Raw genomic sequence first — 57,671 nt, forward strand, 5'->3', positions numbered from 1 at the left:
CCCCATTGTCCACTTTGAAAGCACGAATAATCAACTGATCGGCGCTTCTTCCCAATTCCGCCAGCGCCGTTCGTGGCAAATTCAAAGTCGCGGCATTCACCTCCTCTCGCTCGACAATGGAAGGCGGAGGACCGGCAACTTTAGTGGCTTCAAGGCACCCGCTTAAACCGAGGGCGGCCATCAAAGCGATAGAAAGGCCTGTTGACTTCATGGACGTCTCCCTTTTTAGACGATGGAGGAACAAGTTCTGACTATGAATCGTCAAACTTCTAGCAGCAAGCCTGAGTTCTGTGTACTGCAAAAAAAAGAAAAGCCTAAAGAACCCTCGACTTCCGTCTGTTAAAAATCTCGACATTTGTGTCGGACACCATGATTGCTTCTAACGGAGCAGCTTCGCTCGGCTATTCGATAATGTGAGTTTCCGCACTGGCGCTGGAAACACGCCTTGCCGTTTTCCACGCTGTTTCCGACCGGCATCTGAAATACCGTGCAACAATCCGATAATATTGATCAATTCAATAGTCCTTAAGGGCTATGACTAGCCTCGACTCCGTCCTGGCACGAATGGTGAATTCAGACCGTTCAACAGCATCCAAATGAGTACACAGCAGACCAGAGGAATGGAACATGAGTGTTATGACTTGTAGAAATCTGATGATGATCCTGAGTCTTAATATGCTGGCCTTGGCTTGCGGACAGCGAACGAGCGAAACACCAACACTCGGCAACAGTGGATTGGGTCTACCGGCTCAACAGGCCGCTAACAATTCCAACGACCGGTCAGCTGAGCTTGAGAAACTGATTCGCGATCAGTCGGACGCCTTGACCAAATTGAGCACGGATAAGGCCACCCTTCAGGAGCGCGCTGACAATCTTGATTCACAAATCAAGGCCCTCAATGATCAGATCGCCACGAATAAGACTCTGACAGAACAGCAAAAGGTTGATATGCAGAAGCAGATCACTGACCTGCAAACCCAGAAAACCGCTTTGGAAAAACAGATCACAGATCTTAACACCAAGAACTCCGATCTGCAAAAGCAGCTGGATACGGCCAAGGCTGAGAATGCCCGCCTGGAACGTGAACTTGCGGCCGCCAAAGCCAATCAGGCCACGGCTGCCAATCCCGCGACGGCCACCGGTCGATTCTATGGTTTCCGTTATGCTGATCCTGCCAAAGTTAAAAACGATTGCTTGGGCGTACCCGCGGGCAGCACGCTGGACAACGTTCAGCTGACCTCGACGCCTTGCAGCGCCACAGCACTGAATCAGCAGTTCACCGTGCTGGATCCTGCCAATCAGTTTTTCTCTATCAAGCCGCGTCTGTCGAACAAGTGTATGTCAGTGGTCAGCAATGCGGAAAACGCTGCAGTCGTGCAGAAGACCTGTACCAACACCACGGATCAGTCCTGGGAATTCTTCGTGCGTGGTACCGCTGAGTTCCGTCTGCGCAATCAGTTCAGCGGCAAATGTTTAAAGATACAAGCAGATGGCAAGCTCATCCAAGGTGATTGCAATCTGAACTCCACTTACTTCAATTGGTTCGTTGCTGGTTGAAGAACCCCCTCCCCCCAAGTGGAAAAGCCCCCGGAATTTCCGGGGGCTATTTTATTTTATTTTTTTGCAGCGTTGCCATTCCTCTGCTATGATCCCGCCCTTTCCACTGCTGTAGAAAGCCTATGAAAAGCCAAATCATTCTGAAACCCGGTAAAGAAAAAGCCATCAAACTTGGTCATCCCTGGATCTTTAGCGGCGCGATTCATCGTGTCCAAAATGCCGAGCAACCCGGGACAAGCGTCGATGTGTGTGATCATAAGGGACAATTTTTAGCTCGTGCTTACTACAACCCCAAAGGTTCTTTAGCAGCCCGGATCTTCAGCCGTCAGGCGGGTCAGGAGCTGGATCAAGCCTTTTTGGAGCGGCAGATCCGTGCCGCTTTGGCTCGCCGTCCCGCGTTACGACCGGGATTTCAAACCATGCACCGCGTGGTGGCGTCGGAAGCTGATTTCCTGCCCGGTTTAATTGTGGATCAATACGCCGATCATCTGGTCTTTCAAATCCTGACCGCGGGCATGGAAAATCATCGAGACGCCATCATTGAAGTTTTAAAAACGATCTTCAGTCCCAAGGTTCTGATGGAACGCAGTGATGAGGCCATCCGCACCAAGGAAGGCCTTCACGAGCGTAAGGAAATTTTAATCGGCAGCCACGATCAGGCCCGAACTGTAGCCTATGAAAATGGAATGGCTTTGACCGTTGATACCTGGGAAGGTCACAAGACCGGATTCTATTTGGACCAAAGGCTGGCTCGCCAGATGGTCGAAAGTTATGCGCGCGGTGCCGAAGTTCTGAATTGCTTCAGCTACACTGGGGGTTTTTCCATAGCCGCCAAACGTGGTGGGGCCAGGCGGGTCACCAGTGTCGATGAAAGCAGGCCCGCTCTGGAAATCCTTGAAGGCAATTGGCGGCAGAATCCAGGCAACGAGGATTGCCAGATGGAAAATGTCCGTGCCGATGTCTTCGCTTATTTGCGTCAGTTGCGTGAGCAGGGCGCGCGTTTTGATCTTATCGTCATGGACCCACCCAAGTTTGTCAGCGATCGGGCCCATATCGATCGAGCCTGTCGCGGCTACAAAGACCTGAATCTTCTCGCCATGCAGCTGCTGCGTGAAGGAGGAATCCTCGCTACATTTTCCTGCTCGGGTTTGATCAGCCGCGATCTCTTTCAAAAGGTGGTCTTCGGTGCCTCCGTGGACGCGGGTGTAGACCTGCAAATTCTGCATCAGCTCTCGCAGGCCGATGATCATCCTTTGCTCCTGAGCTTTCCCGAATCGCTGTATCTGAAAGGTTTGCTCGGACGCAAAGTGAGTCTGAGTTAGGAGATTGTGTGTCCGAGCGTCCTCACGAAGAGTCGGGGCATCGAGGGTATCTCTTTGCCGGCTTTGCCAGTCTATTTGCAGCCGCCTTTATCGATAATGCCCGGGGCCCGGTCCTGCCGGTGCTCTGTGCCCAGCTGAATATCCCCTATGAAACCGCGGGCCTCTTTTTAATGATTGGCAACGTCGCAGCAGTTCTGGTCACCTTTACGTTGGGCCGGATGCTGCCGCGTATTGGGGATCGCAAAGCAGCGATCGTAACGAGCTGGTTGGCTGTGATTCCAGGGATCCTTGCTCCCTTTGTGAGCAGCGAGTTCAGCCTGCTTTCCCTGGGCCTGCTGCTTGGGGCCAGCGTGTCTCTGGTCGGATCGCTCAGCAGCATTCTCACCATTCGCGGGAGTCCGGAAGCCTCAAGGGGCCGATTTGTTTCCATGCAGCAGGTTATGTATGGAGTCGGATCCTTGATTGCGCCGATGCTCTTCAGTGCCTTGACGCGGGCAGAGCGCCCCTGGTGGTGGCTATTTACCGGCGCCTCGCTGGTCACCCTCCTGTTGGGCTTCACTTATTTCAAGATCCTGCCGCCGGAAACCATCGAGCCAAGGCCCAGGATAAAAGCCTCCCCTTCGCCCATCTGGGAAGGGTCGACGGTGATAATCATGCTGGTTTTTGCGTTCTATGTGGCAGGTGAAGTCCTGGCTTCCATGTGGATGAGCACCCTGATGGTCGGACGGCAGAATTTCAAACCCGAGGATGCTGCCCAGTATCAGATGGCATTTTTCCTCGTGATGGGACTCACCCGTTTTCTCTGTTTTCTGCTGGTGCGGCCGCGTTTTGAAGTCCATGTTATGTTCGGCTGTCTCGGACTCGGTATTATCTTTGCGCTCCTGGGACAGCAAGGCCATAGCTGGGCCCTGCCTCTGATCGGGGTGCTGGGACCCTTCTTTCCTTTAACGATGGCACGCATCAGTCTGAAGTTTCCGCACACGTGGAAACAGATGATGATCATGGTCTACGTTTGCATTCAATCGATGTTGGCTATGATGCATCTTTCGGTGGGACGCGTCGCGGATCCGCTGGGCATTGATCAGGCCTTTCTCCTGGCTCCGACCTTTCTCGTGCTCTCGATGCTTTTTCTGGTGCCGTTTTTGAGGCAGGATCGGCCGCCCCTGATGTCAAAAGCCTAAGCACAGGTCGTTTTTATAGCCTGTTTTTGGATTCCATTGGGCTGATTTTATTGCTTATTTAATCGGAATAGGGATTGCAAGGCTAAGGGTGTCCCAGTCCATCCTAAGGAGATAATTATGCGCCTTTTAATTCTGATGCCCTTGCTTTTGCTGCCTTTCACCGGCTGCATGACTCAACGCGATCAAACTCTTTGGCAGGAATTCAAAGCCGAAATTTCCGGCGATAAGACGGAAGTTAAAAGCGAAGCGGCACCAGCTCCTGTCGCTCCCGTAGACAAAGTCCAGGAGTGAGCCAAGGGCCCCTGGGCCCTTATGATGATTTCTTCATCTGCTCGTGGCGCGTGATCTGATCCAACTGCACCCGCGCTTTTTCATAATTCGGATCAATTTGCATAGCTTTTTTCAAATGCTTGACGGCTGACTCGGTATCGCCGAGTCGACGATGCGACAGGGCTATATTGAAATGAATCAGTGGTTTCAGCCGATTCGTTTTAAGGGCACGCATCGCTGTTTCATAGAGTTTGAGGGCCTGCTCCGGCTTGCCATCGCGCACGGCAGCCACCGCTGCGTTGTTGAAAAACCCGGCCGATTCATCTTCCGACACGCTATTTTTAAAAAGGTTGAGGGCTTCTTCCACCTCACCCATTTCCAGTTTGATCTGGCCCATCTGCCGATGCGCAGCAGGGATCATATCAGGATCCAGATCCGCAGCCTCTTCATAGCACTGCAGGGCTTTATTCAAATCACCCTTCCCATAGCAGGCATCGCCGATCAGAACGAGGCGCTCGGGATTGGAAGGGCTCAGGATTTGGGCCGTCTCCAGGGTTTGCAGAGCCTTATCCCAATGGCCTTGTTTCATCATGGCTCGCGCCATCAGATTCATGGCCCGAAGATTCTGCGGTTCGCGAGCGACCAGATCGGTGGCCAGGACCAGGGCTTCCGCAAACTTGTTCTGCCGGAAACTCAAATTCCCAAACTCAAGTTTGACTTTATTGTCATGTGGATACTTTTGATAAAGCTCCTCGACTTTGTCGTCGATTTTTTTCTGATCATATTTAAAACCCTCGGCACGGGTCTCGCGCACCATGCGGCTGACTTCGCTTTTTTCCTGGGACACGGTCGCCATATCCAGTTCATTGCCCAGGTTGAGGCTGGCCGCTCCGTAGCTATAGACACGCTCAATCAAGGCATCATTGGCAAAGGCCAAAAGATTGGGTGTGACGTCCGGGACGATCAGAACGCGGATCAATTCAGCGGCTGTCGAGGTGCGACTGAAGTTCAGATGGAACTTCCGGGTCTGGGTTTCATCCACAGCTTGCCAGTCGTGCACCAGAACACTGGGCTTGAATTCTGCGATCGCTGACGTGACTTCACTCAGCGAACTGATAAAGCTGACTTTATAGTTCGCCATCGCCAATGCCTTACGCACCAGCTCACGATTTTGCTGCGAGCAAAGCGAGAGAACCTTACGGCTCATCAAATCAACCATGATCGTTCCTCTTGGCAATCTACAAAAAATTATAAGCTATTCCCCTTTGATCCACCAGCCAGCGAAGAATTCTTAACACGTTTTCGTTCCAAATCATTGAATTGACCAGCTGGCCGACATTAGTAGGATGGCCCGCAGATGCTTTTATGAAATTCGCAAAAGGAGCCGATTATGAGAAGAATGCTGGCGGCATGGACTACTCTTTTAGGTGTAGCCGTCTCAGGTGTGACATTCGCGGAAGCGCGCCTGATCGATTTTGAAAAACCTCATCGATCCCAACGTTACATCGTACGTTTAAAAGATAACGCAATAGCCGCACGGTCGCTGTTTCGTGCTGCTGGCGTGACTCCCGTTCATAGCTTCGAATCCATTCCGGCTTTCATCGTCGAAACCGATAGGGATACCCAGGCTGCAGCTTTGGAAGCGCTTCGTCAAAATCCGGATGTCGCCTATATACAGGCCAACCGTATTTTCAAAATCTCCAAAACACCCAACGACCCCAGCTATGGCTCGCAGTATCACCACAAAAATATTGCCAGCAACACGGCCTGGGAAGTCAGCACGGGGTCCAAGGACGTGGTCGTTGCTGTGATCGATACCGGCGTGAATTACAATCATCCGGATCTGGCCCCCAATTACTGGACCAATCCCGGTGAAAGCGGGCCCGATGCCAGTGGCAAAGACAAACGCAGCAACGGTGTCGATGATGATCGCAACGGTTACATCGATGACTTCCGCGGTTGGAACTTTGTTAAGGATACGAACGATCCCATGGATGATCACGGTCATGGAACCCATTGCGCAGGAGTGATTGGTGCCAAGGGCAACAATGGCATGAGCGTTGTGGGTGTTAACTGGGATGTCAGTATCGTTGGCTTGAAATTTATCGATGGAAAAACCGGTGAAGGCGACACGGAAGGCGCTTTGAAGGCCATAGAATATGCTAACAAAATGGGTATTCCCATCACCAGCAACAGCTGGGGTGGGCAGGTCGACAAAACCTATGATCCCAATGAACCGGATGCACTCAAGGAACTGATCGCGGCCGCGGGTGATCAAGGCTTTCTCTTCATTGCGGCCGCCGGCAATGATGGTTCGAACAATGATAAGACAGCCACTCTGCCCGCCAGTTACGATCTCGATAATATTATCTCAGTGGCGGCCACCGGCACCTCGGATTCACTGGCCTTTTATTCGAGCTACGGACCCACCACAGTTGATATTGCGGCGCCAGGAACCAACGTTCTGTCGACCTGGCTTTCGAATCGCACCCAAAAGATGAGCGGCACATCCATGGCGGCGCCGGTTGTCGCTGGAGCCGCGGCCCTTTTGAAAGCGACCCATCCGAATTGGACAGCCAGGGAAATCAAGGATCGCCTTTTGGAAACGGTGGATCCTGTTTCGAGCCTGAAAACCAGGGTTTTGAGCGGGGGTCGTTTGAACGTCGGCCGGGCCATCGCCGACTGATCCTACCAAACTGTGGTATTCTTTCAAAGGAAGCCCTAGCGGATAAGCCGACGCCGGTTTATCCGCTTCAACTTTTTTTGGGAGAAGCTGGATGGATGTGGTTGTGCTCTTCGACAATTACTGCGCGGTGTGTCGCACCTTGGCGTCCATCCTGGATTCCAATCCTCCGCGTGGCTGGCGCGTCCTCGCCTGGCAGGAATCCAAAATGTCGGAACATTCCCACGAAGCACGACCCAATGAATTGCAAATTCTCCATCAAGGTCATGTGCTTTCGGGCCTTGAGGCCTGGAACTTTCTCATCACTCACGCGCCGCAGATGCGAGCCTATCAAAGAATGGCCAGCCGCATTGGAATCGCCCCGCCGCGGCAGGCCCAGTTTCTTCGCTTTTTAGGCCACAGTCTGCGGCGTCTATGCCCCGCTTGTCCCACCTGAAAATCAGTCAACTTAAAGACGTGCCATGCTGAGTGCGAATCGAGATTGCGCGATCCCATCACCATGATGGAAAATTTGTGACCCTCTCCAAGGCGTTCTAAACCACCGCCTGGCGAGACCCAACTACCCGCCACCCTTGCTACCAAATGCTTCTGCGTGACACACTGCTGAAAAAGCTTTTCCATTGCAAACCCCAGGCATTTCGCCTAAGAAACTAAGCTGTCCCTTTTGTCAGAAACGACCGTCTTTCATGGAAGGAATCTGTGTATGATTCGCATTCGCCCCGTCATGGCCTTCAGCGCCCTCGCCAGTCTGCTGGCTTGCGCTGAAGGAAGCAAAACTGAAACTGTGCAATTGGATCGGCCATCGAACTATCAGGTGGTGAATGCCCCGGCCCAGAGCGCTCGTGGTGACCTGATCGAGTCCACCCACGTGGTGAGTTTGAGCCAGGAAGAAGTATCAGGAAAACTCGCACCGCTTCTGACCGCTTTCAATCTGCAAGCGAAAAACGGCGTCCACATTTATCGCGTCAAATACCAAAGTCAAATCCCAGCCACACCAGGCGCACCTGCTGCTCCCGTGGTCGCGTCGGGCCTCATGATTGTTCCCGACAGCAAGCAGCCGACCTATCCATGGATCGGCGTGCAGCATGGAACCGCCACCAGCAAAGCCGATTCTCCTTCGGTCACGCCTTCGGAAGGAATCTTCGAAGCGTCGCAAGGTTTTGTGGCGGTCGTGATGGATTACATAGGCTACGGTTCGTCCAGCAAAGTCCTTCATCCGTACCTCGTTGAAAGAGCCTACGCCGATGCTGGTATCGACTTTCTGAAAGCGACTTATAAATTTGCCGACCTCAACACGATTGGCAAAGGCCCTCTGTTCTTGAAAGGCTACTCGGAAGGCGGTTATGCAACGCTGGCTTTGCAGAAAGAAATTGAAACCAACTACCCTAAGGATTTCCCTCTGGTCGCAACCGCACCGTCGGGCGGACCTTATGATCTCGACGCCATCGCTATCGAGTTGATGCAACGTGAAACCGTGCATCCGGTGAATATTCCCTTCCTGATCCTGTCGTATAGCAAGTGGCTGTCGAATAACGACTTTAATCCGGAAGCGATCTTCAACCTGCCAACCGCATCGGTTGAGGCTCTGTTCACAGGTCGATTCAACAACGACTACATCGGTTCCAAGATTTCAAACAAGAATTCTGAAATGCTGCAAAAAACTCTGGTGGATGATTTCCTCAGCGCCGCACCCCAATCGAACGAAGCTGTGAAACTCCACAGCTACCTGCAGTCGCAGAGCTTGACCAACAAAGGCTGGCAACCGCGCGCCACGACCCTCTTCTTCCACTGCGTGGATGATGAAGTGGTGCCCGTGAGCTCGGTGAAAAAAGCCAAGGAAGCTTTTCCGGCACCGAACGTTGTGGTTACGACGTTCCCAAGCCCGGCTCAAGGTCCTCAGTACAAGCACACGACTTGTCCTGCGATCTTTGCTCCCACGGTGGCGTTCCTCGATATCCTGAAAAAAATGGCTGCGAAATAAAGATAAGGAAATTCATTCATGCACAATCACATTCGTAACAGCGCGATTCTTGCCGCCCTGGCGGCTATTGCACCCCAGGCTTTGGCCGGTGGCTATCAGATCGTTGAAAAAAATGCACGCGGCCTGGGTCGGGCTTATGCGGGCGAAGCAGCGGCTGGCGAAGATGCCACCACTGTCGGAAGTAACCCTGCTGCCATGAGCCGTCTTAAAAGACCGCAATTCAGCGTATCGGCTGCGACCATCGATGCCGATCTTGAAATTGAGGTCCAGGAATCGACTCTCGTCGTCCCAGCTCTCCAAGCAGCTGGCCTGCCATCCATCCAGGCCCAGGGCGTATCAAGTGCCAATGCAGCCCCTGATCGTCCCGTCATCCCCGCCGTCTACGCTGTTTATCCTTTGAGCGAGGATTATGCCCTGGGTCTTGGCGTGTTCTCGAACTTTGCGAGCGAAACCGGTTACGACGCAGACTTTGTCGGTCGCATCCTGGCTGAAAAATCCCATGTTCGGACCACCAACATCAACCCGAGCGTTTCGTTTAAGATGAGCCCGATGCTGTCGTTCGGCGCTGGTTTCAACGCGGTCTACGCGCAAGCCGAACTGTCGTCAGCCAACCCTTCGGCCAGTCCCTTGCTGCTCGCTCCCGGTGTCGTGGCTTTGAATCCACAAACTGGCGAAGCTATCGTGGCACCGAACGGTCAGACCGTGGGCAGCAGCACCATCGAAGGTGACGCCTGGGGTTACGGTTGGAACGCAGGTATACTGGTTTCGTTCACAGAAACGAGTCGCCTGGGTCTGGCTTATCGCTCCACTGTCGATGCCAAACTGGAAGGTGATGCCAAGTTCAGCAACGTTCCTGCCGTGGATTCGTTCCGTGATTTTGCAGCATCCGCTCCGCTTCAGTTGCCAGAAATTATCAGCCTCAGTTATGTGCAAGGATTAGGCGCAGGCTTGCAAGTCAGTGCTGACATCACCCAAACCAGCTGGAGCAATTTTGAAGATCTGAGTATCTATCGCAAGGAAGGCGGCTCGCTTGCCAGCCGCGTGGATGAACGCTGGGAGGATGCGTTGCGTTACTCCGCGGGTCTCGATTACGCTGTGACCCCAGGTCTGACGGTTCGTACCGGCTACGCTTATGACAAATCGCCTGTTCCTAATGAGCGACGCACGCTGCGCATCCCCACCGGTGACATGCGCTTCTATTCGCTGGGAGGCAGCTATTCCTTCAATGAAACCGCGTCGTTGGACTTGGGTTACAGCCGTGTGACCCAAACCAAAACGGGAATCAATGATACCCGCGAGTTTATTGGCCAGCCTTTCTATGCAAAAGTCGTCGGCACGTCGGAAATCGACGGCAACATCTTTGCGGCTCAAATGAATATTTCTCTGTAATTGCAATAGGTTCCCGCTTTCAAGCGGGAATCAACTTGTCCACAACGGAACGTCATCCCTCCTTAAAGCCTAGGCCCTGACCCGCCTTGAAGCAAATAGTCCCCACCGAAATTATTCATTACAGTTTTTTCATGGCAGTCACCCGTCGCGTTTGATACCTAATAATCAAGCGACTGGAGTGAGTCGCATCCTTAGTGAATTTGGGAAAGCCGTTTGTCGAAAAGGCTCCTAATACGAGTTGGATTCGGTAAACCTGTATTGAAGTTTGGGGGGAAGGTCGGTTCCGATCTTCCCCAAATTTTTTTGTCAATTTGCATAGACTGTCTGCACTTGGGCTTATCATTCTGCAGACACTGTCTGCCCAGGGATTTGACAGCAGCCTCAATTTATCCAGAGATTTCCGACCAAAAACCCAGGCATATTCCTTGCTTATTATATAGTCACACTGCAACAAGGAAACCCTGATGGGCACGAAAATCCAATTCCTTATTTTGGTTTTGTCTTTAGGCGCGACCGCTTGCTCTGGCAGCAAATTCTCCAGCAAGACGGAAGCAGGCGTGGCGGAAGCCGAGTCGCTTGAAGGTGACGGCGGCTCAACCGGAACTTCGGGTGACGCCAACGGCACACCGACCTCCTCCGGCCCCATCGCAGGCTGCGATCAAACTGCCGTCGGTATTACTCAGGCGAAACTACTCTCAAACGGCATCAGCACGCAGCTGGGAACGCAGACCTTGCGTTACGAATTGTCTGTTTTGAATTGCAAGGATGGTTCCGTGCAGTCTTTGAAAGATCAGCCGGTTCTTTTTGATTTGGATGCTCAACTCGCAACCGGCTTTCAACCCGTGGCTTACGCTGTTTTGGATTCCCAGGGCGTGGCTATTTCCAATGCCACGCTTCAGGTGGTGACCGGCAGCGACCTTTTCGGCAATACCGGAAATTTCGCGCACTGGACGACGCAAAATTTCAGCTACTCCAGTCAGCTGGAAAAGTTGATTCTGGAAATCAAATTGGAGAACTGTCAGGTGCTGCCGCGTAATGTGACAGACACCCAAATCAAAAGCTTTCTCCGTATCGGGACGGCTCAAGCGGTGACGCAGCCATTGAACATTCTGAACTGATCAAAGCGCGACCTGATTTTTGGCCGTTTCCTGATACTTCGCAAGATTTTCCCGCACCGCAGCGTCCTGGGTTTTTTCCAGGAGCTGCGCGAGTACATTCAGTGAAGCCTGACGGTGCTTGCGCACCGAACCCATCACACTTTTAGCCAGCGTGATCTTGTCCTCATCAGGCAAGGGGTGAGTCAATAGCTTTTGTACGGCTTGAAACCAGCTCACATCGGGCGTCCGAAGGCTGATAGCCTGCATGATCTGACGGCGCACTTCCGCCGATTCCTCCGCTGCAAAATGAGTCACCAGAAAATCGGGAGTGCTCAGGGGTTTGGCAAAACGCAGGGCGAAATAAGCCTGGCCGCGGATGGCCGGATCCGGATGCTTGAGCCAAGGATCCAGGTCCTCCAGACGCGAGAGGCCCGAGTTTCCTAAAGCCGCCAGAGCTTCGGTTGTGGCGGACAGACCTTTGGCTTCACGCAGATGGTCCAAAGCCAGGGACTCGATATGCCTGGCCCGTGTCTGCGCTTCAGCATCCTGCTTTTGACTGAGACGTTGCGCCATCATTCCAAGAGCCAGTCGACTGCTGCGTCGAACCGGTGAATCCTCTGGAGATTGACTCAAGCGCTCAAGGGCCTGCTGAGCCTTCAGGGTCGGTTCTGGAACCAAACCCAGGGTTGTGATAATTTTTCGCGCCAATGGCACATCCTCCTGCCTCTGATCCATAAGATCAACCAGAGCGTTCTGGGCTTCAGGTTGTCCCGCAGCCGCCAAAGCGCGAATGGCCATTTTCAATGCCGGATCGTCTTCATCCAGCCCTTTCAAGCGTTCCATAAGGCGACGTATTTCAGCCGGATGAAGATAGATCCATGCTTTCAGTTTTAAATAAAGATCCTGAGAATTTTGCGAACCTGGCTGATACATCTGACTCCACAGTTCATCGAGCCCAAGGCTGCCCAGCGCCGCTTTTTGAATGCTGGATTCCTGACTGGACTCCACACGCCCTTCCGCTCGCGTTTGGCCCCAGCGGGATTCGAGGCTCGCGACCCGTGCCTCGGTTTGCGACATTTGCTTCTGCCACTGCAGTTTAAGTGTGGTGTCACTGGTCCAGCTTTGTCCATTCAATTCCTGGACCTCATGGGCTTCCGCCTGCAGTTGTTCCAGCCCTTCAAAGCGGGGACGCAGAAGAATCAGACTTTCCCCACTCAACTTTTTGTTTGGCGAAGGCGTCTCATCATAAGATTTCTGAACATAAATCTTTTCGCCCAAAAGTCCTGGACTCAGGTGCGTGGGATCAAGTTCGTAGTGAGCAATCACAGTGGCCCCGGCCAAGCTTTCTTCCTGACTCCAGGAAGGCGTCTGTAAAACCGGAGGCAGAACCGCCTGCATGCGTTCGCTGAGTGATTGCCAGAAATGAGCGAGGGTGGGATCCATATCAGACGGAATATTAGGTTCCAGTTGAAAGCCACGGGACAGGAGTCGCGCTCCCACGCCTTCGATCCAACCTCTCTGCAAACTTAAACGCATCGGCGCCGGAATATGCTGCAGCTGCGGGACGCTCTGCGGATGAATGCTGAGCCAGACTCGGTAACCACTGGTTTCCTCGGAAAGGATCAGAATGTGCAAACTGCCCTGCAATTGCACATCCAAGCCCTGGCCTGTTTGTCCAGGAAAATGTCCACTGCCAGCATAATTCAGGTCATAGATCAGCTCCTCGCCGCGCACCAGGGTCCAGGACGGAACATCCTGCGGCTGCCAGATCAGAGCACCTTTTTTGGTTTGAGGCGGGGTTGCTGCTGAATAAAGCGCCACGGGCCGGTAATAATAAAGAGCCGTGGCCGCCACGAGTGTCGCCAGGCCGATGGACAGAACGATGAGGAGGCGTTTCTTCATGAAGCCCCTTTCGCATAAACATGGGCAGGGCTTCACCTCATGCGAAGCCCTGCCTGGTCATCAATATGGACTTAGTTTAGAATAGCGACGCGATCAGAATAGTCAAAGAGCAATTGATCCTGACTCAATCCGTCCCATCGCAGCAGGTCGCGTTCATAGGATTTGGAGAAAGGCCCTAACCCGGCTTTGGCTCGTACCAAAACATGCCCACTCAAGGCACGCAGAGAGTTGCGACTGCTCGCATCAAAACGAATATAACCCCGATCGCTGTCTTCGAAGGTCAGGGCGATTTCGTTATTCAGTTGATCGTCCAAAAGGACCACATCGCCTCGGGCTATGGCCTCGGCGATGGCGATATCAAGACCCGCCTGGACATAGACCTGGGCCGAGGCCGCTGGCACCAGACTCAGCGCCACACCGAAACCCTTGGTTCCACCTTGAATATGCAGCTGGGCGTTGGTTGTCACACCATATTTAATGGGTACCGGAACAGGTCCTACATTCAGCGTCAGTGTTCCCGACACATCAACTTCTGGCTCCGGGCTAATTGAAAGATCGACCATCTGGTCGAGATCGAGATCCTCGCGGGCCACTTCGAAACCCATGACCAGGACCCGGGCTCTCGCCGTTGCAGGCTGTCCCTGTTGGGCTGTGGCAACAGCTTCAGCTTGCAGGAGATTCAGCTCCAGATCAAAGATACCGGCACGGGCTTCCGCAGCCGCCAAGGCCTTGGCCGCCTGACAATCATAGCTTAATAGCACCTCGCTATGAACGTTGATATAAGCCTGTTCATTGCCCAAGGGCGCATCATAGGGAAAAACCTTTTCGTAAGCGTGTTGACACTCGGTCGCACCCCACGCCTTGCCTGCCAGACTCAAACTCATCACAGCCCACAGAATCGGTCGCAGACTTCTCATGGCCAGCTCCACATGTTCTAAAAGTTTTGTAGACGAACAATGGGAGCGATCTTAGAAAATAGGTTCGAATGAAACAAGCAAAACTATGCGCGGTCCCCATAACGTATTTCCAAAAGCGAAGGCATTTCCTTATTGCTCAGTAAACGCCAGAGCTCACGTGCGGAATCGGTGGGGGCTACAAGCTCGCCCCGGGTCTGCATCTGGCGGAACCGATCCACCTGCGGAAAATCTTCAGCCCTGGTTTGCCGCAAACCCTCCTGCATCGGAGTATCAAGGACTCCCGGCTCATAGATCAGAACGCGCAGATCGCGTCCTGACAGTTCCGCTTCAGCTGCCAAAACCTGGGCTGCCATGCGCAGACCGGCTTTGCTGCTGCAGTAGGCGCCCCAGCCAGGATAGGCTTTTTTCGAAGCTCCGCTGGAAATTTGAGCAATGCGCAGCCTCTGCTGAGGAAAGCGCTGCAGGAGCCAGTTACTCAGTTGTAAAGGGACCGTTAAATTGATGTGAAGACTGGAGGCGATCGCCTGCGCATCGAGTTGACCCATAAAGCTGATGGGTTGCGCGGTGCCGGCATTATTGATCAAAGTTACAGTTCGCCAGACACTGGCATCCAAAAACGCATCCAAAGGCTGCAGGGACTGTTCAATGCGAAGTTCCGAGTCACTCAAGTCGGCTTGAATCTGTTTCAGGCAGGGATGCAAAAGGTCAACCCGACGACGGGCGATGCCAAGGACATGCGTTTTATCCTGCAAACACAGGTCCAGCAAAGCTCGACCGAGTCCAGAACTATGTCCGGTGATGATAACAAGATGTTCATTCGGTTTCATGAACCCCTCAAAGCAGTTTGGTCACCCATTGATCCACCCTTTGTTCCAAAAGAGCGAGCGGCATGGCGCCGTTTTCCAAAATCAGCTTATGGAATGCTTTGATGTCGAACTTCGGGCCAAGGTTTTGCTGAGCCTTGGATCTCAATTCTAAAAACTTGAGCATTCCAATCATATAAGCACAGGCCTGGCCTGGAATCACGACATAACGTTCCACTTCGCGCGTTGCCTGAGCCAGGGGCACCCCGCCCTGAGCCTGGAGGTAATCGATAGCCTGATCCCGCGTCCAGCGTTTGGCATGCAGGCCCGTATCAACCACCAAACGCGCGGCGCGGAAGAGTTCAGCGCGCAATCGTCCGACGGTATCGAAAGCGTCCCTTTCCAGTCCGGCCTCAAAGGCCAGACGTTCGGCGTAAAGGGCCCAGCCCTCGACAAATGATGTGAACTGAAGTTCGCGGCGAAACAAAGGCAGGCTCTTCACCTCCTGACCGATGGCCACTTGCAGATGATGGCCCGGCACAGCCTCATGATAGGCGAGCGTCCGCATTCCATATTTGACTGTGTTTTTAATATCGCCGAGATTGGCGTAAAAAATGCCCGGTCTTTTCCCATCGATGGAAGGATGCGAATAGGAACCCGAGGGCGCAGTCCTTTCCTGAAACTCAGGCAAGCGTTCAACCTTGACCGGAACCTTCGGCATCGAGACGAAGAAATTTCCGAGTCCCTGGATCGCTTCGTCGATAATGGTCTGGTAGTCGCGAAGGATTTGCTCCCGTCCGGCGGCATCATCCGTATAGTAAAATCGTGGTTCCGCCGCCAACGCGGTCAGAGTCTCGCCCAACGATGCCGATGCAGGATAGCCCTGCTGCTGTAGGATCGTTCGCAGCTCGCCCTGAATCCGGGCCACCTCTTTCAGGCCCAGCTGATGGACGGCTTCAGGATCCAGATCCAGGGTGGTATGCTGGGCGAGCGCATAGCGGTAATAGGCCGCTCCATTCGGCCATTTCCAAACGCCAGCATCGGAGCTCGCGATTTTGCGTAGCTCCTCGCAGTAGGCGATCAGTTTTGTATAAGCAGGATACACAGCATCGCGCATCGCGCCCTCTGCACCCTCCAGATAAATCTTGCGGTCCTTGTCTTTAAGACTCGATGCATTCAGTTTCGCTTCGAACGATTTGAAGAGCATGTTCTCGCGAATCGGCACGCTGATGAAATCCCGCATCTCCCCGATCACACGATCCAGGATAAAATCCGGCGGCACAATGCCCTTGTCCTTTCGAATCTGGAGTCCCTCGATCAGCTGATCAAATTTATCCCGAGATGCATAGAGCCGGGCCACATAATCGCGAGCTTCGTTCTTGCTTTCAACCTCATGCACTTCCTGCATGAAACGCGGGAAATCGTTTTGCACGCCATTCATCTGATTAACGGAATAATCGTGGAAACGCCACGGCCCGACGGCATCCTGCAGCGAACGCAAGTGCCATTGGAACACGTCGTAGGATAAGGCTTCGGCCTCGTCGAGATGGGATCGATCGTAAGCGCGAAAGGTCCGCTCGGTCTGGGCAAGAAAACGCTGGGCGCGGTCCAGAGCCTGGACGGAGATATCGTCCAAATGCCGACGGTGGGAATTCACTCCATACTGATCCAGAAGGCGGGATGCGGATAAATACTCGGGGCTATCCAGAGCATAGAGTATGAATGTACGATCAAAAAAATGATCGATATTAAAAGGCCGAAGAAAAAGCAGGCGAACCAGCCAAATCGCAGGCAACAGAAGCAGAAGAATAAGTCCAAGTTTCCAAGTCGTTCGCATTCGCTGGCCTCAGCGCTGAAAAGATTTCAAATCATTGACACCAAAGTATATCAAGCCTATATATTTCGCAAGACGCGCCCTGCCCAGTATGAGGTTGCCTGATGAAGTCACGACTCACTCATTCATCTTTGGTGCTGCTGGCCCCTTTGCTGCTTTTCCTCTTACACACCTATTTTTATCGATCCTACGGCATCTTCCGGGATGAGTTCTACTACTTTATATGCGGGCTTCGACCGGCCTGGGGTTATGTCGATCAACCGCCATTGGTGGCCTGGATCAGTCATCTCCTGTCTTATCTTTTTCATCAGGATTTGTCGCTGTATCGATTCTGGTCGTTTGCAGTCGCTGCGGCGCATCTGGCTCTGGTCCTGGCTTGGGTGCGCAGGCAGAACGGAGGCCCCTTGGCGCTGTCGTTGGTCGCTGTGGCCCTGATTATGTCCCCGATTCGACTGGGCGTGGATCACTTCTATTCGATGAATAGTCTGGAACCGCTGCTTTGGTTCGCCATCTTCTGGCTCTTTTCGCAAATCCATCACCTTCGCCTGGGCGCCATGATGGGCCTTGCCTTTCTGATCGGAATCGGAACCCTCAATAAGCATACGACGGCACTGTATGCCGTCCTTCTCAGCCTTGGATTTTTAGGAAATGCACCCAATCGTCCAAGCTACGTGAAAAAAATTATGGTACTGGCCGCCGTGAGCCTGATCGTCATCAGTCCCCATCTGTTATGGCAATTTCAGCAGGCGTGGCCGACTTTGGAATTTCAACAGAATGCCCGACTTTATAAAAACGAGGCGCTTTCGGTGACCGCCCTGTTGGGCGAGCTGATTCTGCATCACCATCCTCTGGTGGCCTTCCTCTGGGTTCCTGGACTTTTTGTGCTTCTGACCCGCGCCCGCTGGCGGTTCGTAAGGCCCTACGCCTGGGTTGTCGTCCTCTTTTGTCTGCTGCTGATCCCGGCCCATGGCAAGACCTACTATGCGGCCAGTTTGATAGCACCCTTGATCGCCGTAGGAGCCCTCGAATTTGAAGCTCTTGGGCTCCGCCTGCGCTGGCTTTTTCCACTGATGATTGGCCTTTCGGGTCTTATTCTCCTGCCTTTGAGTTTGCCGGTCCTTCCCGTGCATCTTTATCAAGCTTATGAAGAGGCGCTCGGATTTCGCCCGGCGAGCGGTGAAAATCATTCGCAAGGCGCACTCCCCCAGCACTATGCGGACATGTTTGGCTGGCGGGAATTGGTGGAGACGATCGCCGCTTTTTATCAGCAGCTGCCGGAACCGGAACGAGCTGTGACAGCAATTTACGCGCAGAATTATGGCCAGGCGGGCGCCATTGATTACCATGGTCCGGCTCTCGGTCTACCGCCGGCCTCATCGGGCCATAACAACTATTTTCTGTGGGGTTTTCATCCGGCCAACGCCACGCAGCTGCTCATCATCGGCGGTCAGCGAGAAAACCATGAAAAGACCTGCGGAACCTTGCGCGTGCTCGGCACGTTCGACCATCCTTTGCGCATGCCCTATGAGCGGCATCTCGTGATTTATCTGTGCCAGGATTTGAAACGGTCCATGCCGGACCTTTGGCCCAGCACGCGGAATTTCATCTAGGAAACCTTTCGTGAATCATCCCATGACCCTGGCGATACGCCAATTGATTGCAGAAAAAGTTGCCTTCACACCGCACCTTTATACCTATGAGGAAAAGGGCGGCACGACGGTTTCCGCTCGGGAATTGCAGGTCGATGAGCATGCTGTGTTAAAAACTTTGGTGATGGAAGATGACCAGAAGCAGCCGCTGATTGTGCTGATGCACGGGGATAGGCAGGTCTCCACCAAAGAGCTGGCTCGACATTTGAAAGTGAAAACCATAACGCCCTGCAAACCCGAAGTTGCCGATCGACATTCCGGCTATCAGGTGGGCGGCACCTCACCCTTCGGCACCAAAAAGAAAATGCCCGTCTATTTTGAAGAAAGCATTTTGCTTTTCGACAAAGTTTATATCAATGGCGGCAAGCGTGGTTTTCTGGTCGGAATGAATCCCCAGGACATTGTGCGAATCCTGCAGGCTGAACCGGTCCACGTTGCGATTGTCTGAGACTCTTGATGCTGCCTATCACGATCGATGAACTGCATGCGGCAGCAAGCGTTCCCACAGCGAGATAATAGAGAAAAGAAAAGCGGTTCGCCCGATCCATCGTTACAATCTCCTTGGTATGTGCAAAATATTTATCGGAACATTTTCGCAATTCTTTACTTTCAAAAAACACGTCAATTATATTGGATGTTTAAGCATGAACTGCATGTGCAGATTCACAGACCATTTGCAAAATTCGATGAATTTTAACCCAAATGGCGGGGGATCTTGTAATGCAAAAGTATGCTTTATGGAAATAAAAAATTATTAATAATTTCCACAATATAACCAATAGACCCATTTGCTATTGCAAAACTCTTGCAAGTAATTTAGTCCAAATGAGACGCAAAGGAGATAAAGCATGCAAAAAGCCTCTTTTCTGATAACTCTTGCTGTTTTGACGGCCACCGGCTGCAAAAAGGACGACGATAAAGAGACCAGTCTGATTCAAGATTCTTTTAATAATCAGTCGTATTACCTCGTGGAACCCGGCAATCTGGAACGTGGACCGAGTCAGCTGCTAGGCACAGGAGCGGTAGTCATGGCAGCTCCTTTAAACTCAATCCTATCTCAGGATAACTTTGGTTTGGAATTTACCTTGGCGGAAGGTGGCTCCCTGGCCTTGATTACCCATTCAACAAACGGCTTGGAACAGGGGCTCACGGTTCAGTTTGATCGCACGGGGACCGAGCTGTCGACCAGTATCAAGGCCGATGGGTCTGGCACCAGTGACCATGTCTTGGAGGGCATTGATGCATCGGGAACCATTACGCTGGCTGTCGACGTCCACAATAACGAAACGCCAGCCCATGTTCTCATATGGAACGCGGCGGCCGGATCATATGATGAGGAGGCTGCGCTCTACAATTCAGAACGTGATGAAGAAGCTCCAGGCCAAGGTCAAGCCAACCTTTGGGGGCTTGTCTTACGCAATGCCGATTTGAAAGCTGTGACCCTGGACGCTGCCAAATTCAGCGACGAATAAGAGGAACACCATGCAATTCCGTTGGCTGATGATGGCAGGATTTATCAGCAGTCCCGTCTGGGCTCAGGATCCGAGCGGGCTGAAGATTTCAGCGTCGGTGGATCTGGTAGGATCTTATAAGGCCGATCAGAAGAGTACGGCCGAAGATAAGTTTGCGCCTCGGGAAGCCGAGATTATCCTGACGGCACCGATCGACGCGACCTTTGATGGAATGCTGAGCTTTGCCGCCCATCAAGAAGAAGGCGAGGCCGTTTCTGAACTGCACGAAGCCTATATCCGCAGCTCGCGCCTGATTCCACGTTCCAACATTCGCGCCGGTCAATTTTTTCTGGGCCTGGGTCGCCTCAATCGCTTGCATCGTCATGAGTGGCCGATCATCGTTGCGCCCAAGGTTCACGAGGCGTTCTTTGGTGAAGAAGGCGCGTTAGATTCGGGAATCGAATATTCGTATCTGGCCCCGCTGCCTTTCTTTCTCGAAACGACCCTGGGTGTTACGAATGGCTTTACCTATGGTCACGCCCATGATGAAGGTGAGAAACCTAAAAAGCCCACCCATTACGCTCGAATTGCGACGTACTTTGATCTGCCGGCCCAGGGTGGGGCGCAAATTGCCTTGAATTATTTAAGCCGAACGGATGCCGAGTCAACCACAACGACACTCACGGGCCTGGATTTCACCGCGAAGTGGCGCGAGGCCGGCGTCCTCCAGTATCTTGTGCAAAGTGAGATCTGGCATCGCACGCTGACCCCTGATGGCGGCACGTCCGAAGAAACATTGGGCGCCTATGTCCTGCCCCAGTATGCGTTTGATGCCCAGCTTTCCCTGGGGATTCTGATCGACTATCTGAGTGTCCTGAGCCTTAAGGATGCGGCAGGCAACACAGTGGACAATTCCATCCTTGGTGTGGTGCCGACTCTGACCTATAAAGCCAGTGAGTTTTCCACGCTCAGGGTCGCCTACAATCATTCTCAAACGCAGCGCGAGGATCAGGCCGACAGCACCGAAAAGCGTCTGGAACTTCAGGCCACCTTTATTATGGGAGCACACCCCGCTCATGATTTCTAAAAAAATTCTTTTAGGTCTGGTTGGCAGTTTCTGGTGGAGTGTCAGCGCCTGGGCCGCGGATCGCATCAAGGTCATCACCACCCTCCCCGATCTGGCCTGGATGGTGCAGGAAATCGGTGGTGAATTCGTGGATGCCAAGGCGCTTCTGCGAGGTTCGGAAAATCCGCACTTTGTCGATGCCGTCCCAGATTTCATTCGACAGGTGGCCGATGCCAAGGTCGTATGTATCGCAGGCTTGGATCTTGAAGTGGGCTATATGCCGGCCATTCTCGCCAAATCAGGCAACGCGGCGGTGCAGCCCTCGGGTCCGGGCTACTGTGAATTAGGCCGATCCGTGACACCTCTTGATAAACCGACCGGTCCCATCAATCGCTCCATGGGTGATGTGCACCCTATGGGCAATCCCCATTATTTTCTGAGCCCAAGCCGCCTGGCGGAAGCGAGTCAGGAAGCGGTCAAAGCTCTAAGTCGGGTTGATCCCACCCATGCTGCCCACTATGAAAAAGCCGGAACGACCTTTAAATCCCGGATGGAAGGCCTGAGTCAGGAGATCAAAGCACGATTGGAACCATTCCGTGCCGCCCAAAAGGGTCAACCCATCCTGATCGAGTATCATAAGGAATATGCTTACTTTCTCGCTGAGTATGGCATTCTCTCATTCGGCAGCATTGAAGAAAAGCCCGGTGTGCCGCCCTCGGCAGGACGCTTGGCTGAAATCGGTGGATCGGCGAAAAATGCTGGAGTGAAGGTGGCTTTGGGGGCCGAATACAATCCAAGTAAAACCCTGCAACGCTTTCAAGAGATATCCGGCATCACCACAGTGATCGTACCGACCATGATTCAGTCCAAAGGACCTGTGACGAGTTACGCCGCATTGCAAAAGCATATTGCCGACGCTTTGCTGCATGCGCTCCAGGCCAAGGCGAAATGAACAGGAACATCCATGTCGCATCTCCTGCAGGTTCGTGATCTTGCCTATCAAACGCCTGATCATAGGCCTCTCATCGAAAGATTGAGTTTTGATCTGAACCTGGGCGATCTGCTTGTTATCACGGGGCCCAATGGGATAGGCAAAAGCACGCTGCTGCAGATTCTTTTAGGGCAGGCTCGACAGGCTCAAGGCACCATCGGTTGGCAATTGCCGATGAGCCGGGTGGGTTTCCTCTCCCAGCTGCACAATCGGGAATTTCATATTAGCCTGACATTGGCGGATATCGTGAGTTTTGCCAACGCCGTGGAGCCTGGCCTTATACAGGAGCGCAGCCATGGTTTGCTCCATGCGAGCCAACTGAATCTGGCCTGGAATACCGCGAGTGGGGGCGAGCGACAAAAGACCCTCTTAACCCGTGTCTTCCTGAAGGACCCCAGCGTGCTTATCCTGGATGAGCCGATGAATCACCTGGACGCTATCAGCCGCCAGCAGCTTCTCACTGCACTTCGGCACTTCATTGCCGATGGCCAGCACGCTGTGATCATGGTGGGGCATGAATCCTCGTGGGATCCCTTGGAATGGAATCCCCATCGTACGATCGATTTGAAAGGATACGTGGTCCCGTGAATCAATTGCTATCCATCTATGGTTGGACCATAGCCGCCAGCATGTTTCTCGCCGCCGGTCTCGCCTTACTGGGCAGCCAGCTCGCGGCTCGCGATCGAGCCATGCAAACCCTATGTCTTGGGCAAGGGGCCATGCTGGGAGTTTTACTCGGACTGGGTCTTGCCGTGCATCCGCTGTTTCCGCTCCTGACGGCTCTGATCAGTGCCGCGCTGACCTTCGGCATCAGCGAATTTCTGGTGGCCCGTCGCATGGCATCGAGCAACACCCATTTTGCCAGCCTTTTTGCAGTGCTTCTGGCCGGCGGCTACCTCATCAGCGCCCTCTTTCCGGCTTTGGAAAATCATATGGCTCAGAAGTACTTCGGTGACCTCGCGACACTCAGCACCGAAGAGTCCTACTGGGGTCTGATCGTGGGTGTGGTGTTATTGATGCTGATGATCGTTTATCACAGGCGCTTTACGTGCGAGTCTTTCGAAAAGGCTATTACAGGCAGCCAACGAGTGGGTCGCTGGCCCTGGACGTCCTTTGATCTCATCGCTCTCCTGACTCTATGCTTCTGCGTACAGACCGTGGGTTACCTTTTCACGATAGCCTGTCTTTTTCTGCCGACGGCGGTGGCGTCCCGGCAACTTCCGGCTGGCCTTCGGCGGCATCTCTGGTTTTGCGGCACAACCTCAGCCGTGGCTGCTGGTGCAGGATTTCTTCTTTCGCTGGAATCAAGCCGTTTGCCGACGGTGCCCTCGATTATCGTCATGATTCTGATCACAAGCTTAATGATGACACCCTTCTTTTCTCGAAAAATGCCGCATCGGTAATCTTATCTATTTATCCGTTTGGCAAAAGGACCATAATCGGATTCGAGGCATCAACCGTGTGCGGAGGAATCCATTATGAATGTTGCCACGCGTAAAAATTCAGCCTTCATCCTGCCATCCGATAAATTGCGTCTACACGGATGGACCATGGGCCTTCTCCTGCTCGTGGCCAGCCTCCTGGTTGCTTCTTCTGTCACAGCGGTTATTAATTTCATCCTGCTGGCCATTCCCATTCTCACCATTGCGGCTATTGTTGCCATTTTCATGGCGGGCATTCCCATGGTGGCGACGGGCATTCAGAGGAATAAGGAGGCCCTGGCTCGTGCCAACGCCCATGAAGGAGCCATGGTGATGGGCTTGGAAGGCTTTTGGAAGCACGCCCGTTCCTGGGACAACGGTCATCATCCGAACTTTCTAGGCTTTCAACCCGTCGATCACGATATCGTGATTCATTTGGATTCCAAGTCCAATGATAACTCCATAACCATGGGCGAGTTTATGCAAATGACCTCTGGCGGCTCTAAAAGTCGGGGTCGGGATGTGGAAAAAAGTCTGGAGGGTTTAACGGATTGGCGGCGGATGTAAGTGTCAAAGCAGGACGAGCCCGAGCCCGTCCTGCTTTCATTTTTTAGCCATCAAAATCGTTGTCGTCGTTTTCCAAACTATCACTATCGATGGAAAACAAATTCAATCGTCCGTTGCCATCACCCACACTCAGCACACCTTGATGCCAGCTGAGGGTTTCAGCGCGGAAATTTTTTCCGAGATCCAAATAGCCTTCAAATCGTATTTCACGTTCCTTGCAAACCCCTTGCTTATCCTGGGTCGCGACCTGGTACAGATAGACGCCAGCATCCGCATTGGCCGTGAGCAAAAGCCCCTGACTCAAGCCAGCATCAAGACTCTGGGTCTTTTCCGCAGGCAGATCCGGGCGGATGACAGGAGGTACATTGAACAGAGCTTTTTGATTGGCTTTACAGAAGGCTCGCACGCCGCCATCACCCAATGCAGCCATCACCGTTTCTCGACCGATGACCATTTGTCCTGAAAACAGCGTGTTTTCCAGATCACCCAGAGCCACTGCGGACGATTTGAGTTTGAGCTCAGAATCCAGCTGTTGGATTTGCGTCGGCAGGCGACCCAAAGTCCAAAGCGAGGATGCGTCCTGACTCAATTGGCTCAGACCGGGAACGCTGACCTGGGCTGTGGTGACAAAATCATTTTTGTTCAGAGTCGTAAGCTGCGACCGGTCACGATCCAAAATCACCACCCGATCCTCGAACACAGCGAGGGCGGAAATCGATTTCAGATCCAGAGCCTGCAGCTTCAAATCATCCTGCCATTCAAAGTCCTGAATCGAGATGCGGCCTACTACGGGTCCGCCGGGATCAGAACTGGACCCTGCGAAGTACACATGCCGCCCATCCAATGCCACGGTCTCCACTGCCACGGTGGGCAGCTGCAATTCCGCCCGCAGAACCGGCGACTCGGTATCTGTAAGGTCGATAAGGGCAAGGGCTCCACGCGTGCTGCCAGCAGCCCCCGCGTAGGCCACGATCAAAAGGCTGCCCTCCTGCACAAGGCGTGTGATACGAAGGGCTGATCCATCCACATGCGGTGCTTCCAAAACGCTGGAAAGCTGCACGGAAAAGTGCCGGTTTTCCAAAGCTGTGAGGTTGCCAAAGGCCGAGAGCAGATTGACTTCACGTTCCTCTAAAATCTGCCTTTCGGTATGAAGCTGATCGCCGCGTAACAGGGTATGATCTATCGGTGTCGTACGGCGTAATCCCGGCTGGGGCAGGGCGCAGGCTGTTACCATCAGCGCCAGGCCGCCAGGCAGGAAAGGTAATCTGGGGAGCATAAATCTCCTCCTTTCATGACGGTTTCTATCGTCACGAGGCGGAGTCCGATTTCCGATTTTCCCGTATGCATCCTATTATTCTTTAATATTAAGATCTTGGCTGTGTTCGCACGGACATCAATTGAGGCCCTGCGGTGCACCGTAGAGGCGTTTTTAAAGGGTCCTTTCGTCATTCCACTCAATACCATCCATAGCGCAACTCGAAAGTGGGAAGCGTTCCCGTCGACAGGTCTTGAAAAAATAGAGGTAGCATTTGATCTGATAGAGAAGGGGCCAGAGATCCGACCACGCGAACATCACATCGCGAGCCCGGATGCATTCCCGCAAGGTTCGCCAGGCGAGGCGCGGACTCGACATCAAATCGGGCAAAGCCGACATGACCCCCAGGACGATCTGAGCGCGACTGCGGGAGGCTTTTTTGGGAAGAGGCCGCAGCGGATTCAGGATGGCCTGAGCCAGGACATCCTGATTGATGAGATGAATGCCGCTTGTGATGCGGGGATTGCATTCCAAAGCAAAGATTTCACCTTCGGCCGTTCGTTGAAAATCAAAGGACAGGAAACCGTGATAGTTGGATTTGCGGACGAATTTTTCAATCCAGGCTTCGATACGGGGGTCGCGTATGCTCTGGAATACGACACCGATGGATCCCAGGGTTACGGAAGGACGATACAGCTGCGTTGTCATAAGTCGCCCATGCTGCACCACGGAAAAAGAACAAAGCGTTTCCCCGGCAATTCTTTTCTGAATCAACCAGCTGCCGTCCATCGGCACATCACAGTTTTGCGGATCCGTCCCACCACTGGCAAATATCACGCGATTGCCACCGCGGGAATAGCAGCGTTTCAGCACATAATCCTGCTGGGCGAGCCCATGCGCGACCGAGCTGCCCTGGAGCAGCAGCGTGGAATCAGGCACACTGAGCCCCATGGCATGCGCTTGATCATTAAAATTCTGCTTGTGATGGCAATGCAAAAGAACCGAGGCCTCCGCGAAAAAGAAGTCGCAGTGTTTTTTAATTTCAGCGGCAAACCTCGCCAAATAAAAAACTTCCTCGCTGGCCGGTACCACCAGATCGATCTGCTCGCGCTTAATGATTTCCATGATCGCCAGCTCATACGAAGCCGGCTGTTGGCGCGGGGGCGGCACGACATAAGTCCTGGACACCGCGCGGGAGCCTTGACAGATAAAGGTAGGATAACTATCAGCGACCACAACATAACAGCCCGCGCGCGCAAGGGACCGGGCCAACTCCAGAGCGCTCGGCACGCGCCCAGAGGTCAGCAGAATACGTCTTGCCAATGTTCCCCCTAGATCAAGGCAACATCAACATACGGAGCCTTTTCCCCGGATGCCTGCATAAGGGCTGGTGGCTCCGAAGCTGCTTTGACTTGATGTGAGTAAAGATGAACTTTTGTCTTGACTCGAATTATAGCGCGAAGACAGTATTTGAGCCTATCATTTTCATGAAAGCCGACGGCAACAAACTGATGCTCGCCCTGTTGTCTGACCTCACGCATGACGAGGCGCACCAGGTTGCGAAGAGCGGATACAGCTGTGGGCTCACAGGCTGGCCAGCGAAGATAAAGATAGCGCAGGGGTCGCCCTTCCACAGGTACCGGCGGAACCTTCCAGACAGCGCCCAGCCAGGTCAACATGCGGACCACCAGGCGGAAAAAACGACTGAGACGCACGGCCACAGTCCGACGTAAGCTTTTCTGATCCCAGGTTCCAAGGCAGGCCAGGATTTCACCGGCGTCATTTTCGGCAAGCCAAAGATTATGCAAGCCAAACGATCCATGCGCTTCCATCGAGCGAGCCAGGTACTCCTCGGTAAAGGCCGGAGCGCCCGGACTGTTGTCATAGCTGCGACTCAGCAGCGTCGCGATTGCAGGCAAATCGTCCATTTCAGCTTGGCGATACCGGTACTGTTTGGAAGGACGATAGTTCCATAATGGTAGGAGCTGGTAAAGCTCAATAGCGCCATCATAGCATACCTTGATGGCGTCACCCAGCAGCCGTTGGGCTTTGACCGGTGCCGCGTTGCCTTCCATGATTTCGGCGCTGCCGTGATGATAGCCTTCACTGAGAAGTTTGGACCGATAGATCTCGACAAACTTCGCCGCAATGCGGGTTCCTCGCCAGGCGGGATGCGTGCGGAGATCGCCGATATGAAGAACCTTGACCAGCTTTCCATGCCAGTATTCCTGCCGTTCAATCAGGACGACGGAACCCACCAAATCTCCGCGGACATCTTCAGCCACATAGATATACGAGCGATCACCTTGCAGACGCGTCATGGCAAAGAAATCGGGAAAGCGATCGAGGTAAACTTGCAATTGACCGCGCATTGGACAACGTCTGATCAGTTCGATCAGCCTTTCATTGTCATCCAAAGCAGCTTCACGGATACGATACGATAAGGCCATTACGTCCCTCTTTGGCAGACTTAAACGCTGAATATCATGGCAGTTAAAGCTTTCTTCTTCCGACGAATGAGTGGCTTTGTCAAATGAGAATATTAGGATCGCGCCACGCGGACAGAATGACGACTTCTTCCCGGTTGCGCGCATGCATCGAAAGCCTTGTCTGTTCTGCGTTCTCTAATCCTTGTCAATTGACACCTGGCGCGTCAATCGATAGAATCCCGCCTAGAATCGAACAGGAAATACAAACGCCATGCGCGCGATATTCAGCCTCTTCATCCAAATCATGGTTTTAGCCTCGGGCTTTGCCCCGACGGCTTATGCTTTGCAATTCCAGCGCTATCATGCCCAGGATGAAATCGGGCAGTACCTGCGAAGTCGCGCGCAAAATTATCCGGACGTGGCGCGCTTTGTAGTCCTGGGGCAATCTCTCCAAGGTCGCGAGATCGCCTATGTTGCCATCAGTAAAAACTGGAGTCCCGATGTTCCCGCCATCTACTTCAACGGGACTCATCACGGCAATGAAAAGGCTTCCACAGAGGCCGTGCTCGCTCTGATCGATTTTTTAATCAATGAACGCGACCGCACTGATGTGGATCGCTTGCTGCGAAAGTATCGCATCGTGCTGCAGCCTATGGTCAATCCTGATGGTCACGCGGCCAATCTGCGAACCGATTCTCAGGGCATTGATCCCAACCGCGATTATGCCACCCCCACACGTCCCGAATCCGAAGCCTTTCGTCTCGTGGAAACCCGGCTGGTGCGCAGGCTTTTAAGTAATGAACGCATTGTGGCGTCGGCAGCCTTTCACTCGGGTCTGGAAGCGGTGCTCTGGCCCTGGTGCCACACGCCCTCTCAGAGTCAGCATGATCCGGTTTTTAAAGCCATTGGCCAAAGCGTGGCCCGAACGATGGGCATGCCCAAGTATACGCAGTCGTTTCATGATTATCAGACGGATGGCGAATTTATCGACTTTGCCTATATGAAGTTTGGTGTCTATGCCCTGACGCTTGAAGTTGCGCACGAGGCCATGCCTCACGCCGATCAACTGCCAGCCGTGGTCCAACGCGCCGTCAATGGTTCGATGGCCTTCTTAAAAGCTCTGGATCGCGTCCTGCCACTCGCTCCGGTGCAGCAGGTTAGCAACGCTAATACAGTCAAGGTTCCCACTCCTGTCCTTTGACCCGTCAACCCCCACTGGATTTTCCTGGTTAGCCCCGGTATGCTGACTCATGTCACGATATCAGGGAGCACAGGTGAATCCAACACAGTCTTGGGGTGGGATGCAAGGTCACGAATCCCGCCAGGAACCTATTTTTTGGCAACAGGATATCCATGCGATCCTGAAACGCGATCAGCGGTTTCTCGCCTATGGTCTGGGTCGCAGTTACGGTGACAGCTGTTTGCCCAGTGAGGGCACAGCGCTACTTCTCAGCCCTCTGAATAAACTCCGCAGCTTTGATGAAAAAACCGGTTTGATTTCCGCCGAGGCGGGTTTGAGCCTGGCAGAACTGCTCGATTTCATCGTGCCTCTCGGCTGGTTTGTGCCGGTCAGTCCCGGGACCAAATACGTAACCCTGGGTGGGGCCATTGCCAATGATATTCATGGCAAGAACCACCATAAACGCGGGACCTTTGGCTGTCACATCACTGAAATGGAATTGCTGCGTTCGAATGGCGAAACCATTCTCTGCAGTCCGACCCGGGAAAAGGAACTGTTTGCGGCGACCGTGGGCGGTTTGGGTTTAACAGGCGTGATCACCTGGTGCACCCTTCAGCTTATTCCTATTCAATCGGCGTTGGTCGATTCCGAAACCATCAAGACCACAGGACTCGATGATTTTTTTGCCCTCGAGGACGCGTCGGCTCAGGACTGGGAATATTCGATGTCCTGGATTGATTGCATGGCCCAGGGGTCCAGGCGGGGCCGAGGCATCTTCTATCGGGGCAATCATGCGCAGACGGGTCGGCCGGCCGAGGAATACGCGGCGCAGGCTAAATGGAAAGTAAGCGTTCCGATTCAGGCACCGTCCTGGGTGTTAAATAAGTGGTCCATCCGCGCGTTTAATGAAGTCTATTATCAGCAGCAGCAATCCCGGGTAAAAAAGGGGCGCATGCCGATCGATTCCTTCTTTTATCCTCTCGATAAAATCCTGCACTGGAACCGTTTCTATGGGCAGCGGGGCTTGCTCCAGTATCAATTCGTCCTGTCCTTGGACCGTCGCCAGGAACTGAATCAGATTTTCGATATCATAGCCAAATCCGGAATGGGTTCATTCCTGGCTGTCCTGAAAAAATTCGGTGATATCCGTTCGCCGGGAATGCTGTCCTTTCCTCGCGAAGGTTACACGTTGACCCTCGACTTTCAAAATCAAGGTCAGAAGTCTCAATCCCTGTTTCGGCAGCTCGATGCGATCGTGCTCAGCGCCGGGGGGCGGCTCTATCCGGCCAAGGACGCCATGATGAGTCCCGAACTCTTTCAAAATGGATATCCGCTGTGGCGAGAATTCAGTCGCTACATCGATCCCAAGTTCACTTCACTTTTTTGGAATAGGGTGAGCCGTGGTTGAAGCACACAAGGATCCCGTGGTCGCTATTTTCGGAGCCAGCTCCGGCATGGCTTTCGCCGTGGCACAGATCTATGCGCAAAAGCACGCGCGTTTATTTTTGATTGCCCGTGATAAACAGAAGCTGAGCCAGATGGAACGCGATCTGCGCGCCCGCGGTGCCAGCGAAGTGCAAACTCTGGTGGCCGATTTAGGCAGCGCGTCAGGGGCGAGGGCCGCGACGGAACTTTTACGCCAGCGCGTGCCCGAGCTTGATGTGGTGTTGATTGCCTCCGGAGTTTTGGGTGACACGGACCAGCTGCTGAATGACGCGCAAGCCTGTGAGCAGCTTTTTAATGTGAATGTTCAGGCCCCACTGGCGATCAGCAACACCATCCTGCCCTTGCTCCTGCAGCAGAAAAAAGGGGTTTTGGCCCTGTTTTCAAGCGTGGCTGGGGATCGGGGACGCGCCAGCAATTTTATCTATGGAGCCAGCAAGGCTGCGGTGACAGCCTATGCCTCGGGTCTGCGCGCGCGGCTGCGGGACAGTGGAGTGCAGGTTCTTACGATCAAACCAGGAATTGTAGCCACGGCTATGACTGCGCATCTGCCACGCGGCCCCTTAAGCGCCAATCCCAATGCAGTGGCTCGCCGTATTGTGAAGGCGATCGAGCAACGTGCGGATACACTTTATGTTCCAGGCTTCTGGCGCTGGGTCATGTTTGTGATCACCCATCTGCCGGAGTTTATTTTCAAGCGCCTGCGCTTCTAAAAGTCCTATCCGTGCACCAGCGTTTCCAAAAACGGATTCAGAAATTTCCCGCCAGGATCCAGGCTCTGGCGAATCTTATTCCATTCGTCAAACCTTGGATAAATCCCCATCGGATTGCGGTAAAAAAGTTTGCCCCAATGCGGCCGGCCCTGAAGTTTGCGGAACTCCCCTTCCAGCGCGCGAAAGTATCCCTGATATTTGGGACCAAAAGACGGAAAGACCTGAGCCGCCAGATACGCGGTGGGCTGGCCGAGAGTCGGTGAAAGCAAAGTCCCCTGGTCACCTCCCAGAAAACGGACTTCACCTGGGAAGCTTGCATAATAACGATCCGCGCCTGCCTTCTGGGCGAAGTGACGATTGACATCATGATAGGTCGCCAGGGCCGCATTAATTTGATCCAACGGAAACGCATATTCCATTTCAAAGAACCGCACGCGGCGGATCGAAGCCATCACCTCGTAGCAGCGTCCTACAAAATGTTCCTCACTGGCCAGATGAGTCATAAGCCGCATCACTGGCCCAATCTTCGACGGCCAAAGGGATGTCAAACGCAGGACCGTGTCGAGCAACAGATTCTCGATAAAAATATCATTGAACCAGGCACCAAATTTGCCTTTATCAGCCGGTTTCTGGCTACGGTCGCGGATCAGCATGAGCACCTGATCCGAAAACGGAAAGGTAAAATATTCAAAATGATCATGCGTTTTATAAAGAGCCGGATCGAGAGCCTCTTTTTGATGAACAACCCGACTGCAGAATTCCAGGTTATGCGCCTCGTCCAGCTGAAAGGTCATGGAATAAATTACGCCTAAGGCGCCCAGCCCCACCCGAGCGGCTTCAAGCAGGGGACGATCATCGGGACGATCAGCCCGCAGTTCCAGCAAGGAGCCGTCGGCCAAAACCAGCTCCAGTCCGATCAAGCCGCGACCATCTGAAAATGAACCCCACTGCAGTCCTGTGCCATGAGTGCCCGTGGAAACGAGTCCACCCATGGCCTGCTCTGCAATATCACCCAGACTGGGAAAGGCCAGCCCGTTCTGCCACAGCATTCCATTCAGGTCTTTCAACTTGATTCCGGCTTCCACCTTGACCTGCTTACGGGCAGCATCCAGATGCAGAATACGATTCAATCCATCGGAATGGAGCAGCGTATTCGCCGTGGCGACACAGGAGTTGAAGCTATGCCCTGTGCCCTTGACGCGGCAGCTTCTGACTTTTTTGGACAAGACTCTGTAACTCAGAAAGGCTCTGTGGCCCCCTCACCTCCTGAGGTTTGGCTTGAACCAAACGAGACCAGTTACGAAATACCGGCTGTGATGCCACGTTTTCCTCCCGAGCGAAAGGCCATCCGTTGCCTTGTCCATGGAACCTGCATTATGATTCCTTTTTTCTGCTCTGCATTCTTAAGGATTTTTATGGCCACTGCAACAGCCAATCCGCCCAGCTATGAGGCCTATACGGCAGCCATTCAGGGTCGCCCCCTGCCGCTGGCCTATATTGATTTGGATCTTCTGGATGCCAATGCTGAGGCTCTGTGCCAAAGAGCAGGGCCGTATCCCTTACGGCTGGCAACGAAATCGATCCGGTGTGTTCCCATCCTGCGTTATCTGCTTAAAAAATTTCCGGGCTTTCGCGGACTGATGGCCTACTCCGCCGCCGAAGCCGCGCTGCTGGCGGAAGCGGGCTTTAACGATATTCTGATTGCCTATCCGACCATGGAATCACGCGACATCAAAGCCTGTTTGCCGGCCATTCAAACCGGCAAGCGCATCCTCTTTATGGTGGATCATCCGGATCAGCTGAAACTGTTACAGAAGCACGCTGAAGCAGGTGTCACCACGATTTCCGTCTGTGTGGACCTGGATCTTTCCACGCATTTCCCATTGCTGCATTTTGGGGTTTTTCGTTCGCCCCTGCGTCAGCCCGGAGATTTAAAGCCTTTGGTGGACACGCTCCGGCAAAGCCATCTTTTGCAACTCGAAGGCCTCATGGGCTACGAAGGCCAGATCGCTGGACTTCCCGACAAGGTACCGGGCTCGCGGATTTATAATCTGTTCGTCCGTTTCCTGAAAAAGATTTCACAGCGTGAATGCTTTTCCCGCCGCGTGAAAACCGTCGCTTATTTACGAAAAAACGGCTTTCGCCTCAGCCTGGTGAACGGCGGTGGGACCGGTAGCGTCGATGTCACGCGCCGCGATCCCAGCGTCACGGAAATCACCGTGGGATCCGGACTTTATAGTCCCACTCTATTTGATCATTTTCGCGATTTTAAATATGCCCCAGCCGCCGGATTTGTCCTGCCAGTAGTCCGCCAGGCGCGGCCGCATATTTATGCCTGCAGTGGCGGCGGTTATATCGCCTCCGGTCCCATTGATGTGGATAAGCAGCCGCAGGTTTTCATGCCGGATGGACTCTCGCTCTTTAAGATGCTGGGCGCTGGAGAGGTCCAAACCTCGGTGCGATCCAAACATGAGCTGCAGCTCGGGCAACCGATTTTTTTCAGGCATGCCAAGGCTGGTGAACTTTTCGAACGCTTTCCAGAAGTGCTTCTGCTGCGAGGCGGAAAAGTGGAGCAGGTTGTGAAAACCTACCGGGGCGAAGGCTGGAATTTTTTCTAAAGGATCGGCCTGACGCCGACCCTTGCGACCATCTTAGAAACGCACGCCGAAATCCATACCGATGCGATCCAAGGTGCTGCTGCGACCGGCGCCCAGGAACAGCGACCATTGATCACGCTCGACACCCAGACGCAGTTCAGCGCCCGTATCCGTGAAGTCCTTGTCTGTTTCATAGCTATGAACCACACCGGCCAGGCCACGAACACCGGCCACGTAACCGGAGTTTTGATAACCGATCATGGGTGCGAAATGATAGGAACCCAGGCGGTTGCGGTTGCCTTCTGCATAGAGGCTGGCCAAAGCACCGATTTCCAAACGGACATTGGGATTCACGCTGGGCAGATAAGCGACATCCAAGCCCGGGGCAAAATATTCTTCACGGCTTTCAATTCGAGTTGTATCGAAACCACTGCGCAGGGCGGCACGCCAGCGGCCTGCGGTACCTGAGCTCGAAGCCGTTTTCGTCGTCACAGCATCACTGGTTCCGAAGGCAGCCACACGCGTACCAGGAATCTCGTCAGAAGCCAGATCAGCGCCGTTAGCATCCATGATCAGAATTGCCACGCGACTTTCCATATCACGCTCACCGAGGCCCCTGCCCTTCACATTCAATCCCTTGACCTGCCGATGCAAAGCATTGGTCACAGCCACGGCCCGCTTCTGCGACAGCCTCAGGTTATATTCGGGGGTTCCTTCTTCCGAAGCGTAAGCATCGATTTGAAGGTTATCGCCGGTCTTGAGCTTCAAGACATCGACGCATATATCAAGGGCCCTGGGATCGACCGTGGCGCTATTGAGTTCAAAAGTTATCTGGCAATTCTTTTGCGCGGCAAACGCGGCTGGACTCAAAACGGCCAGCACCCAAGCACACGTGGTCAATGTCACGTTCATAAGACTCCTTCACTGCTAACGGATCATCCGTTGGTTGGATCTGTTTGCTAGCAGGCTTTAAAGGAAGTGTCCAGCAAGGATTTAAGGGTCTGATATTTTTAGGCGTTTTAGGAGGCCTTGGAGGCAGGTGGACGCTCGGCCAGGACCAGGCCACGCAGGAAATAAGCTTTGCGTCGCTCGGCTTCACGGTCCTGGAAAAGGCTGACGTCATCGATGGAAAGCTCGCTCGGCTCCTGTTTGGCGTCAGCAGGTGCAATGTTGAGTTTAACACTCACATTCAAACGCCTCGCATCGAGGATCCGTTTATAGAGCGATTCCGCGCGGGCATAAATGAGGCTGGGGCCACGATCCATGGCGGATTTGATATGGACCGATCCCAGGTTGGGATCTTCATTTTTGACACAAGCAAGGCCCAAGTTATAATCGACAATAGCGCGCAGTTCCGGTTTGTCATCGGCAATGATTTTCGAACAATTTTTATAAAGTCGCATGCCTTCCGCGATGTCGCCGGTCTTGACGAAGGCCACCGCCATGTTATTCAGGTAGGCGATGACATCCTGGGCATTGTTCATGCTTTTCATGAGGTCAAGGGCCCTTTGGGTCTGGCCACCCGCGACAGCGACTTTGGCTCGGGCTTTTTTAACGAGCGGCGACTCATCATCCAGCGTTCCGGCTTTCTGCAGGGCTTCTTCAGCCGTATGAATATTTTTGGTTTGCAAGGCCACTTCCGCCAGATTGCAAAGGCGTTCGATGTGTTTGGGACTGAGCTGGGTGCAACGCTTGAGAAGCGACAGGGCAGCCTGGGAATCCCCAAGCTTGATCAAACATTTGGCCAGCAGGGCGGCGACGTGAACATTGTCGCCGGACGATTCATGGGTGGCTTCAATGAGCAGAACCTTGGCTTCAAAATAGCGGCGCTCATGGAATAAAATACAGGCCTTCAGAAATTTTTCCTTGATCGGATCCCGCGTCGAGATCGCTTGAAATCCACGCAGGATTTGTCGGGCCCGTTCCGTTTCCCCCCGATGCAGATGCACCAGGATCTTGCGCTCAAAACTGCTGGCCTCGGTCGGCATGCGTGCCTGAGACATCGCCCATGCGGCCGCCATCAGGAACTGCTGAATTTTGAGGGGTCGCCGCAGGACCTGCGACACGCCCATTTCCCGAACCAGCTGACTGTCCGCGCGATCCAGTATTTCGGTCAACACCAGCACGGGGGCCTCGCGATGACCACTCTCCCGAATCCTTTGCAAAAGAAAAGGACCCGACAGGCCTGGCGTTTGCCATTCGATGACATAAAAATCAAAGGCCTGCTTGCTGATCAGTTCGGCCGCACGGGTTCCATGGGTGCAATGTTCGATGACCTGAAAACCCAGCTCACGCAGACGATTTTGGATCAGCTGCGCGGTGTCATCCACAGGGTCCACCACCAGCACCGAGGTCATTTGATATTGATAGGCCAGACTTTGCATGGTGCCTTCGTCTTCCTTCAAAAGAATGCCACGCAGCTGCATCACCTGCTCAGACATGGCAGGATCGTAGTATTCAATCGAGAGCAGAAGATTTTTCGCTTGCTCGGTCTCGCCTAGCTTGGCATAAGCCTCGACCTGATTCAGCCGCAGCATATCATCGAAAGGATAAAGGCGCAGGAGGTTATCGACGAGCCGCAGGACGTCAGCCCAGCGGGACTGCGCTTTATAGTAGGCCTTGAGATAGGAGAACGCGATCATGCAAGGATTCATCTCAGGTTCAATTTTCTTATGCAGCTTGAACACACCCTGGGCGATATCTTCGGGACTATCTGTGTTTTCGTGCCAGCTCATGAGTCCGCATTCAAATAAATGCGGCAGGTGCTGATAGTCCACGTCGCGAATCATCACGCTGAAGCAGACAGAATCCGTATAGCCAGCCCCTTGCAAATGCTGAAGATAGGCCAGGAGGGTTTCCCCCTCCTCATCACGAAAGCAGGCGTAGACCCATTGGATCTCACGTTTATCCAACGCGACAGTCATATCAAAAAAGCTGCGGAACCAACGCACGTTGCGCGTTTGCAGAAGTCCAAAGGCGTCCATGATCTGGCGCCTTTTGATTTCATTTTCCGCTACGACAGCGACAACCGCCGAGCCTTGTTTGATACCCGCGAGATCAAGCACAGAGTCGATTCCTCACTGATCGATGCAACCAAAGGATTCCAAACGTTGCAAAAGATTATTCTCACTCGCCTGCACAGCCAACCCAACTCGCGTCAAGCCAGGCAGACTCATATTTTCTCCAAGCCGGGAACGACGCATCCAGCGCACGATCAACGGGATCGCGTCCTGACCTTCAATACACAATTGCAGAATATCGCCCACCCGATTCGGAAAGCCGCTCACCAAAATGCCAAGACCACCGCGTGACACATCCAGCATCACAACATCCATATCCTCGCCGTCGAGACCTTGTACGGTCGCCGGCACCAACCCGTTGAGGCTGTAGCGAACCTCACCGCGTTTTTCAGCGATGCGTTCCAGATCTGGAAGTTCAATCAGTCGTTCATTGGGCATGCAAACCTCCTGAAACAAGGCATCGGCCTGATTTTGCAGAAATTAAGTTACACATGTCATCCGTCGAAACCAGACTTATTGCGCATTCAGAAATGCTGGCGTTACCATTACAAATGATCGATCGAACAGCTGTTCGCACACACCGCTCTTACATGAAAGTAAGATTCTGAACGCACGGAGATCAGGACCTTCCAGGGATTGCAACACGTGAGGCGCTTCATTTGAAGCCTGCTCGGGTCCTACAAACCGTGCCGAGGTTAAAAACTTTAGATTTGACCGGCCCGCCGATCATTGCTACTCACATGCAAAGTTCTCTTCATTTTCTTCGCCCAAGCTCTTTTGAAGAGGACTCATACACTGAGGGGACATTATGACTCGATTGTTTGGCCGCTGTGCCATTCTAGGCATCGTTGCGTGCGCAGAAAGCTCTGGCTACGCTAATGTATTCGACACCTACGGCCTTGGAGCTTCGACCATCGCGGTCGGCAATGCCACCACAGCAGGGGGCCCGACCGCCTTCGCGGCCTACAGCAACCCAGCACTCCTTGTTAAATCCGATCGCAGTGAAATCGCCTCCGCCGCAATGCTAACTCAATTCCACTTGCAGGATTTGCCATCGGGTGAAGCCGGACGCCTGCCACGTGATCCGGATCAGGAATCCTCGGCGGATAACCTGCAGGGTGGCAGTCTCGGTTTAAATCTTAAACTCACCGACGATCTGCATTTTGGTTTGGCGGCTTACATGCCGCAAGGCAGCTTCGGTCGCATCAAAGGTCTATCGCCTTATGAAGCCACCTACCTTCGCTACTCCGAGCAGCAGCAAAAGCCGGCTGCCTATACAGCTTTGGCTATCAAGGGTCCTTGGGATTTATCCTTTGGCGTCGGCGCCTATTATTCCTTGCGGGCCCGGGGGCTTTTGCAGGTCTCGCTTGACAGTCAGGAATCAGAAGGCCGACTGGAATTTCTGATGGAACCTGTGGTCGTGCCTTACTTTGGTGTGTCGTGGAGCGTCGGGGACTGGGTGTTGGGCGCCATGCATCGTGAAGCCCAGGAGACCGAATCCACCATCGAATCCTCGTTCGCCTTCAGCACCGAAAGTGCCATGCTGCCTTTCGATGCGTCCACCAGTCTGATTCCCTTCTATGATCCGGCGATGACACGCCTTGGTTTTGCCTGGAATGGCGAACGCCTTCAGGTCATGGGCAGTGTCGAACGCGCCTCGTGGTCTCGATTCAATGCACCTGTCGTGACCATCACAGGTTCCGATGTGGCTGCCTTGTCCGTCGAAAACCGTCCGGGCAATGCCAATCTCCGCGATACGCAGGCTATCCGCCTTGGGATCACGGCGCCCCTCGCGTTCATGCAGGATCGCGTGGAACTGCGCGCGGGATTGGAAGCGCATACCTCAGCCAATCGGCGCAATACGCCCAGCTATGTGGTCGACCCCGAACGTCGCACATTGGCTTTAGGCAGCGCTTATAACTTTGCCCCCGACGCACAAGGTCATCAGCTGACGCTGGATGCGGCTTATCAATTCAGCCAGCTGTCCAGCCTGAGCGTGCAAACACCAAAAGGGCTAGCCGTCGCTCTGGATGGTTCGAGCACTATCCAGACCTTTGTCGGAGGGCTCCGCTATGCGCTGTAAAAAAGCGGCTGTGGTTGTTTTACTCGCCGCAGGCCTTGCCAACTGTACGGGTAAAAAACGAGAGCTGAGTCAAGGCGAAGGTTTTGCCTTTTTCAAAAACCCTGACTCCAACCAGGCCTGTGTGAATACCAATCTTTCCCAGTGGGAATTGAGCGGAACCTTTCTTCACAAGATGCTGAGCTGTGCATCCAATCGCAGCAGCGACGGCGGCGAAACCCTGCCCGCGACGCATAGACTTTTAGCGGATTTGTCCGCTGAAAAAATGCAAAAGCTGATCGACTTCGCTTTGATGCCGAACGAGACAGCCACGACCCACGAAGAACGCTATCCTTACCTCCTGGCCATGGCCAGTGTTTTGGATCGCGGTCTCACCCAGGGGCAGAAGCAGGGACTTAATCTCGCCACCGAACGACTCGAACATCTGCAGCCTTTCCTGCTCAGCCTTGATCCTTCCCGCATGCAAAAGCAGCTGTCGCTCTGGTCACAATCCGGGCGACTGGAATCCCTGCTGGCCGAACTCGGCGTCTTTGTGCAATCGCTGGAACAGGACAGCCTTTCCGCAATGACCCGTGAAGTCTTGGAGGGTCAGAATTTTGGGCCCCACTTTATCAAGGTCAGCACAGCGGTCCTGGGCCAGGATGAGCTGATGGGCAGTCTGGATGCAGCCTTGAGCGGGCAACCTCTGATGGCGCCAGATGCGGAAAGCCAGGCTCGTATGCTGCAGGACTGGCGTCAGCCGCAGAGTGTGGATGGACCCGCGCGCGTGATCGCGACGAAAGCAGGCACCAGCGCTCCCACAACCTTTGCCCAGCACCTGGATGAATTCAATCGCACCTTGAGTGACGCGGAAATTCAAAGACTCAGTCGCTTCCTCATCAGCTTCTGGAATTCCTATCGCAGTCTCGGCGGTGAGGAACGTTCGTCCATCTCTCGACGGTTGGCCGGCAGCCTGGAACATGGATTGGACCAACAAAAAAATACGGCTCAGTGGTTCATGGCAGTCGCCCAGGATCTCAGCACGATGCCAGCCTCGGATTTAACGAGCATCAGTGAAACGCTGGGTCGCTTGCTGGAACCATCCAATGATCCGAGCCTGGATACCTTGCGCGCCAAACTTTGGTCGAGCCGCATGATGGAGCAAATGATCCAGCTCCTGACTCAGGGTGGACCGGTTCCCGGCTGCTCAGCCATGACAATTCCTGGTATCAAGGATTTGTCGGCCACTGATTTTGCGCCTACCTATGACGTGCTGCGCAGTCTGAATACACCGCAAGCTGCGTGCGAAGGTCTGGTGCCTTTAACGGCCATGTTGGAATCCTTGTCCAACGTTACCGTGGGTCGGCCTTGCACCCAGGAAAGCTGTCTTGAACTCACGTCCAAACCAAACGATCCGGACCAGACCGCTTCCTATTGGTCGGATAGTTTCGTGGAACCAGACGCGAAAATTTTAAACGGACTGGTCCGCACGATCCTTCTTGAAAGTAAGCACTATCTGGAACGCGACCGTTATTATCTTCGCAATATCGGTGTCGCCAATCGGGCTGTGGATCCAGCCTTCATGGATCAGCTCCTGGAACGCTGGCAGAAAGCTGCGCCGCAGTCACTTCGTGATATGGCCGTCTGGGAACAAAGCCTGATGCAGGACGAGTCGCTCCAAACTCTGCTTGTTTCCGACCCCATCGAAAAGCTTTTAAGTTTGAAACTGGAACGTCTGAGCAGTCTGAGCCAGCAGTTTCATGAACTGGTTCCCGCAGGAACCCAGGACGTTGATAAAACCACCAATCAAAGGGTCGCGCGCGTTTTTGCCGGCGTTTATAATCAAGGTCCCTTGGAGCAGGCGCTGCGTTATAAATTGCCTGCCACGCTCGAAGGCAGCGAGGATATTCTGAATGACGCCAGTTTCAATTGGCCCGCGGATGTGAAGCAAACCTTTTCCAACGATCGCTCCCTCTTCAGTCATTTTTTACATCGTTTTAAGAATGCGGACAGCATCTTTAGGAATCCGGAATTGGGTTCGCTGGTCGACGGTGCCGATGTCCCTGTCGCCAGTCTCGGCAGTCCGGCACGCTATGCGGGATTTGAAGAACCCGGGCGCATCTCGATTCAGCCACGCCTGGATAATCGCTTGATTCAGCCACTGCAGGGTATCCGTGCCGTCGGTGACGATCCGTCTGGTTGGGGGCTTTGGTATCAGCAGCTGACCAGCAGTGGTCTCGTCAGCAAGGATTTGCCGCCGGAGCAAACAGGCCATTTTCAGGATTTCTCAAATCAGCTGGTCCAAAATATAAGTGCCGACACACGCTGGACCGATCTTCTGGCTGCGGAAGAACCCCAATGGAGTCAAACCGGTCCCAGCATGAACACCGAATTTTTTGATGTGGAGCCCTATTCGGCTGCGGATGCACGGCTGATCGCACTCTATTATTTGCGTCATTATCATAAGGTGCCGTTCGCGTTTCCCACCCAGGCGCAGATAACCACTCTGCCGACTGGTGGCTTGCGCGGCTTTTTCAGTGGTGCCGCACTGGTCACCAACATGGACGCCGACTATGCACTCTTTGTTAAACTCTTCCCGGATCGACTCGGCGCGAATGTCGGATCATTGGAAGAACTGGCAGCTCAGGCTTTGACCGCGAACCCTGATGGCACAACTCTGTTTCCTCCCACCAAGATCAGTCCTGTGACGCGCGTAGGTCTTTTAGCGGGAAAATATCCTCAGCTTCTTGATAATCCCAACTTTCAGTTGCTGTCCACTTTCAATCTCCTCGGTCTGACCAAAACCGGCCCTGCTTATTACGTGCAGCCTTTGATTGGTCTCGATGAAAAAAGCTGCGCGACAGCGGAAGGCACGCCCTCGCCCTGCGCCCTGGAATTGAGAGGCGCTGATGTCACCGTTCGGCAGGCCGCGTATCAAAGTTTCGTGGCGGGTGTGGTCGCACAAAATTTCTGTCCTCTCTTGGCCACCGATCAGTTTGGTCCACGCGATGTTTGGGCCCAGCGCTTGCAACTGAAGCCTTCGCAGGCCACCACATGCAATAACCCGAGTTTGCTCGAAGCCAAGGTAGCGGATGAAGTACGCTTTCCAGCCTGGCTGACTCGCCGTATTTTAAATGATGTGTTCAGCATGGGCCGTCAGGCTCGTTTGAAAAAAGGGCTCGTGCAGATTCCATCGGCTCTGCGTTTTTACAAGCTGGCTCAACAGGAGCTGACGGCCAAGGAACGCTCCGAACTTTGGTTGCGTCAGGCGCGGGGTCATTGGAGCGCTTTGAATGCTGCCTCGTTAAGCCGTCGACAGTCCTATGCGGTCCAATTTTGGGCCGCTCAGCCCAACCTCTTGAATGCCACAATTGATCAGTGGCAGCAGAGCATTGAAACCACGAGTTGGACCGACTTCCTGGCCCGCCTGGCTCAACGCGATGGTGATGGGACAGCTCAGGATGTCGTGCACGAAATCATGTCGCTTGTGATCAGCACGCAGCAGGATAGCGCCAAAGCCGGTCAATCTCTTTTGGAAATGGGTTTTGCTTTGATGGATCGCGTCAGTGCTCGCCCGGATCTTCTGGAAGCGGCCGGACACCTGATCGGCAATTTTGCGACGGCCGAAAACTATGACTTCGCTGGCCGGGATTTACCGTATGCCATGACGCTCTTTACCAGCTTCGATTGGAATGAGCCTGGTCTGCGGTTCAGCAAATTCCTCGGCCAGAAGGAAACCATTCGCACCTGGGCCCTGCTGTGTGACTCGTTCAGTCCCAATGAATTTGGTCGCCTCCTCAATCAGCTGCAGAAGAGCAGTGTCGAACTGGGGGAAAAATCGGAGAGAGCCAGTCTTCTGCAGCGTTTTCTCAAAGAAAATGTAGCCCTCGGCACCCTGATGGAAGGCCAGGAGCAAAAGGTTCTAGCGGATCGGTGGAATGCGATCCTCATGGCCTGGCGATCGGCGGATTTCGGCGTCGGATTTTTGCAGCAATGGGAAACGATGCTGAGCACCCTGGACCAGCCGCTGCAAACCCTCGACGGTCGTGATACGCACAGCGCCGCAAAAATTATGGAGCTATGGTTGCCCCAACTTTTACGTCAAGGCGTCAGTCTTTTAAATCTGCATCAGCACGCCGGGGCCACGAATGAAACATCGTTTTGGTCAAAAATGACTTTGAACCTGATGCAATCGGTCACCTCTGAAGCTGTTGGGGCTCGTGCCCTCTCACGCTTCCTGGCCGATCCACGCCTCGGGTTTGTGCAATCATCGCTGTGGATCGACGCGCTCAATGATGGCAAACGCCGACAGTCTTTGGCAGCGGCTTTGACCAGTCTCAGCTCGGTTTCTGAGCACCTGTGGCGTGAAGCCCTTGTGGAATCAAGTGATTTGCTGGGTCGCCTCGGGAAAGCGATTGGCTACATGAAACAGCGGATGGTGTGGAAAGAAGATCCGGAGCAAAATGCCTATCGAATCGTGATCGATCAGCTCTATGCGTTGAGCAGTGATGTTGTCCTCCGCGACCGTCAGATCGAGGTTCTTCAGTTATGGTTTCGGGATGAGGACGATGAGCCACGGATGGCCGTATCCTCAACCCAGTCGGAAAACTAAGGGGTTTGATACTTCAATACGCTTTGAGGGCATTTTGCACCTCAATTCCCAAAGTCTCACAAAGGAGTTCCTTATGAAGTCAATGATCGCGCTTGGAATGGGTTGCTTGCTGACCACTCACGCTTTTGCTGCAACCAAAGCAGTCCCTGTGCCCAAGAACGTCGCGACCTGTGTGGCGTCCATTACTGACAAGGGTTATTGCGTTGAAACCGAAGCGGCCAGCTTTCCTATCAACGTTCGTTTTTACATAGTCGTGGACAAGGAAACCTATCCTACTGTGGAAGGTCTCCTGGAAAAATATTTGGCGTTTGATGCGTGGCCTGCCTACACCGAAACAGTGGGTTCTGATGCGATCGTGTTCAATAAGAGCGCGCGTCTGGACGACCTGACTTTGGCTGATGGCAATGTCGTGGCTCGCCATTACTACGATTATAAACTGAAGTCGCCGATCGGTTATCAGAAGGTTCGCGGCGTGAGTCACAACCTGCGTCTGGCCGCACCTTATGGAGGCGCCCTCGGCACCATCGAGTTTACGGCTCAAACCACCGGTCCTCAGGAAGTTCCTGCTGGTGAAAAAGCTTTGAACGGCGCGGAAGGCGTGAAACTGCAGACCGGCATCATCAATGCTGTTGAATGCAAGACCAATGCCCTGTGCAGCGAAGGCCAGTGGCTTCTGACCTATGAATCCACGATCACACCAGCGATCACCCTCTTGCCAAAAGTGGCTGCATCGTCGATCGAACAAGGTCTGGAGACCGTTCTGGTTGGCATGCTGTTCAACTAATACGAATGTTTCGTCCCGGGCCGCGAGGTCCGGGATCCCCTCCTCCGCTCGTCCTCTGCAACTCCGCTCTGGCAAGTTCCCGGCGAATCAGCTAAGTAAAAAGACTCTCAAGTTCCCAGCAAACGAAGAGGTAAGCGATGGCTGGTGCATCCCGCGAAGAAGTTTTCAACGTCCCCGCCGAGAAATTTTATGCAGCATTGATTGATTACGCCAGTTATCCAGAGATTCTGGGTGAAGTGGATGAAGTCAAAGTCCTGGATTCCAGCGAGACGAGTGCCCGCATTCAATACACGATCAACATCGTGAAGTCCTTTTCCTATATCCTGAAGATGACGCAAAAGCGTCCTGAGCTTGTGGCCTGGACTCTCGAATCCGGCAGCCTCTTCAAGATGAATCAGGGCCGCTGGACCATCACGCCGCAGGGGCCGAGCAGCTGTAAGGTCCATTATGAATTGGAAGTGGATCTGAAGGTTTTCGCGCCCAAAGCCATTACCAATAAGCTCGTGGCCGTAAACCTGCCGCGGATGATGCAGTCGTTCTACGAAAAAGCCAAGGCGTTATAAGCCTTCCCGATAGCTTCGCACAGTCTTCGAGGCTCGCCTGACCAAGGGTTCGAGCCGCGCCTCGTTACGGAGCTGCGGTTGAAAGGGACTCGGTTGATAATCGGGATTCAGGACCTGCTCGCGGATGATGAGTTCCAGCAGTTTATGAAACTGCTTTGAACTCAAATGCCGCCTTTGCGCCATGAGTTGCTCGGCCAGCAGGCACACAGCATCACCGGTGATACGATTCTCATCATTTAATTTGGTCGTGCGCAGGCTCACCACCTTCATCAGGCGGCCCAGATCGGTTTGCGCCAGACTCGCGGCTTCCACCATCAGCTGTCGATAGAGTCGGGTCATATGCACCAGCTCGCGGACATGGGCAGGTCGCACCGCATGGGCATCATCATGCGCGGCCCAGGCCAGTGACTGTTGGAGGAGGTTGCTGGCATCGGCCGAGGTCACATTCTGCTCCACGGTCTGCGGCAGTTCCCGAAGAATACGCCGCATGACATAGAGCACATTCCAATTTTTGCCGTCCGGCACCCGGTATTCGCCCTTTTTCGTCTTCGCATATTCAAGACGCATGAAGGATTTTTCAAATTCGAGGACGGTTTTGCGTTGCTGGGTGAGCAGCTCGTCCGACAGAGCTTCAGTCAAGCCCATGCGCCGCAGCATTTGCAGGCGACGCGAACGCAGGAAAAGCTTATCAAATGCCTTCACCGCGGCGTGTCGGGCAAAACGGCCAATCTTTTTCTTACGACCCGTTTTCAAAAAGTCGATCATCTGGGCAAAGGTCTGCACCATATAACGGGCCTTGCCGCGCTGTTCCTTCAGATTGGTGGACCAGCGCTCATGATCATCGAAGCGGTATTCATGGAAAAACAGACCGAACTGTCGAATGGAACCGTAATCGATGATGCCGGCATCAGCCAGGATATTGTCGCCGTCCCATTCCATCCAACAAAAAATATAGTCGGCTTCGAAGCGCGCCGAGGCTTCCGCGAAATTCCGCGTCATGGCCTGCAGAAAACAGTCATAAGGGTTCTGGCCCGCTGGGACGGTCCAGCTGCTATTGCCGACCTGGCGCTGGATATGATAGTCCACCATGGCCTTCAGGCGATCCCAACGTCCCTGCTTCAAATGGAGAAAGAAATGCGAGGGTCGCAGCAGATTTTCCGCGGCGCGCACGGTCACGGCAAAGCCCTTGGGAAATTCGATCACACAAAGGACGCGTTCCGTGCGAACACCATTACGATGCAGGATCTCACTGAAGAGCGTGTCGATAATCCCTTCATGCAATTTGCTATAGCCGCAGCCATAGGAAACGTAAGGATCTCCGGACCGGAAAAAGGTCTTGCTCTTACTGCTGGCGGGTGACAGGCACGTAGCCCCCGTCCCACAGCTGCTGATATCCCATGTTTTGCCGGCAAATTGCCAGGCACCATTCCAGATACTGCGCCCATCGCCGGAACTAAGGCCGCGACGATCAGAATGCTGAAGCTGAAGATAGCGCGTGGCCATATAGAGCTTGGGTTTCACACTGCTCTTATCGATACGCTCGGGGTGCATTTGATCATATTCATTGACGATGAGAAGGCTGAAGGTCTGCAGAAGCATCGCTTCCAGTTGCGCATTCATTTCATGGACGTGACCTGGATCGATGAGGCCCATTTCCTTGGCCAGCGTAAAGTTAAAGAACGCGACCTTGCCGCCCGGACGATAGCGGGCTTGATAGGCGACGTGAGAGAACGGCACCTGGTCCTGAATCGGGTGGCTGCCATCAATCTGCGAGAAACCCGCATAGGATGAGGTGCTCTTCTGTTTTACGTGCTTAAGTCGCGTCAAATCCAGCCTCCGCTTGCGTATTCTCTTTACGCGTCGGCATATTTCGCGGAAACTTAACGGCTCGGCAGCCTGCTCCGGGAAATCTTCATTTTTAGTTTGATATATCGTTATGTTGCACACGATTTCACCGTCGATTAAAAAAGCAGCAAAGCCTGAAATATCCCTGGCTTCGCAAGGTCAGGCGTGAGTTTTTTGGGAAAAAAGGCGTAAAATTACAAAAAAGGAAGGACTAGGAAAAACGTCCACAGAAAGCGACAGTCGAAAAATTCCGACAGAAACTCTCTGCAATTCTGCTGGGTTTGAAACCCGCTTCAGGTTTACACTCATAGGTTCCGAATCCCTCCCCATATCGGGTTACGGATGTTCATGCCGCCGATTGGGAGGAACCTTGTTCGACCGGTCATCACAGTGCGATATCCGTATCCTTCTTGCGGAAGACAATGAAGTGAACAGCCGACTCGCTGTTCGTATGCTGACCAGACTAGGCTATGCGGTGGACACCGTGATCAATGGACAGGAAGCTATCCAGGCGCTGCAAGCGCGAACCTATACCATCGTCCTGATGGACTTGAATATGCCCGAGATGGATGGTTTGACGGCGACGCGTTGGATTCTGGCTCATCCCGCTCAACTGCAGCACGTTCCCCGGATCATTGCCCTGACCGCCAATACCCTGCCCGAGGATCGTAAACGCTGCGAGGAGTCGGGCATGGTCGATTTCATTCCCAAGCCGATCGGCTTCGATGCCCTCTCGTCCGTTTTGCAGAAATGGTCCCGCCAGGCCGCTTGAGGACGACTTTTCCTAGCCCGAGCCAAATTCCCACATTGCAACGCATCCGGTCGTTCGCAGATACTAAGAGGACCTCTAGAACCGAAGGGTCCCGCATGGCGAGTCAACCGAAAGCCCCCATTGTCCCATTTTCCTCTTATCAAAAATTTGTCGTGGCAGTTCTGGCATTTTTGCAGTTTACCGTCGTCCTGGATTTCATGATCCTGTCGCCTTTGGGCGCGATCCTGATGCCGACTTTGAACATCACGCCATCCCAATTCGGGCTTGTCGTATCCGCATATGCTTTCAGCGCCGGGGCCTCTGGGCTGCTCGCTGCTGGTTTCGCCGATCGCTTTGATCGTAAAAAACTTTTGATGTTCTTTTACTGCGGTTTTATTTTAGGGACGCTTTTCTGCGGCCTCGCCCCTAATTATGAGTTCCTGCTCGCCGCTCGCATTATTACCGGCATATTCGGTGGCGTGGTCGGATCCATTTCCTTTGCTATCATCACCGACCTTTTCCCCTTCGAGATGCGGGGCCGCGTCATGGGAATTGTGCAAAGCTCGTTTGCCGCCAGTCAGGTCCTGGGCCTGCCGTTCGGCTTATATCTCTCCAACTACTGGGGCTGGCATGCGCCCTTTATTTTGATCGTCGTGATTGGGATTTTTGCGGGTCTTGTGATGGCATTCCGACTCGATCCCATTCGCGAACATTTGAAACTGCAAAGTGATCGAAATCCCTTTATGCATCTTTTGAAAACAGTCAGCCAGAGACACTATCTGCAGGGTTTTGCGACGACGGCGCTCCTGTCGACCGGCGGCTTTATGCTGATGCCGTTCGCCAGCGCATTCAATGTGAATAACCTTGGCGTTCGGTTGGACCAGCTGCCGATGATTTACATGGTGACAGGCGCCGTTTCCATTGTCGCAGGACCACTGGTGGGGCGTTTGAGCGACCGGATTGGCAAGCTAATGATCTTCATGCTCGGCTCCGTTCTCGTCATGATCACGGTGGCCATTTACACGCGAATGTCGATGATTCCCATTTGGGAAGTGATCCTGATCAACATTTTCATGTGGATTGGCGTTTCAGCTCGGATGATTTCCTCGTCCGCTTTGATGTCAGCTCTGCCGAGTCCGCAGGATCGCGGCGCTTATATGTCGGTGAGTTCTTCCATTCAACAGATCTCGGGAGGGTTGGCCGCGGCCCTGGCTGGACTTATTGTAGTCTCCGGACCCAACGGGCAACTCCAGCATTTTGATACGCTGGGTAACGTCATTATCGGGTCCACGCTTATTACCATGGTGCTGCTCCTGCTGATCAACAAGCTGCTGAAGCAGTTGACCCATAAGAATAGCGTTTGATAAAAAATGCTTAATGCAGCGTGCGGGTTGATTTCCGGATTCGGTAGGCTCTGACAATCTTTCGAGCCAGCAGATCGAAGTTCAGGGGCTTATCGAGGAAGTCAACAGCTCCCAGGCGTTGCGAGTCATCCGTACTCATTTTGGCAAAGGTGCTGGCGAGAAACACCGCCGGCTTTTTCCCCTCCATTTGATTAATTTCACAGAGCAAATCAATGCCGCTGCCATGCGGCATCTGAACATCCGTAATCACAACATCAATCGGAGAGTGTTTCAGCACCGACAGGGCTGACGTAAAAGAATGTGCGACCGAAACCTGAAAGCCTTTTTCCGTGAGAAGAACAAAGGATAATGCGCCAAGCAGAGGTTCATCGTCCACAACCAGGACGGATATGGGTTGCGTCTTCGTCATGCAGTTTTCTCTTTCCAGATTCCGTACGAGTTGAACTCAAGGACGCATTCAAAATGCATGGAGAGGACAACCTTTTCCAGAACAATGGAGTCAAAATTTCTGCTTTTTTTAAGTTTTAAGCAACAGCTCTGGAAGAGCTGCCGTATCCATCTGCTTCGGGTTGATCTTGCCAATAAAAAAGGCCGTCGGAGGAGTTCGATCCGACGGCCGTTCTAAAGGGGGCACACTCGAAAACTGATTTGCGAATGTTACCGGGCAGATTTTTGAAGGTTTCGGCAGCCATTTGGTTTTGCCTGTCGATGAAGGGAATCTAGGCGAGGGCTCGTAAGAAAGCTACCAAAAAAATGGCTTCGAGGCCGAATTTTTCTCGATTTGTTGTAATTATACACCACACTCTGGCTCATTCAGCCTGGCTTCTGAGTGCGAGCTAGCCATCTTCGGTGATGCATTAAGGCAAAGCTTCATATGAGCGAACAAATCATCGCTGAATGCCCTGAAAGACCTTCTGCTCAACAGACTCGCCCCAAATTAGCCAGCGGGCCAAGTGAGGTGTTGCATTCTTAATGTCGCTGAGTTACATAAATATTGATTCCTGGCTGTAACCCAGCCAGGGAAAGCTTTTGGTTCAGGGAATCCGGTTTTGTCGGAATCGTTGGAATCAAGGCACAAGGCTTGTGCAGCCGTTTGAAATGCTGTGGTTTCTGCATCATGAAGAACGGAGCGGGTACAAGGATTCGCCATTTATCCTTCAATAAAAGAAGCCGGGTTTCAGACGAAACCCGGCTTCTTTTTTTTAATGTTTTCGGATTACGAGCGGAAGAGTTCACCCATTTTCTTGCCCAGCAGAAGTGAGGCCCCCATAATGCAGGCCGCAAGAATTGCCATACCAATCACACCCAAAGCACTGGCCAGCAGCTCGCCGGATCCCTGCTCCAGGAACAGAACATAGATGGCCTTGGTCATGGGATAGAACTTTTCTTTCATGGCCAGGATCAGCGAATCACTTACGTCCAGCATTGCGTAAGAGAAACATAGCAAAGCTCCCGCAATCAGGTTGGCCGTAACCAAAGGAACGGTAATTTTCCGTAGAGTATGAAAGCGGGAGGCCCCAAAGGTGGTCGAAGCCTCTTCCAGCGACGGACTCATCTGCTGCAAACCCGCCGACGCTGACCGCACCATATACGGTAACCTCCTGATCGCATACGCAATCACCAGCAGCGGGACCGGGTTATGCAAAGGATCCAAAAACGTATCGGAATAGGTCACGACATAACCGAAGGCCAACACAATTCCGGGCAGAGCCAGGGGAATCATAACCAAACCATCCAGAAGACCAGGGAACGGAATCAGGCGGCGAACGATGACGTACGCAATCAAAAGACCCAAAATCAGATCCAGCAGAGTGGAAAGCCCGGCGAAGATAAAGCTGTTTTTAATGCCGATCAGCGACAGACTTGTTTGAAAAACCTGCCCAAAGTGGTCGAACGTATACTGTTCCGGCAGGATGGTCATGAACCACTTGTTGCTGACCGCGGTGATAATCACCGCAATATGCGGCACCAGGGCCAGGAACACGGTGCCGCCGACCAGAAGATAAATCAAGGGCAGGCTGAACCAATTGGCCCGACGTCTGGCTGAGCTGACATGACCTTTGGCCATCATCTCGTACTTCTTGCTTCCCAAAGCCAATTTGGAAAGGAGAAAGAACGCAATCGTCATCACAATCACCAGGAACACCAGCGCATAACCGACCGGATTCTCGTTCACATCCGTGATCATATTAAAGATCTGGACCGGTATGGTTTCGTGATAGCCGACCAGCAGCGGCGTGCCCAGGTCCGTCAGGGCCCAGATAAAGACGATGATAGCGCCGGCGAAGTATCCGGGTCGAGCCAAGGGCCAGACGATGTCTTTCAACTGCTTCCACTTGGGAACACCCAATGTTGTCGCGACTTCTTCGACACTGGGATCCACGTTGGCCAGGGACGCCGAAAGGTTGAGATACATAATCGGATAAAGATGCAGAACTTCCAGAACAATCACAGCCCAGAACATGTTCTCGGGCCCGAGCCAATCGATGGGTGCATCAATCCACTCCAAATCCAGGAGGGCGAGGTTCACCGATCCACGGCGGGCAAAGAACCGCAAGAGTCCAATGGCCCCGACAAAGGGAGGCATGACCATCGGTACCAGCAAAAGCCCCATCAGAAGGCCCTTACCAGGAAATTCCCACTTCACATTGATCACAGCCAAAGGAAAACTGAGCAGGGTGGCGAGCAACGTCGTCACAACCCCGATCATCAAACTATTGCCGATCGAATGCATCAGCATTTCATTGGAAAACAGCAGAGGAAAATACCGGAACGTGAACTCGCCCTTATTGAAGAAAGCGCGAGCCATGATGGTTGACACAGGGAGCACGAGAAAGAAGAACAGCATGGCGATAGTCGCGATCACGGTTCCATAGCCCACGATGTCCGAAAATCGTCGTTTACTCGCTGATGTTTCGTCGGCGGTTTGAGTCTGCATCAGGTTCCTGGCCCTATTTCAGTCTGGGGTGGAAGAACAAGCACGTCCTCGGGTGCAATCATACAACCGATGGTGTCACCTTCACGGAAGTTGTGCTCGGGTGCGTGATAAAAATTCACCTTGATAGCCTGACCACTGGGGCTGCGCAGTTGAAACTGCTCGGATTCACCGAGATAAGTCAGATGCTCAACTTTCAACTGAAAATAGTTCGATCCTTGACCTTTTTTATCCCAGTCGATGGCAATCGCTTCGGGGCGCATGGAAACCGAGACAGCCGCCCCAACGGGAAACTGCTCGACCTTATGCAAGGCATGGAACCGGCCCACCGGCGTTTCCACGGTGATCGCTTCACCGTCTCGCGCCAGGACCTTGCCCTGGATCAGGTTGGTTTCACCGATAAAACCGGCAATAAAGGGTGTTCTAGGGAAGTTGTAAAGAGTGCGGGGATTATCCGTCTGAATCAAATGCCCGGCATGCATCACCGAAATGCGCGTGCCCATCGACAGCGCTTCCCGTTGATCATGAGTCACGTAAAGCGTGGTGATGCCCGTCTGCTTATGAATGCGCAGAATATTGTCACGCATTTCGCCCCGGAGCTTCGCATCCAGGTTGGACAAGGGTTCGTCGAGCAGCAGCACGTTCGGGCGAATCGCCAGAGCACGGGCCAGGGCCACCCTTTGCTGCTGTCCACCGGATAGCTGACCCGGGAGGCGATCCACGTATTGAGTCAGACGCGTGATATCCAGCACATCATCGATACGCTTTTTGATCTCCGCCGAGGTGAGCTTGCGAAGTTTCAAACCGTACTCGACGTTTTTATAAACGGTCATGTGAGGCCAGAGCGCATAGTTCTGGAACACCATCCCAATGCCGCGATCGACCGCTGGCTTTTTGGTAACGTCGGCACCATTGAAGAACAGTTGACCTTCCGTAACCTGTTCCAGGCCGGCTAACATACGCAGGGTGGTGGTCTTGCCGCAACCGGACGGACCCAACAAAAAGTGCAAGGCGCCCTTTTCAATGGTCAGGTTCAAGTCATGCACGGCCGTGGTTTGTCCGTAGCGCTTGTAGATGCTCTTGAAGACGACTTCCATGATGCTCTCATCCCCGGGAATTACTGAAGGCTTTTATATTTTTCACGAGAGGCGCTCACCCAGGCGTTAATCGTCTGGTTACGCACGACTTCGTCATCCCATTTATCGACCAGTTTCATAAAATCTTCTTCAGACACCAGGGGCTTGCCAAATGCCAGACGCAGGATCGGATCGACGACGGGACCCTTGGCGATTTTTTTCCAGGCCTTTTTCAGGTCTTCATGCGGATCCACCAGACTCGCACCCACCAGATCGTTGAAGACGCGCTGCATTTTGGTGGCGCGTTCCAGATCCAGCATGATGAAGCCGGTCTGGGTAAAAGGATTGTCCGGCGAAATCCGTTTGCCTTCCGTTTCTTCATAGGCTTTCACGTTGACAGCCATACGACCGAGCGACGACGATTTCGGACCTTGGGGAGCGCCTTTGGGCAGGAGCAAAAGTTTCTGACCTTCTGAACTCAGGACGAATTCGACAAAACGCTCCGCCACCTTCCGATTGGGAGCGCCTTTCAGAATCGCAATGGGATCGGGGTCGAGTACGGCTTGACCTTCGGGCAGAATAAATCCGAGGTTATCGGGTCCCAGGTCACCAATTTTTGCCAGGGCATAGAAATCGATGGCCATAGCCAGGCCCACATCACCCGACACCACAGCCTTGATTGGATCCGTACTGGAATGGGTAAACGAGCGTGCATTGCCCGCGATCGTGGTGAGCAGCTCCCAGCCGCGATTCCAACCCATGGTCTGCAAAACGATGGCATTCATGGTATTGGCAGAACCTGACCGACGAGGATCGGTCAGACTGATATTATCGTTGTACGCGGGACTGCCTAAATCCTGCCAGGTCTTGGGTGCAGGCAGGCCGTCCATCTTCATGATTTTCTTGTTGAAGAACACACCAAAGGAAGACATCGCCGAAGCATACCAGGTATGGGTCTTGTCATAGAGTGGGATACCCGCGGCTTTTTCGGGAACCTGGGTCTTGAGTTCGGCTGGCAATTGGTAGGAATCCAGGAAACCATCGCGCTGCAGTTCCAGGAAAGTGGCCGTGCCGCCGCCCCAAAAAATATCGACGCCTGAAGACTTGCTCTTGTTGGCAAACTTAGCGCGCAGAAAGCGAACGTCATCCGACGTGCCGCCCTGGTCAAGCCACTGCACATCCACGTCGGTGTTAAATTTCTTTTTGTAGTATTCGGTGAAAAGGGGAACGTATTCTTCCTGAATGGACTTGCGATGCGGCGACAGAATAACCAGAGTATCTTTCGCCCAAGCCGAAACTGAGCTGCAGAGAAGTGTAGAGGCGAGTAGCCAGGACTTCATAAGGTTTCCTTCGTAGCGTGACTGTTCCCAAGGGCTAAATTGAGAGGCTGTGCATCAACCGACGCAAGGCGCCCTCCTTACTGGTAACCAAGGTGCATCTTGGTAGAATTTAACCCCGAAAAAAGCAAGTCTTTTTGTGGACTCAAGGCTGTTAGAGGGCGACCGGCACAGCACTTTTTTTCTCATAAAGCCGTAGCCAGGATTCATGGATAGCCTTTGCCGCATTTTTGGCCAAATCACCTTGCAGCCTCGTGCAAAGCTCCAGGAGGCGCTGTCTTTTCTCATCGCGATAGGTTCCGGGCTGAGCCAACTGAGACAGCTCGTCAGCAGCTGCTGATGGCGCAAAATCCTGAATGAATTCACGCACCAAACCCATATCTGCCACGAGATTCACAAGGCTGATGTGCGGGAGCTTCACAAATCGCTTGGCCATCTGATAACTCAGCGGCTGCATGACATAGGCGACGGCCATGGGTGTGCCGGTAAGGGCGCATTCCAAAGTCGCCGTTCCTGACGTCACCAAAGCCGCGTCACAGCTTTTCATCAGGTGAATGCTTTGCCCACGCACGAGCGTGGTATCCCCCAGCCGATAGACAGTCAGGTCTGAGGAGTCCACAATCGGCTCTCCCAAGGCTTCACCTAAAATGCTGGCAAAGAGTTCAGGCTTCAAACTGGGGGCCATGGACAGGGCAAAGCGCAGCTGCGGCTGGGTCCTGCGCAGCTCGTCGCGAATGAGCATCATGCGGGGCAGAAGACGCCGAATTTCGCTGGTTCGACTGCCCGGAAAAAATCCGATGGTCGTTGCGGTATCCAAACCAAATCGTCCGCGATCCGCCACCGCGAGGCGCGCGCGATCAACCTGAGGCGTGCCCACATAGCGGAAATTGACCTGCCGCTCACGGAAAAAACTCGTTTCAAAAGGCATTATGCCCAGGACTTCATCGGTGACCGCACGCAGGGTCTTGGTGCGCTTTTCGCCCCAAGCCCAAAGCTGCGGGGCCACGTATTGAAAGACATAAATTCCACGCAGCCGTAAGGCATCGGCCAGACGCAGATGAAAGCCCGGGTAATCGACCAGGATGGCAATATCCGGCTGCCGTCGCTCAATCTGTTCGAGCAGGCTGAATTCAAGATGTTTGAGGAAAGGCAAATGCTTGATCACTTCAACGAAGCCCATCACCGAAAGCTCTTCGATCCCGAAGAGCGCCTCGGCTCCGGTCGCCCTCATGCGAGGACCACAGATGCCAAAGATATCCGCGTCAGGCCAATAGGCCTTCAACTCGTCCAGCAGTTCTGCAGCCAGTAAATCGCCGGACGGTTCGCCGGCTGAGACGAAAATTCGAGGCGGCCTCATGCATCCTCTTTCCACTTAAAATGGTTGGCTTTAAATAAATTGGATCGGTGCGCTGGTTTCTGTCCGAGGACGTGACCGTTGCTGGGCCAGCTCCACAGCCATTTCCACCAGCTGAACGGATTCCACCAGTTCTTCCTGAGTGGCGAGGTGATGGTCTTGACCGAAAAGGAAACGGTGCATCTGGTTCAATTGAATCTTCAAGGTTTCCTGCTTTTCCACGGGCAACATCGCGCGATCCAGAGCGCCATGACTGTCGAACCACTGGAGCTCGGGCAGGACATCTGCGACGCGACCACGCAGGCCGAGACCGGTAATTTCACAGGTCTGCGCGATATAATCCACCGTGCAGACGGCATCAGTCCCCGTCACGCGAATGCTGCGGAGACGCTGTGGGGTGAGCCAATTCACATGCACAGAACCCGTAGCACCCTGCGGACCGGACACCAGAATTTCTGCAGTATCAAAAATGTTTTGAATCTGGGTGCTGTGACCGATGCTATTGAGAACCTGCAAAGGCCCGAGCAGCATGCGGAACACATCAAGTTCATGCACGGCCAGATCGAGAATAACGTTATTGCCAGGCTTGACATTGCGCGGAAATCCGCCGGCGCGCGTTCCGGTCAGATGCACCAATTGTCCTAGAATTCCCGAGTGAATCAGACGCCGCAAGGCCCCGACCACAGGATTGCAACGCTCAATATTGCCAACCGCGAGTCGCAAGGAGCGATCATTGGCGATTTGCACCAATTCACGGGCTTCCTGCATGGTGCCAGCGGCCGGCTTTTCCACCAGTACATGGCGGTCATGTTCGAGTATTTTTTTAACAAGCGCATAATGAAGTTCGGTGGGAGCTGCAACCACAGCCAAATCCCAAGGCAAGGCCAGAGCTTCATCCACCGTGCGCAGAAGGGGAATGTCGGATCCGGGCAAACCTTCGAGCACGGGGTCCACAACAGCGAGCAAGTGATAGCGGGAATCTTCCTGTAAGACGCGGAAATGATTGCGTCCCATGTTTCCCATGCCAAATAGAACAACTCGAATCACTTGCATGTTCCACCCTCGCGTTCCGGTTAGAGGCCGCCACTATAGCGAATCGAAGGAAGCTTGCCTAGCAAGGATTGTTCAGGACCGGGTGACTTCGTCAACGTTCAAGGCAAACCTTTGCCCTGCCTCAGTTCCGCCTTCGACCTGATCAACCAAAACAAGCAACGTGTTGAGCAAATCAAGGTTCAAAACACCCTCGACTGGCAGAGTCAGGATATCGTCTTTTTCAAAATTCAAGGGACAGACATCGCGCTGACTTCGATCATTGACTTTAAATGAGAGGGGCAAGCCCTGCGTGCGACAGATGATAGGTCTGACAGGATAGATTTGACAGGAACCTTCGGCATCGAGAAAACGACAGGCACCAGCTTTTTCTGGCTGTTTTTGCAGCTTTTCCACCAACTCGGGACGCTGCAGAAGCCAATCACGGATGCTGTTCCGCTCTACAGCAAAAACAGTCAAACCAGGCAGGCAGCAGGACGAACACCCCTTCCTGCATTGCAATTGTTTCGCATAGCGCTGTTGAAATTCTTCGGCCTTGGCATCAACCTTGGCCACCAGATCCTGATAGCGGGACGAGCTCATGAAAGTTTCCGTAGCACAGCGTAAAACATGGTATCCGCATCAGCGGCTGGATTACCACAGAGCTGCTGGATTTCCAAGCGAAGGTCGGGATGTGCTTGCAGCGCGGCAGCGACCACGTCTTCATTTTCTTCAGGCAGCCAGCTGCAGGTCGCATACACCAAAGATCCGCCTTTTTTCAATGCAGGCAGCACTTTCTGAAAGAGGCTGATTTGCAGATCCTGAAGCGTCTTGAGTTCCGACGGTTCGCAACGATATTTACTATCAGGACTGCGACGCCAGGTCCCCGTCCCTGTGCAAGGCGCATCAATCAGGATCACATCCACGCCAACATTTTTCTGCCATTCGGAAGGGAATGCGGGCAGAGACTCGCCATTCCAGGGCAGAGTGCGGACTCGGGAAAGGTCAGCACGTTCTGCACGCCGTTTCACTTCCTCGAGCTTATAGCTGCGAATATCGGACGCAAAGACCAGGCCGCGACCTTGCATGCGGGACGCCATCTGCAAAGTCTTGCCGCCGCCACCCGCGCAGCAATCCCAAACCAGAGCATCTTTCACAAAGGGAACAGCGGCGCCAATCATCTGCGAAGCATAATCCTGAACTTCAAGAACACCCTGCTCGATGCAGGCCAGATTTTGCAGATT

At 53.4% G+C, this 57,671-nt stretch carries 48 protein-coding genes and 1 pseudogene (1 of these 49 running past the window's edge); 27 read left to right on the top strand and 22 right to left on the bottom strand.

Features of this window, described 5'->3' with window-relative positions; translation table 11 throughout:
* Window positions 1-211 (bottom strand): annotated as a pseudogene (locus VE954_RS28040) (hypothetical protein); the annotation flags it as partial.
* Window positions 212-627: 416 nt separating this feature from the next.
* Between VE954_RS28040 and VE954_RS28045 the strand changes: the two are divergent.
* The 4 genes from VE954_RS28045 (at window position 628) to VE954_RS28060 (ending at window position 4,351) form a co-directional block, all read left to right on the top strand.
* Complete coding sequence (locus VE954_RS28045; RefSeq protein ID WP_324959127.1) at window positions 628-1,557, top strand: RICIN domain-containing protein; 930 nt, start codon at window positions 628-630, stop codon at window positions 1,555-1,557.
* A 122-nt stretch (window positions 1,558-1,679) separates the two neighbouring features.
* Window positions 1,680-2,879 (top strand): class I SAM-dependent rRNA methyltransferase, encoded by a 1,200-nt coding sequence (locus VE954_RS28050; RefSeq protein ID WP_324959129.1) that lies wholly within the window; start codon window positions 1,680-1,682, stop codon window positions 2,877-2,879.
* An 8-nt stretch (window positions 2,880-2,887) separates the two neighbouring features.
* Window positions 2,888-4,060, top strand: a complete 1,173-nt coding sequence (locus tag VE954_RS28055) for an MFS transporter (protein WP_324959131.1) — start codon at window positions 2,888-2,890, stop codon at window positions 4,058-4,060.
* Window positions 4,061-4,177: 117 nt separating this feature from the next.
* Window positions 4,178-4,351: a hypothetical protein gene (locus VE954_RS28060; RefSeq protein WP_324959133.1), complete on the top strand. Its 174-nt coding sequence runs from the start codon at window positions 4,178-4,180 to the stop codon at window positions 4,349-4,351.
* A gap of 19 nt (window positions 4,352-4,370) precedes the next feature.
* Here VE954_RS28060 and VE954_RS28065 read toward each other — a convergent pair whose 3' ends face one another.
* A complete protein-coding gene (locus tag VE954_RS28065; RefSeq protein WP_324959135.1) occupies window positions 4,371-5,549 on the bottom strand; it encodes a tetratricopeptide repeat protein in 1,179 nt (392 codons plus the stop codon).
* A gap of 171 nt (window positions 5,550-5,720) precedes the next feature.
* Here VE954_RS28065 and VE954_RS28070 point away from each other — a divergent pair, with 171 nt between their 5' ends.
* The 5 genes from VE954_RS28070 to VE954_RS28090 all read left to right on the top strand — a co-directional run bounded on the left by VE954_RS28070 (window position 5,721) and on the right by VE954_RS28090 (window position 11,501).
* Window positions 5,721-7,016 (top strand): S8 family peptidase, encoded by a 1,296-nt coding sequence (locus VE954_RS28070; RefSeq protein WP_324959137.1) that lies wholly within the window; start codon window positions 5,721-5,723, stop codon window positions 7,014-7,016.
* A gap of 91 nt (window positions 7,017-7,107) precedes the next feature.
* Window positions 7,108-7,449, top strand: coding sequence for a hypothetical protein (locus VE954_RS28075; protein ID WP_324959139.1), 342 nt, complete (start codon window positions 7,108-7,110; stop codon window positions 7,447-7,449).
* 267 nt (window positions 7,450-7,716) lie between these two features.
* Window positions 7,717-8,994 (top strand): alpha/beta hydrolase family protein, encoded by a 1,278-nt coding sequence (locus VE954_RS28080; protein WP_324959141.1) that lies wholly within the window; start codon window positions 7,717-7,719, stop codon window positions 8,992-8,994.
* 18 nt (window positions 8,995-9,012) lie between these two features.
* Window positions 9,013-10,383: an OmpP1/FadL family transporter gene (locus VE954_RS28085; protein ID WP_324959143.1), complete on the top strand. Its 1,371-nt coding sequence runs from the start codon at window positions 9,013-9,015 to the stop codon at window positions 10,381-10,383.
* A gap of 464 nt (window positions 10,384-10,847) precedes the next feature.
* On the top strand, window positions 10,848-11,501 hold the full coding sequence (locus VE954_RS28090; protein WP_324959144.1) for a hypothetical protein: 654 nt from the start codon (window positions 10,848-10,850) through the stop codon (window positions 11,499-11,501).
* Here VE954_RS28090 and VE954_RS28095 read toward each other — a convergent pair whose 3' ends face one another.
* The 4 genes from VE954_RS28095 to VE954_RS28110 all read right to left on the bottom strand — a co-directional run bounded on the left by VE954_RS28095 (window position 11,502) and on the right by VE954_RS28110 (window position 16,939).
* On the bottom strand, window positions 11,502-13,382 hold the full coding sequence (locus VE954_RS28095; RefSeq protein WP_324959146.1) for a HEAT repeat domain-containing protein: 1,881 nt from the start codon (window positions 13,380-13,382) through the stop codon (window positions 11,502-11,504).
* Between the two features lie 71 nt (window positions 13,383-13,453).
* Window positions 13,454-14,299, bottom strand: a complete 846-nt coding sequence (locus tag VE954_RS28100) for a hypothetical protein (protein WP_324959149.1) — start codon at window positions 14,297-14,299, stop codon at window positions 13,454-13,456.
* A gap of 83 nt (window positions 14,300-14,382) precedes the next feature.
* The gene (locus VE954_RS28105; RefSeq protein WP_324959150.1) at window positions 14,383-15,126 is read right to left on the bottom strand and encodes an SDR family NAD(P)-dependent oxidoreductase; all 744 of its coding nucleotides are present in this window, start codon (window positions 15,124-15,126) and stop codon (window positions 14,383-14,385) included.
* Window positions 15,127-15,133: 7 nt separating this feature from the next.
* The gene (locus VE954_RS28110) at window positions 15,134-16,939 is read right to left on the bottom strand and encodes a DUF885 domain-containing protein (protein WP_324959152.1); all 1,806 of its coding nucleotides are present in this window, start codon (window positions 16,937-16,939) and stop codon (window positions 15,134-15,136) included.
* Between the two features lie 101 nt (window positions 16,940-17,040).
* On the opposite strand from VE954_RS28110, the gene VE954_RS28115 reads away from it, so the two are divergent.
* From VE954_RS28115 to VE954_RS28150, 8 genes are all read left to right on the top strand, one after another.
* Window positions 17,041-18,546, top strand: a complete 1,506-nt coding sequence (locus tag VE954_RS28115; RefSeq protein ID WP_324959154.1) for a glycosyltransferase family 39 protein — start codon at window positions 17,041-17,043, stop codon at window positions 18,544-18,546.
* 22 nt (window positions 18,547-18,568) lie between these two features.
* Complete coding sequence (gene ybaK, locus VE954_RS28120) at window positions 18,569-19,033, top strand: Cys-tRNA(Pro) deacylase (RefSeq protein WP_349263842.1); 465 nt, start codon at window positions 18,569-18,571, stop codon at window positions 19,031-19,033.
* Window positions 19,034-19,433: 400 nt separating this feature from the next.
* Window positions 19,434-20,057 carry a hypothetical protein gene (locus tag VE954_RS28125; RefSeq protein WP_324959159.1) on the top strand — a complete coding sequence of 208 codons (624 nt, stop codon included), beginning with the start codon at window positions 19,434-19,436 and terminating at the stop codon, window positions 20,055-20,057.
* Between the two features lie 10 nt (window positions 20,058-20,067).
* Entirely contained in the window at window positions 20,068-21,123 is a 1,056-nt protein-coding gene (locus VE954_RS28130; RefSeq protein ID WP_324959161.1) for a hypothetical protein, read from the top strand.
* Window positions 21,113-22,054: a metal ABC transporter substrate-binding protein gene (locus VE954_RS28135; RefSeq protein WP_324959163.1), complete on the top strand. Its 942-nt coding sequence runs from the start codon at window positions 21,113-21,115 to the stop codon at window positions 22,052-22,054. Before VE954_RS28130 ends, VE954_RS28135 begins: the two co-directional genes overlap by 11 nt.
* Before the next feature lie 12 nt (window positions 22,055-22,066).
* Complete coding sequence (locus VE954_RS28140; protein ID WP_324959165.1) at window positions 22,067-22,681, top strand: ABC transporter ATP-binding protein; 615 nt, start codon at window positions 22,067-22,069, stop codon at window positions 22,679-22,681.
* Window positions 22,678-23,496 (top strand): metal ABC transporter permease, encoded by an 819-nt coding sequence (locus VE954_RS28145; RefSeq protein WP_324959167.1) that lies wholly within the window; start codon window positions 22,678-22,680, stop codon window positions 23,494-23,496. The genes VE954_RS28140 and VE954_RS28145 overlap by 4 nt, the downstream gene beginning before the upstream one ends.
* A 75-nt stretch (window positions 23,497-23,571) precedes the next feature.
* Window positions 23,572-24,081, top strand: a complete 510-nt coding sequence (locus VE954_RS28150) for a hypothetical protein (protein ID WP_324959169.1) — start codon at window positions 23,572-23,574, stop codon at window positions 24,079-24,081.
* A 43-nt stretch (window positions 24,082-24,124) separates the two neighbouring features.
* Here VE954_RS28150 and VE954_RS28155 read toward each other — a convergent pair whose 3' ends face one another.
* The 3 genes from VE954_RS28155 to VE954_RS28165 form a co-directional block, all read right to left on the bottom strand.
* Entirely contained in the window at window positions 24,125-25,357 is a 1,233-nt protein-coding gene (locus tag VE954_RS28155) for a hypothetical protein (RefSeq protein ID WP_324959171.1), read from the bottom strand.
* Window positions 25,358-25,510: 153 nt separating this feature from the next.
* Window positions 25,511-26,659, bottom strand: coding sequence for a hypothetical protein (locus VE954_RS28160; protein ID WP_324959173.1), 1,149 nt, complete (start codon window positions 26,657-26,659; stop codon window positions 25,511-25,513).
* A gap of 8 nt (window positions 26,660-26,667) precedes the next feature.
* Window positions 26,668-27,786 (bottom strand): GNAT family N-acetyltransferase, encoded by a 1,119-nt coding sequence (locus tag VE954_RS28165; protein WP_324959175.1) that lies wholly within the window; start codon window positions 27,784-27,786, stop codon window positions 26,668-26,670.
* A gap of 250 nt (window positions 27,787-28,036) precedes the next feature.
* Between VE954_RS28165 and VE954_RS28170 the strand changes: the two genes are divergently transcribed.
* The 3 genes from VE954_RS28170 to VE954_RS28180 all read left to right on the top strand — a co-directional run bounded on the left by VE954_RS28170 (window position 28,037) and on the right by VE954_RS28180 (window position 31,101).
* On the top strand, window positions 28,037-28,966 hold the full coding sequence (locus tag VE954_RS28170; protein WP_324959177.1) for a M14 family zinc carboxypeptidase: 930 nt from the start codon (window positions 28,037-28,039) through the stop codon (window positions 28,964-28,966).
* Window positions 28,967-29,039: 73 nt separating this feature from the next.
* Window positions 29,040-30,353 carry an FAD-binding oxidoreductase gene (locus VE954_RS28175; RefSeq protein WP_324959179.1) on the top strand — a complete coding sequence of 438 codons (1,314 nt, stop codon included), beginning with the start codon at window positions 29,040-29,042 and terminating at the stop codon, window positions 30,351-30,353.
* Window positions 30,346-31,101 (top strand): SDR family NAD(P)-dependent oxidoreductase, encoded by a 756-nt coding sequence (locus VE954_RS28180; protein WP_324959181.1) that lies wholly within the window; start codon window positions 30,346-30,348, stop codon window positions 31,099-31,101. Before VE954_RS28175 ends, VE954_RS28180 begins: the two co-directional genes overlap by 8 nt.
* 5 nt (window positions 31,102-31,106) lie before the next feature.
* Here VE954_RS28180 and VE954_RS28185 read toward each other — a convergent pair whose 3' ends face one another.
* Window positions 31,107-32,327 carry a D-arabinono-1,4-lactone oxidase gene (locus VE954_RS28185; protein WP_324959183.1) on the bottom strand — a complete coding sequence of 407 codons (1,221 nt, stop codon included), beginning with the start codon at window positions 32,325-32,327 and terminating at the stop codon, window positions 31,107-31,109.
* A 189-nt stretch (window positions 32,328-32,516) separates the two neighbouring features.
* Here VE954_RS28185 and VE954_RS28190 point away from each other — a divergent pair, with 189 nt between their 5' ends.
* Window positions 32,517-33,719 carry an alanine racemase gene (locus VE954_RS28190; protein WP_324959185.1) on the top strand — a complete coding sequence of 401 codons (1,203 nt, stop codon included), beginning with the start codon at window positions 32,517-32,519 and terminating at the stop codon, window positions 33,717-33,719.
* 33 nt (window positions 33,720-33,752) lie between these two features.
* On the opposite strand, the gene VE954_RS28195 is transcribed toward VE954_RS28190, so the two are convergent.
* The 3 genes from VE954_RS28195 to VE954_RS28205 form a co-directional block, all read right to left on the bottom strand.
* A complete protein-coding gene (locus VE954_RS28195; protein WP_324959187.1) occupies window positions 33,753-34,604 on the bottom strand; it encodes an OmpA family protein in 852 nt (283 codons plus the stop codon).
* A 113-nt stretch (window positions 34,605-34,717) separates the two neighbouring features.
* A complete protein-coding gene (locus VE954_RS28200; protein WP_324959189.1) occupies window positions 34,718-36,763 on the bottom strand; it encodes a tetratricopeptide repeat protein in 2,046 nt (681 codons plus the stop codon).
* Between the two features lie 12 nt (window positions 36,764-36,775).
* Window positions 36,776-37,156 (bottom strand): PilZ domain-containing protein, encoded by a 381-nt coding sequence (locus VE954_RS28205; RefSeq protein WP_324959191.1) that lies wholly within the window; start codon window positions 37,154-37,156, stop codon window positions 36,776-36,778.
* A 370-nt stretch (window positions 37,157-37,526) separates the two neighbouring features.
* Here VE954_RS28205 and VE954_RS28210 point away from each other — a divergent pair, with 370 nt between their 5' ends.
* The 4 genes from VE954_RS28210 to VE954_RS28225 all read left to right on the top strand — a co-directional run bounded on the left by VE954_RS28210 (window position 37,527) and on the right by VE954_RS28225 (window position 44,736).
* The gene (locus tag VE954_RS28210; protein WP_324959193.1) at window positions 37,527-38,801 is read left to right on the top strand and encodes an OmpP1/FadL family transporter; all 1,275 of its coding nucleotides are present in this window, start codon (window positions 37,527-37,529) and stop codon (window positions 38,799-38,801) included.
* Complete coding sequence (locus VE954_RS28215; protein ID WP_324959195.1) at window positions 38,791-43,389, top strand: hypothetical protein; 4,599 nt, start codon at window positions 38,791-38,793, stop codon at window positions 43,387-43,389. The genes VE954_RS28210 and VE954_RS28215 overlap by 11 nt, the downstream gene beginning before the upstream one ends.
* A gap of 73 nt (window positions 43,390-43,462) precedes the next feature.
* The gene (locus tag VE954_RS28220) at window positions 43,463-44,173 is read left to right on the top strand and encodes a hypothetical protein (RefSeq protein WP_324959197.1); all 711 of its coding nucleotides are present in this window, start codon (window positions 43,463-43,465) and stop codon (window positions 44,171-44,173) included.
* A gap of 137 nt (window positions 44,174-44,310) precedes the next feature.
* Window positions 44,311-44,736, top strand: a complete 426-nt coding sequence (locus VE954_RS28225; RefSeq protein WP_324959199.1) for an SRPBCC family protein — start codon at window positions 44,311-44,313, stop codon at window positions 44,734-44,736.
* Here the strand turns inward: VE954_RS28225 and VE954_RS28230 are convergent.
* Window positions 44,731-46,563, bottom strand: coding sequence for a protein adenylyltransferase SelO family protein (locus VE954_RS28230; RefSeq protein WP_324959202.1), 1,833 nt, complete (start codon window positions 46,561-46,563; stop codon window positions 44,731-44,733). The genes VE954_RS28225 and VE954_RS28230 overlap by 6 nt on opposite strands.
* Before the next feature lie 388 nt (window positions 46,564-46,951).
* Here VE954_RS28230 and VE954_RS28235 point away from each other — a divergent pair, with 388 nt between their 5' ends.
* Together VE954_RS28235 and VE954_RS28240 are read left to right on the top strand one after the other, a co-directional pair.
* On the top strand, window positions 46,952-47,353 hold the full coding sequence (locus tag VE954_RS28235; RefSeq protein ID WP_324959204.1) for a response regulator: 402 nt from the start codon (window positions 46,952-46,954) through the stop codon (window positions 47,351-47,353).
* Between the two features lie 95 nt (window positions 47,354-47,448).
* On the top strand, window positions 47,449-48,696 hold the full coding sequence (locus tag VE954_RS28240; RefSeq protein WP_324959205.1) for an MFS transporter: 1,248 nt from the start codon (window positions 47,449-47,451) through the stop codon (window positions 48,694-48,696).
* A gap of 10 nt (window positions 48,697-48,706) precedes the next feature.
* On the opposite strand, the gene VE954_RS28245 is transcribed toward VE954_RS28240, so the two are convergent.
* From VE954_RS28245 to VE954_RS28280, 8 genes are all read right to left on the bottom strand, one after another.
* Window positions 48,707-49,105: a response regulator gene (locus tag VE954_RS28245; RefSeq protein WP_324959207.1), complete on the bottom strand. Its 399-nt coding sequence runs from the start codon at window positions 49,103-49,105 to the stop codon at window positions 48,707-48,709.
* Between the two features lie 807 nt (window positions 49,106-49,912).
* Window positions 49,913-51,634, bottom strand: coding sequence for an iron ABC transporter permease (locus VE954_RS28250; RefSeq protein ID WP_324959209.1), 1,722 nt, complete (start codon window positions 51,632-51,634; stop codon window positions 49,913-49,915).
* Complete coding sequence (locus tag VE954_RS28255; protein WP_324959211.1) at window positions 51,634-52,728, bottom strand: ABC transporter ATP-binding protein; 1,095 nt, start codon at window positions 52,726-52,728, stop codon at window positions 51,634-51,636. Before VE954_RS28255 ends, VE954_RS28250 begins: the two co-directional genes overlap by 1 nt.
* A 20-nt stretch (window positions 52,729-52,748) precedes the next feature.
* Window positions 52,749-54,047, bottom strand: coding sequence for an ABC transporter substrate-binding protein (locus VE954_RS28260; protein ID WP_324959213.1), 1,299 nt, complete (start codon window positions 54,045-54,047; stop codon window positions 52,749-52,751).
* Window positions 54,048-54,198: 151 nt separating this feature from the next.
* Complete coding sequence (gene lpxB / locus VE954_RS28265; protein WP_324959215.1) at window positions 54,199-55,401, bottom strand: lipid-A-disaccharide synthase; 1,203 nt, start codon at window positions 55,399-55,401, stop codon at window positions 54,199-54,201.
* A 30-nt stretch (window positions 55,402-55,431) separates the two neighbouring features.
* Window positions 55,432-56,451, bottom strand: coding sequence for a Gfo/Idh/MocA family oxidoreductase (locus VE954_RS28270; RefSeq protein ID WP_324959218.1), 1,020 nt, complete (start codon window positions 56,449-56,451; stop codon window positions 55,432-55,434).
* Between the two features lie 72 nt (window positions 56,452-56,523).
* Window positions 56,524-57,030 (bottom strand): YkgJ family cysteine cluster protein, encoded by a 507-nt coding sequence (locus VE954_RS28275; protein ID WP_324959220.1) that lies wholly within the window; start codon window positions 57,028-57,030, stop codon window positions 56,524-56,526.
* On the bottom strand, window positions 57,027-57,671 hold the 3' portion of the coding sequence (locus tag VE954_RS28280; protein ID WP_324959222.1) for an RsmB/NOP family class I SAM-dependent RNA methyltransferase. Its footprint extends 642 nt past the window's final position; 645 of the gene's 1,287 nt are visible here — the last part of the coding sequence; its start codon lies off the right edge, out of view; its stop codon occupies window positions 57,027-57,029. Before VE954_RS28280 ends, VE954_RS28275 begins: the two co-directional genes overlap by 4 nt.

The sequence above is a fragment of the Oligoflexus sp. genome, assembly GCF_035638955.1.
Taxonomy (GTDB): Bacteria; Bdellovibrionota_B; Oligoflexia; order Oligoflexales; family Oligoflexaceae; genus Oligoflexus.

Coding starts and splice junctions, on each gene's coding strand:
- VE954_RS28045 (WP_324959127.1), top strand. CDS start 628: ATGAGTGTTATGACTTGTAGAAATCTGATGATGATCCTGAGTCTTAAT.
- VE954_RS28050 (WP_324959129.1), top strand. CDS start 1,680: ATGAAAAGCCAAATCATTCTGAAACCCGGTAAAGAAAAAGCCATCAAA.
- VE954_RS28060 (WP_324959133.1), top strand. CDS start 4,178: ATGCGCCTTTTAATTCTGATGCCCTTGCTTTTGCTGCCTTTCACCGGC.
- VE954_RS28065 (WP_324959135.1), bottom strand. CDS start 5,549: ATGGTTGATTTGATGAGCCGTAAGGTTCTCTCGCTTTGCTCGCAGCAA.
- VE954_RS28070 (WP_324959137.1), top strand. CDS start 5,721: ATGAGAAGAATGCTGGCGGCATGGACTACTCTTTTAGGTGTAGCCGTC.
- VE954_RS28075 (WP_324959139.1), top strand. CDS start 7,108: ATGGATGTGGTTGTGCTCTTCGACAATTACTGCGCGGTGTGTCGCACC.
- VE954_RS28080 (WP_324959141.1), top strand. CDS start 7,717: ATGATTCGCATTCGCCCCGTCATGGCCTTCAGCGCCCTCGCCAGTCTG.
- VE954_RS28085 (WP_324959143.1), top strand. CDS start 9,013: ATGCACAATCACATTCGTAACAGCGCGATTCTTGCCGCCCTGGCGGCT.
- VE954_RS28090 (WP_324959144.1), top strand. CDS start 10,848: ATGGGCACGAAAATCCAATTCCTTATTTTGGTTTTGTCTTTAGGCGCG.
- VE954_RS28095 (WP_324959146.1), bottom strand. CDS start 13,382: ATGAAGAAACGCCTCCTCATCGTTCTGTCCATCGGCCTGGCGACACTC.
- VE954_RS28100 (WP_324959149.1), bottom strand. CDS start 14,299: ATGAGAAGTCTGCGACCGATTCTGTGGGCTGTGATGAGTTTGAGTCTG.
- VE954_RS28105 (WP_324959150.1), bottom strand. CDS start 15,126: ATGAAACCGAATGAACATCTTGTTATCATCACCGGACATAGTTCTGGA.
- VE954_RS28110 (WP_324959152.1), bottom strand. CDS start 16,939: ATGCGAACGACTTGGAAACTTGGACTTATTCTTCTGCTTCTGTTGCCT.
- VE954_RS28115 (WP_324959154.1), top strand. CDS start 17,041: ATGAAGTCACGACTCACTCATTCATCTTTGGTGCTGCTGGCCCCTTTG.
- ybaK (WP_349263842.1), top strand. CDS start 18,569: ATGACCCTGGCGATACGCCAATTGATTGCAGAAAAAGTTGCCTTCACA.
- VE954_RS28125 (WP_324959159.1), top strand. CDS start 19,434: ATGCAAAAAGCCTCTTTTCTGATAACTCTTGCTGTTTTGACGGCCACC.
- VE954_RS28130 (WP_324959161.1), top strand. CDS start 20,068: ATGCAATTCCGTTGGCTGATGATGGCAGGATTTATCAGCAGTCCCGTC.
- VE954_RS28135 (WP_324959163.1), top strand. CDS start 21,113: ATGATTTCTAAAAAAATTCTTTTAGGTCTGGTTGGCAGTTTCTGGTGG.
- VE954_RS28140 (WP_324959165.1), top strand. CDS start 22,067: ATGTCGCATCTCCTGCAGGTTCGTGATCTTGCCTATCAAACGCCTGAT.
- VE954_RS28150 (WP_324959169.1), top strand. CDS start 23,572: ATGAATGTTGCCACGCGTAAAAATTCAGCCTTCATCCTGCCATCCGAT.
- VE954_RS28155 (WP_324959171.1), bottom strand. CDS start 25,357: ATGCTCCCCAGATTACCTTTCCTGCCTGGCGGCCTGGCGCTGATGGTA.
- VE954_RS28165 (WP_324959175.1), bottom strand. CDS start 27,786: ATGGCCTTATCGTATCGTATCCGTGAAGCTGCTTTGGATGACAATGAA.
- VE954_RS28170 (WP_324959177.1), top strand. CDS start 28,037: ATGCGCGCGATATTCAGCCTCTTCATCCAAATCATGGTTTTAGCCTCG.
- VE954_RS28190 (WP_324959185.1), top strand. CDS start 32,517: ATGGCCACTGCAACAGCCAATCCGCCCAGCTATGAGGCCTATACGGCA.
- VE954_RS28205 (WP_324959191.1), bottom strand. CDS start 37,156: ATGCCCAATGAACGACTGATTGAACTTCCAGATCTGGAACGCATCGCT.
- VE954_RS28210 (WP_324959193.1), top strand. CDS start 37,527: ATGACTCGATTGTTTGGCCGCTGTGCCATTCTAGGCATCGTTGCGTGC.
- VE954_RS28215 (WP_324959195.1), top strand. CDS start 38,791: ATGCGCTGTAAAAAAGCGGCTGTGGTTGTTTTACTCGCCGCAGGCCTT.
- VE954_RS28220 (WP_324959197.1), top strand. CDS start 43,463: ATGAAGTCAATGATCGCGCTTGGAATGGGTTGCTTGCTGACCACTCAC.
- VE954_RS28225 (WP_324959199.1), top strand. CDS start 44,311: ATGGCTGGTGCATCCCGCGAAGAAGTTTTCAACGTCCCCGCCGAGAAA.
- VE954_RS28240 (WP_324959205.1), top strand. CDS start 47,449: ATGGCGAGTCAACCGAAAGCCCCCATTGTCCCATTTTCCTCTTATCAA.
- VE954_RS28245 (WP_324959207.1), bottom strand. CDS start 49,105: ATGACGAAGACGCAACCCATATCCGTCCTGGTTGTGGACGATGAACCT.
- VE954_RS28250 (WP_324959209.1), bottom strand. CDS start 51,634: ATGCAGACTCAAACCGCCGACGAAACATCAGCGAGTAAACGACGATTT.
- VE954_RS28255 (WP_324959211.1), bottom strand. CDS start 52,728: ATGGAAGTCGTCTTCAAGAGCATCTACAAGCGCTACGGACAAACCACG.
- VE954_RS28260 (WP_324959213.1), bottom strand. CDS start 54,047: ATGAAGTCCTGGCTACTCGCCTCTACACTTCTCTGCAGCTCAGTTTCG.
- lpxB (WP_324959215.1), bottom strand. CDS start 55,401: ATGAGGCCGCCTCGAATTTTCGTCTCAGCCGGCGAACCGTCCGGCGAT.
- VE954_RS28270 (WP_324959218.1), bottom strand. CDS start 56,451: ATGCAAGTGATTCGAGTTGTTCTATTTGGCATGGGAAACATGGGACGC.
- VE954_RS28275 (WP_324959220.1), bottom strand. CDS start 57,030: ATGAGCTCGTCCCGCTATCAGGATCTGGTGGCCAAGGTTGATGCCAAG.